46 protein-coding genes (2 of these 46 running past the window's edge) are annotated in these 57,671 nt (G+C 71.6%); 17 read left to right on the top strand and 29 right to left on the bottom strand.

Going from position 1 to position 57,671, the window contains the following annotated elements; translation table 11 throughout:
• The 3 genes from HNR30_RS29230 to ligD all read right to left on the bottom strand — a co-directional run.
• Nucleotides 1-473, bottom strand: the 5' portion of a protein-coding gene (locus tag HNR30_RS29230) for a class F sortase (RefSeq protein ID WP_181613277.1). 205 nt of this gene lie to the left of the window's left edge; the window shows 473 of its 678 coding nt (coding positions 1-473); it begins with the start codon at nt 471-473; its stop codon lies beyond the left edge, outside the window.
• Nucleotides 474-971 carry a hypothetical protein gene (locus HNR30_RS29225; RefSeq protein ID WP_181613276.1) on the bottom strand — a complete coding sequence of 166 codons (498 nt, stop codon included), beginning with the start codon at nt 969-971 and terminating at the stop codon, nt 474-476.
• Nucleotides 972-1,032: 61 nt separating this feature from the next.
• A complete protein-coding gene (gene ligD / locus HNR30_RS29220) occupies nt 1,033-2,028 on the bottom strand; it encodes a non-homologous end-joining DNA ligase (protein WP_181613275.1) in 996 nt (331 codons plus the stop codon).
• Nucleotides 2,029-2,491: 463 nt separating this feature from the next.
• Between ligD and msrB the strand changes: the two genes are divergently transcribed.
• On the top strand, nt 2,492-2,896 hold the full coding sequence (gene msrB, locus HNR30_RS29215; RefSeq protein WP_181613274.1) for a peptide-methionine (R)-S-oxide reductase MsrB: 405 nt from the start codon (nt 2,492-2,494) through the stop codon (nt 2,894-2,896).
• A 183-nt stretch (nt 2,897-3,079) separates the two neighbouring features.
• Here the strand turns inward: msrB and HNR30_RS29210 are convergent, their stop codons facing one another.
• Genes HNR30_RS29210 through HNR30_RS29200 form a run of 3 tightly spaced genes read right to left on the bottom strand, consistent with a single transcriptional unit; the run spans nt 3,080 to nt 7,736 of the window.
• A complete protein-coding gene (locus tag HNR30_RS29210) occupies nt 3,080-4,513 on the bottom strand; it encodes a DUF2254 family protein (protein ID WP_181613273.1) in 1,434 nt (477 codons plus the stop codon).
• Nucleotides 4,514-4,551: 38 nt separating this feature from the next.
• On the bottom strand, nt 4,552-6,678 hold the full coding sequence (locus tag HNR30_RS29205; protein ID WP_181613272.1) for an alpha/beta hydrolase: 2,127 nt from the start codon (nt 6,676-6,678) through the stop codon (nt 4,552-4,554).
• A 2-nt stretch (nt 6,679-6,680) separates the two neighbouring features.
• Complete coding sequence (locus HNR30_RS29200; protein WP_181613271.1) at nt 6,681-7,736, bottom strand: class I SAM-dependent methyltransferase; 1,056 nt, start codon at nt 7,734-7,736, stop codon at nt 6,681-6,683.
• Between the two features lie 98 nt (nt 7,737-7,834).
• On the opposite strand from HNR30_RS29200, the gene HNR30_RS29195 reads away from it, so the two are divergent.
• Nucleotides 7,835-10,984, top strand: a complete 3,150-nt coding sequence (locus HNR30_RS29195; RefSeq protein ID WP_181613270.1) for an ATP-binding protein — start codon at nt 7,835-7,837, stop codon at nt 10,982-10,984.
• Here HNR30_RS29195 and HNR30_RS29190 read toward each other — a convergent pair.
• The 3 genes from HNR30_RS29190 to hemG are packed head-to-tail and all read right to left on the bottom strand — an operon-like array spanning nt 10,962 to nt 13,654.
• Nucleotides 10,962-11,531: a hypothetical protein gene (locus tag HNR30_RS29190; RefSeq protein ID WP_181613269.1), complete on the bottom strand. Its 570-nt coding sequence runs from the start codon at nt 11,529-11,531 to the stop codon at nt 10,962-10,964. The two genes, HNR30_RS29195 and HNR30_RS29190, sit on opposite strands and share 23 nt — an antisense overlap.
• A 54-nt stretch (nt 11,532-11,585) precedes the next feature.
• Nucleotides 11,586-12,278 carry a hydrogen peroxide-dependent heme synthase gene (hemQ, locus tag HNR30_RS29185; RefSeq protein ID WP_181613268.1) on the bottom strand — a complete coding sequence of 231 codons (693 nt, stop codon included), beginning with the start codon at nt 12,276-12,278 and terminating at the stop codon, nt 11,586-11,588.
• A complete protein-coding gene (hemG, locus tag HNR30_RS29180; protein ID WP_312894717.1) occupies nt 12,275-13,654 on the bottom strand; it encodes a protoporphyrinogen oxidase in 1,380 nt (459 codons plus the stop codon). The genes hemQ and hemG overlap by 4 nt, the downstream gene beginning before the upstream one ends.
• Nucleotides 13,655-13,780: 126 nt before the next feature.
• On the opposite strand from hemG, the gene HNR30_RS29175 reads away from it, so the two are divergent.
• Both HNR30_RS29175 and HNR30_RS29170 read left to right on the top strand, forming a co-directional pair.
• Nucleotides 13,781-14,686 carry a DUF4349 domain-containing protein gene (locus tag HNR30_RS29175; protein WP_181613266.1) on the top strand — a complete coding sequence of 302 codons (906 nt, stop codon included), beginning with the start codon at nt 13,781-13,783 and terminating at the stop codon, nt 14,684-14,686.
• A gap of 75 nt (nt 14,687-14,761) precedes the next feature.
• The gene (locus tag HNR30_RS29170) at nt 14,762-15,532 is read left to right on the top strand and encodes a sulfite exporter TauE/SafE family protein (protein ID WP_181613265.1); all 771 of its coding nucleotides are present in this window, start codon (nt 14,762-14,764) and stop codon (nt 15,530-15,532) included.
• Here HNR30_RS29170 and hemE read toward each other — a convergent pair.
• Nucleotides 15,517-16,464 carry a uroporphyrinogen decarboxylase gene (hemE, locus tag HNR30_RS29165; RefSeq protein WP_246379677.1) on the bottom strand — a complete coding sequence of 316 codons (948 nt, stop codon included), beginning with the start codon at nt 16,462-16,464 and terminating at the stop codon, nt 15,517-15,519. The genes HNR30_RS29170 and hemE overlap by 16 nt on opposite strands.
• A 256-nt stretch (nt 16,465-16,720) precedes the next feature.
• Here hemE and HNR30_RS29160 point away from each other — a divergent pair, with 256 nt between their 5' ends.
• From HNR30_RS29160 to HNR30_RS29135, 6 genes are all read left to right on the top strand, one after another.
• Nucleotides 16,721-16,906 (top strand): hypothetical protein, encoded by a 186-nt coding sequence (locus tag HNR30_RS29160; RefSeq protein WP_220134143.1) that lies wholly within the window; start codon nt 16,721-16,723, stop codon nt 16,904-16,906.
• 60 nt (nt 16,907-16,966) lie between these two features.
• Nucleotides 16,967-17,551, top strand: coding sequence for a DUF3000 domain-containing protein (locus HNR30_RS29155; RefSeq protein WP_181613262.1), 585 nt, complete (start codon nt 16,967-16,969; stop codon nt 17,549-17,551).
• Nucleotides 17,552-17,563: 12 nt separating this feature from the next.
• Nucleotides 17,564-18,775 carry an HRDC domain-containing protein gene (locus HNR30_RS29150; RefSeq protein WP_181613261.1) on the top strand — a complete coding sequence of 404 codons (1,212 nt, stop codon included), beginning with the start codon at nt 17,564-17,566 and terminating at the stop codon, nt 18,773-18,775.
• A 90-nt stretch (nt 18,776-18,865) separates the two neighbouring features.
• Nucleotides 18,866-19,978 (top strand): Gfo/Idh/MocA family protein, encoded by a 1,113-nt coding sequence (locus HNR30_RS29145; protein ID WP_220134205.1) that lies wholly within the window; start codon nt 18,866-18,868, stop codon nt 19,976-19,978.
• Nucleotides 19,975-21,108: a dihydrodipicolinate synthase family protein gene (locus tag HNR30_RS29140; RefSeq protein ID WP_181613259.1), complete on the top strand. Its 1,134-nt coding sequence runs from the start codon at nt 19,975-19,977 to the stop codon at nt 21,106-21,108. Before HNR30_RS29145 ends, HNR30_RS29140 begins: the two co-directional genes overlap by 4 nt.
• On the top strand, nt 21,105-21,935 hold the full coding sequence (locus HNR30_RS29135) for a sugar phosphate isomerase/epimerase family protein (RefSeq protein ID WP_181613258.1): 831 nt from the start codon (nt 21,105-21,107) through the stop codon (nt 21,933-21,935). Before HNR30_RS29140 ends, HNR30_RS29135 begins: the two co-directional genes overlap by 4 nt.
• 7 nt (nt 21,936-21,942) lie before the next feature.
• Here the strand turns inward: HNR30_RS29135 and HNR30_RS29130 are convergent, their stop codons facing one another.
• From HNR30_RS29130 to HNR30_RS29110, 5 genes are all read right to left on the bottom strand, one after another.
• A complete protein-coding gene (locus HNR30_RS29130; protein ID WP_181613257.1) occupies nt 21,943-24,546 on the bottom strand; it encodes a PEP/pyruvate-binding domain-containing protein in 2,604 nt (867 codons plus the stop codon).
• A gap of 81 nt (nt 24,547-24,627) precedes the next feature.
• Nucleotides 24,628-25,575, bottom strand: coding sequence for an alkaline phosphatase family protein (locus HNR30_RS29125; RefSeq protein WP_220134142.1), 948 nt, complete (start codon nt 25,573-25,575; stop codon nt 24,628-24,630).
• Complete coding sequence (locus tag HNR30_RS29120) at nt 25,568-26,341, bottom strand: sugar phosphate isomerase/epimerase family protein (protein ID WP_181613256.1); 774 nt, start codon at nt 26,339-26,341, stop codon at nt 25,568-25,570. The genes HNR30_RS29125 and HNR30_RS29120 overlap by 8 nt, the downstream gene beginning before the upstream one ends.
• 11 nt (nt 26,342-26,352) lie before the next feature.
• Nucleotides 26,353-27,345 (bottom strand): LacI family DNA-binding transcriptional regulator, encoded by a 993-nt coding sequence (locus HNR30_RS29115; protein WP_181613255.1) that lies wholly within the window; start codon nt 27,343-27,345, stop codon nt 26,353-26,355.
• Between the two features lie 82 nt (nt 27,346-27,427).
• The gene (locus HNR30_RS29110; RefSeq protein WP_181613254.1) at nt 27,428-28,435 is read right to left on the bottom strand and encodes a hypothetical protein; all 1,008 of its coding nucleotides are present in this window, start codon (nt 28,433-28,435) and stop codon (nt 27,428-27,430) included.
• 135 nt (nt 28,436-28,570) lie between these two features.
• Between HNR30_RS29110 and HNR30_RS29105 the strand changes: the two genes are divergently transcribed.
• Entirely contained in the window at nt 28,571-31,360 is a 2,790-nt protein-coding gene (locus tag HNR30_RS29105) for a tetratricopeptide repeat protein (RefSeq protein ID WP_181613253.1), read from the top strand.
• Here the strand turns inward: HNR30_RS29105 and HNR30_RS29100 are convergent.
• Together HNR30_RS29100 and HNR30_RS29095 are read right to left on the bottom strand one after the other, a co-directional pair.
• Nucleotides 31,327-32,763: an FAD-dependent monooxygenase gene (locus HNR30_RS29100; RefSeq protein ID WP_181613252.1), complete on the bottom strand. Its 1,437-nt coding sequence runs from the start codon at nt 32,761-32,763 to the stop codon at nt 31,327-31,329. The two genes, HNR30_RS29105 and HNR30_RS29100, sit on opposite strands and share 34 nt — an antisense overlap.
• Nucleotides 32,760-34,151, bottom strand: coding sequence for an MFS transporter (locus HNR30_RS29095; RefSeq protein ID WP_181613251.1), 1,392 nt, complete (start codon nt 34,149-34,151; stop codon nt 32,760-32,762). Before HNR30_RS29095 ends, HNR30_RS29100 begins: the two co-directional genes overlap by 4 nt.
• Nucleotides 34,152-34,231: 80 nt before the next feature.
• Between HNR30_RS29095 and HNR30_RS29090 the strand changes: the two genes are divergently transcribed.
• The 4 genes from HNR30_RS29090 (at nt 34,232) to HNR30_RS29075 (ending at nt 38,325) form a co-directional block, all read left to right on the top strand.
• Nucleotides 34,232-34,528, top strand: a complete 297-nt coding sequence (locus tag HNR30_RS29090) for an ArsR/SmtB family transcription factor (RefSeq protein WP_181613250.1) — start codon at nt 34,232-34,234, stop codon at nt 34,526-34,528.
• Nucleotides 34,529-34,583: 55 nt separating this feature from the next.
• On the top strand, nt 34,584-35,771 hold the full coding sequence (locus tag HNR30_RS29085) for a thiolase family protein (RefSeq protein ID WP_181613249.1): 1,188 nt from the start codon (nt 34,584-34,586) through the stop codon (nt 35,769-35,771).
• Nucleotides 35,768-37,828 carry a 3-hydroxyacyl-CoA dehydrogenase NAD-binding domain-containing protein gene (locus HNR30_RS29080; RefSeq protein ID WP_181613248.1) on the top strand — a complete coding sequence of 687 codons (2,061 nt, stop codon included), beginning with the start codon at nt 35,768-35,770 and terminating at the stop codon, nt 37,826-37,828. Before HNR30_RS29085 ends, HNR30_RS29080 begins: the two co-directional genes overlap by 4 nt.
• A 110-nt stretch (nt 37,829-37,938) precedes the next feature.
• Complete coding sequence (locus tag HNR30_RS29075) at nt 37,939-38,325, top strand: SSI family serine proteinase inhibitor (protein ID WP_181613247.1); 387 nt, start codon at nt 37,939-37,941, stop codon at nt 38,323-38,325.
• Here HNR30_RS29075 and HNR30_RS29070 read toward each other — a convergent pair.
• The 9 genes from HNR30_RS29070 to dxs form a co-directional block, all read right to left on the bottom strand.
• Nucleotides 38,313-38,969 (bottom strand): hypothetical protein, encoded by a 657-nt coding sequence (locus HNR30_RS29070; protein ID WP_181613246.1) that lies wholly within the window; start codon nt 38,967-38,969, stop codon nt 38,313-38,315. The genes HNR30_RS29075 and HNR30_RS29070 overlap by 13 nt on opposite strands.
• Before the next feature lie 44 nt (nt 38,970-39,013).
• Entirely contained in the window at nt 39,014-40,219 is a 1,206-nt protein-coding gene (locus HNR30_RS29065; protein WP_181613245.1) for an ROK family transcriptional regulator, read from the bottom strand.
• A 34-nt stretch (nt 40,220-40,253) separates the two neighbouring features.
• A complete protein-coding gene (locus tag HNR30_RS29060; RefSeq protein WP_181613244.1) occupies nt 40,254-41,480 on the bottom strand; it encodes a sugar ABC transporter permease in 1,227 nt (408 codons plus the stop codon).
• Nucleotides 41,477-42,244, bottom strand: a complete 768-nt coding sequence (locus HNR30_RS29055; protein WP_181613243.1) for an ATP-binding cassette domain-containing protein — start codon at nt 42,242-42,244, stop codon at nt 41,477-41,479. Before HNR30_RS29055 ends, HNR30_RS29060 begins: the two co-directional genes overlap by 4 nt.
• 67 nt (nt 42,245-42,311) lie before the next feature.
• Nucleotides 42,312-43,442, bottom strand: a complete 1,131-nt coding sequence (locus HNR30_RS29050; protein ID WP_181613242.1) for a sugar ABC transporter substrate-binding protein — start codon at nt 43,440-43,442, stop codon at nt 42,312-42,314.
• Between the two features lie 107 nt (nt 43,443-43,549).
• The gene (locus HNR30_RS29045; RefSeq protein WP_181613241.1) at nt 43,550-45,001 is read right to left on the bottom strand and encodes an amino acid permease; all 1,452 of its coding nucleotides are present in this window, start codon (nt 44,999-45,001) and stop codon (nt 43,550-43,552) included.
• Between the two features lie 28 nt (nt 45,002-45,029).
• Nucleotides 45,030-46,688, bottom strand: a complete 1,659-nt coding sequence (locus HNR30_RS29040; protein ID WP_181613240.1) for an alpha/beta fold hydrolase — start codon at nt 46,686-46,688, stop codon at nt 45,030-45,032.
• Nucleotides 46,689-46,761: 73 nt separating this feature from the next.
• The gene (locus HNR30_RS29035; RefSeq protein WP_181613239.1) at nt 46,762-47,319 is read right to left on the bottom strand and encodes a TetR/AcrR family transcriptional regulator; all 558 of its coding nucleotides are present in this window, start codon (nt 47,317-47,319) and stop codon (nt 46,762-46,764) included.
• Nucleotides 47,320-47,357: 38 nt separating this feature from the next.
• A complete protein-coding gene (gene dxs, locus HNR30_RS29030; RefSeq protein WP_376771767.1) occupies nt 47,358-49,238 on the bottom strand; it encodes a 1-deoxy-D-xylulose-5-phosphate synthase in 1,881 nt (626 codons plus the stop codon).
• Nucleotides 49,239-49,416: 178 nt separating this feature from the next.
• Here dxs and HNR30_RS29025 point away from each other — a divergent pair, with 178 nt between their 5' ends.
• A complete protein-coding gene (locus tag HNR30_RS29025; protein WP_312894713.1) occupies nt 49,417-50,193 on the top strand; it encodes a neutral zinc metallopeptidase in 777 nt (258 codons plus the stop codon).
• A 41-nt stretch (nt 50,194-50,234) separates the two neighbouring features.
• Nucleotides 50,235-51,065 (top strand): neutral zinc metallopeptidase, encoded by an 831-nt coding sequence (locus tag HNR30_RS29020; RefSeq protein WP_181613237.1) that lies wholly within the window; start codon nt 50,235-50,237, stop codon nt 51,063-51,065.
• Here the strand turns inward: HNR30_RS29020 and HNR30_RS29015 are convergent.
• From HNR30_RS29015 to HNR30_RS29005, 3 genes are all read right to left on the bottom strand, one after another.
• Entirely contained in the window at nt 51,062-51,781 is a 720-nt protein-coding gene (locus HNR30_RS29015) for a sulfite exporter TauE/SafE family protein (RefSeq protein WP_312894712.1), read from the bottom strand. The two genes, HNR30_RS29020 and HNR30_RS29015, sit on opposite strands and share 4 nt — an antisense overlap.
• A gap of 163 nt (nt 51,782-51,944) precedes the next feature.
• On the bottom strand, nt 51,945-54,671 hold the full coding sequence (acnA, locus tag HNR30_RS29010; protein ID WP_181613236.1) for an aconitate hydratase AcnA: 2,727 nt from the start codon (nt 54,669-54,671) through the stop codon (nt 51,945-51,947).
• Nucleotides 54,672-54,869: 198 nt separating this feature from the next.
• Nucleotides 54,870-57,671, bottom strand: partial view of a CARDB domain-containing protein gene (locus HNR30_RS29005; protein WP_181613235.1) — the 3' portion only. Its footprint extends 810 nt past the window's final position; 2,802 of the gene's 3,612 nt are visible here — the last part of the coding sequence; its start codon lies off the right edge, out of view; its stop codon occupies nt 54,870-54,872.

Below are 57,671 nucleotides of genomic sequence, written 5' to 3'. Positions count from 1 at the left end.
TCGGCGCGCACCACCTGGACCTGGTCGCCCTTCTTGAGCTCGCGCAGCGCGGCGAAGACGGCGGGCCCGGACTTGGTGTCGAGGTGCCCGGTGATCACCGCGGCTCCGCGCTGGCCGGGCACCGGGCCGTAGCGGTACCAGCCGGCGAGGTTCGGCTCGTGCAGCGGCGGGTTCTCGATCGCGCCCGCGCGGTCCAGGCCGAGTTCCATCAGGGGAGCGGCCACGCCGATGGCCGGGATGTAGACGCCGGTGGGCCTGGCGGCCTTCATGGGCCCGGCGATCACACCCTCGGGTACGTCGAAGGTCTTGAGCGGCCGCCGCGCCGCCGGGGAGGACGGCGCGGTCGTTCGCACGCTCTCACCCTCGCCCGGGCTGAGCAGGCCGGTGACACCGAAGGCGATCAGCACCGCCCCGGCCACGGAGACGACGGCCGCGCCGGTGAGGATGAGCTTGTGGCCGGGTGGCTGAGCCACCTAGGCGTCGCCCCGGCGCCGCCGCACCGCGAATCCGGCCAGGCCCGCACCGGCCAGCAGCCCGCTCGCGCCGACCACGAACGGCCAGGTCGGGCTCTCGGGCGCCAGGCCGCCGCCGCCCGTCTGGGGCGCGCCGTCGGGCACCTTGTGCTTGCCCTCGTCGACGGGCTTCCACGGGTTCGTCGGCTCGGGATCGCCGGACGCGGTCTCGCCCGGGGCACTCGACCAGGAATCCTGCGGCGCCGGGGCGTCCGACCAGCTCTCGAACGGGTTGGGCGGGATCGACCCCGGATCCTGCGCCGGTGGCTGCCACGGGTCGTCCGGGTGCACGCCCCCGCCGGATGCGCTGTCGCACGGCAGCAGCGGGATCAGGCAGGTGGCGCTCGCCAGCGGAGCGCGTCCGGTGGTCTCGGCCGAGGCGATGCCGATGCCGAGGGCCAGGTTCAGGCCGCCGATGACGAAGGCCGTCACCGCTCCGGCGGCCGCTAATCGTCGCATGGTTGTGAGCCAAGCGACTATTGGACCGAGCGTCAAGTAATGTGACCGAAGTGAAATTCGGTCAGTCGCGCGCCTTGCTGGGCTGCACCCGCTTTGGCTCGCCCGGCATCTTCGGATAGTTGGGCGGGTAGGGCATGTCGCCCCGCTCGTCCTTGTCGTACCACTCCAGCAGCGGCTCGATCGAGAACGCCCGGTCGTCGATCGAGGCGTGCACGTCGCCCAGCTCGGCGAAACGGGCGGGCACGGTGCGGATCGTCAGGTCCTCGGGATTCACGTCGGCCAGTTCCTCCCACGTGACCGGCGTGGAAACCTGGCCGTTGGGCTTGGCACGCACCGAGTAGGCGGCGACCACCGTGCGGTCGCGGGCGTTCTGGTTGAAGTCGATGAAGACCCGGTCGCCCCGCTCCTCCTTCCACCAGGCCGTGGTGACCAGGTCGGGGGCGCGGTCGGCGATGGCCCTGGCCAGGGCGATGCCCGCGTGCCGTACCTGGATGAAGTCCCAGCGCGGCTCGATGCGGATGTTGACGTGCACGCCGCGGCTGCCCGAGGTCTTGGGATAGCCGGTGATGCCCAGCTCACCGAGTACGTCGCGGCAGAGGAACGCGGCCTCGCGCACCGTGTCGAAGCTCAGGCCCGGCTGCGGGTCGAGGTCGACGCGCAGCTCGTCGGGGTGCTCGACGTCGGCGGCGCGCACCTGCCACGGGTGGAAGTCGACGGTGCCCAGGTTGGCGCAGTAGGCGATCGCCGCCACCTCGGTGACCTTCAGCGAGTCGGCCGTGCGGCCGCTCGGGAAGCGCACGGTGACCGTCTCCAGCCAGTCGGGATGCTTGGGCGGCATGCGCTTCTGGTAGATCGCCTCGGTGTGGATGCCGTCGGGGTGGCGCTTGAGGTTGGTCGGGCGGTCCTTCATCGCGCGCAGGGCGCCCTCGCCCACGCTGACGTAGTACTCGACCAGCTCCCGCTTGGTCACCCCGATCTCCGGGAAGTACACCTTGTCGGGGTTGGTCACCTTGACGGTGCGCTGTCCGACTTCGAGCTCAATGTACGGCGAGGCCATGGCAAGAACCTACCCCCTCGGATCATCGCAGAACGGGCTTCTCACGTAGCTTGACCTTCTTGTTCACCACCGCTGCGCAGGACACGGAGGGGCGGTTGCCGCCTGTCGACACCACGGTGTTGCGCACGCGGCCGTCGCGAGGCTGCCATGGTCAGCCCTTGAGGGATCGGGGTGGTCCGCCCGGAGCCGCACAGTGGCGGGACCGGGGCTCGACGGGCGGACCCATCCGGCCACTCCGCTGTCTCGGCCGATTCCGGACGCTGGCGCGTCGCCCGGCCGGCCTCCTGATCACCCTCGGCTCCAGCACGGGCGTGGGCTGTGCCGAAGAGGTGAACCGCGGTCTGGCCGTACCCCTTTGCTGGAAGGCGATGACACCCCCCATGACGATAAAGACGCAGAATCACCCCAGAATGGATGCTTGTCCCGCGGAGATCTCTTTTTGCGGACACCGTAGGCTGGTCTTATGGACAAGGTGGTCAAGACCGACGCCGAATGGCGGGTGCAGCTGACACCCGAAGAGTTCCACGTACTGCGCGAGGCGGGCACCGAGCGGCCCTTCACCGGCGAGTACGTCGACACCAAGACCGAGGGCGTCTACTCCTGCCGCGCCTGCGGCGCGGAGCTGTTCCGCTCGGAGACCAAGTTCGACTCGCACTGCGGCTGGCCCAGCTTCTTCGAGCCGTCGAAGTCGGAGGCGGTCAGGCTCATCGAGGACCGCGGCCACGGCATGGTCCGCACCGAGGTGCGCTGCGCCAGGTGCGACTCCCACCTCGGCCACGTCTTCCACGGTGAGGGCTACTCCACGCCCACCGACGACAGGTACTGCATCAACTCGGTCTCGTTGCGTCTCGAGCCCACGGCAGAGTGATCACCTGGCGACGTCACGTAACGATCGCCAGAGGCGGGTATAACCCGCACGTGAAGGTCCTGCCGCACCTGCGCCACCGCTGGGTGACGATCGAGCAGATCGGCAAGGTCGTCGTCCAGGAGTGCGGGGTGTGCGGCAAGACCCGCGTCCGCGTGCGCTAGTCGTGCCCGGCCGAACGCATGGCTAGCGGAATCTGAACGGGCGGGGACCGGTCAGGTCGGGGTCGTCGAACTGGTCGATCAGGTCCTGCTCGTCGACCAGGCCGCCCTTGTCCACCAGCAGCGGGCCCATCGCCCGCACCTGGTCGGCCAGGTCCTCGTGGCCGACGGCGTCCAGGGCCGCCCGCAGCTTGGCCAGCGCCCGGCTGAGCTCCACGCTGGCCACGTGCGCCAGGGCCGCGGGCAGGGCGCGCACCAGGCTGCGCACCGCCACCTCCCTGTCGTGCTCCTGCAGCTGGGGCAGGATCTCCGCGAGGCTCGCGAGCGCGGTCGCGCAGGTGTGGTGCTGGCGTGAGGAGGTGCTCACGACCACGATGTCCACGAGCGTCGCCACGATCTTCCGCTGGACCGCGTCGTCGTAGACGACCGGGAGCCGCCCGCCGTACTCCTCGGCGGCGGGCAGGGTGGTGGCCGCCCAGCGGCCGGACAGGTCGCGCAGCGCGCCCACGGCGGCCTGCGCCACGTCGGGGTTCTGACGCGACGACGTCGCCGCCCAGGCGATGTTGCCGAGCTGGTCGATGGCGTAGTCGGGATCGATGCCCGCGTCGCGCGTGCGGTCGATGATCACGCAGTCGAGGACGCCCGCCGCCGCGATCCTGCGCTGCTCGGGCGAGCCGCCGCGGATGCGCACCACGCCGTCGCCGTAGGCGAGCAGGTCGCCGATGCGCACCTGGAAGGCCACCTCGACCCCGTCGCCCACCCTGGCCATCAGCGCCTCCAGCCGCGCGGCGACGATGTCGACCACGTAGCCGGACGACTCGGTCGTGACCGTCTCGGGTCTGTCGTCGCGCACCTCGGCGACCGGGCGGCACCGGGCCAGCAGCGGGTACTGCCTCTCGCGCGCCTGCCCGGCCCGGTCCTGGATGGAGCGCACGACCGTCGTGGGGCGCATCTGGTCGATCATCAGATAGGCCATGAAGATCAGCAGGACGAGCGCACCCGCGGCCAGGGCGATGGCCAGCAGCGGGCCCACCCCCGCCCACGTGGGCCGGGCGACCGCCATGACGAGGTAGGTGTAGGTCGCGCACCCGGCCACGTAGCCGAAGTAGGCCTGGTTGGCCTTGCGGCGCAGGAACTGGTCGAACACGACCGGCGCCACCGTCGTGGAGGTGTGCGAGATCGCGACCAGGAGCGCGGAGAGCGTCAGCGTGGTCACGGTCACCAGGCCGGTGGCGATCACGCCCAGCATGCGCAGGAGGTTCTCGTGCGGGAAGAGCCTGGCCAGCCAGTCGCGCACGTGCTCCGGCCAGGCCGTGGACCAGAAGTCGACGAGGGTGGCCACGGCGGCCAGGGCGACGAAGCCGAGCACCATCGCCAGAGGGGTCAGCAGGAACTCGGTGATCGGGAGCCGCCATCGTTGTTTGGGGCTCCTGATGGCCACACGGGACAGATCAGCCATCACTCCCGGCTGCCCGGTAGTAGATCGCCGAAACGGAGTCAGAGCAGGTCGGCGAGCAGGCCGGCTGCTCTCGCGGCGCCGTCGCCCGGCACCGGGCGGTAGTCCACCTCGCGCCCCAGCTCCGTGGCGACGATCTCGGCCAGCAGGTCGGGCGCGAGCTCCGCGTAGTCGAGCCGACGTCCCGCGCGGTGCCTGCGCAGCCGGTGGGCGACGTGGAACTGCTGCTCGAAGTGGTTGCGCAGCGGCACGTAGACGAAGGGGCGCGCGGACGCGGTCAGCTCCATGCAGGTCGTCAGGCCGCCCTGCACGACGGCCAGGTCGCAGGCGGCCAGGTGCAGGTGCAGGTCGGGCACGTAGGCGCGCACGTCCAGGCCGGGGCGGCGGGCGACGCGCGACGGGTCGATCCTGGGTCCTGTGACGACGACCATGCGCAGGCCGGGGACGCGGCGGGCGACCTCGGGGTAGGCCGCGGCGACCCTGGCGAGCAGGCCGGCGCCGACGCCCGAGCCGCCGACGCTGACGACGCACACGGGCTCGCCGGGCTCGTATCCGAGCCGGGCCCGCAACGCCTCGCGGTCCTCCACCTGTTCCCCGAAGCCCGTGACATACCCGGAGAACCGGAAGTGCTCGGCCGTCCACTCGCGGATCCCCGGCAGGCCAGGGCCGAACCGGGCCTCCACGACGTCCTCGGGATCGCCCACGAAGACCGCCCGGTCGCGCAGCCACGGGAACCTCTCCACCCGCCTGATCATCTCCGTGTTGTGGTCGGCCGCCACCAGCGCCTCCCGTTCTCCGCCGCCCGGCATCGGCAGCACCCCCACGAAGTCCGTCAGCCACGCGTACGCGAATCGCTTCAGCTCGGGGTTGTCGTGCAGGAAGTGGTCCACCTCCCACGCCTCGTCGGCCACCACCAGGTCGTAGGCCTCGTCGCGCACCACCTCGTCGAAGAGCATGAAGTTGGCCAGCAGGATCTCGTCCATGCTCCGCAGCGCCTCGAAGCAGTGCAGGTCGTGCTCGCCCGCCTCGCTCTCCATGTGCGCCGACTCGCCGGCCAGCCATCGGCTCGCCGGGTGCACCCGCTCCCCGGCCGCCTCCAGCGCCCGGGTGACCGGGTCCTGGGCCAGCCAGTCGATCCGCACCCCGGGGCGCAGCGCCCGCAGTTCACGGGCGATCGCCAGGTCGCGGCGGGCGTGCCCGAGCCCGATGGGCGACGACAGGTACAGCACCCGCCGCTCCCGCCGGGTCCACCGCTCCCAGCGGCGCACCCCCGCGCCCTCGCCGGACAAGCGCGCGGCGAACTCGCCGATGAGCAGGTTGACCCGCACGGGATCCCGCAGCTGCGGCAGGTGCCCGCCTCCCGCGATCGTCTCCAGCCGTCCCCCGGCCAGCTCCGCCACCAGACGGCCGTTCTCCGGCGGCACCACGTGGTCGTCGTCGCCGTGGACGACCAGCACGGGACCGGCCGCGGCCGCGCACCAGGAGCGCACCTGCTCCCCCGTGGCCCGTACGGCGCGGCTCTCGGCCGCGAGCACCGCCCCGGTCGTCTCCAGCCCCCACGCCACGCCATCCTCCACGCCCTTGGTGGAGTGCGGCTCGGAGAAGCACTGCCCCATGAAGAACCACAGGAAGTCCTCGTGCGCGGCCCTCCAGTAGTCGCGGTTGTACTTCACCCAGTGCGACGCGGGATCGGCCACGAGCTCGCGCACGGACGAGGGCCCCACCTCCGGAGCGGGCCCGTCGAGGGCGGGCCGCCCGAGCTTGGCCAGGGGTACGGCAGGCGCGATGAGCACCGTGCCGAGCACCCGGTCAGGGTGCTCGGCGGCCAGTTCGAGCGCCCAGTTCGCCCCGCGCGACAGGGCCACGAGCACGGCCCGGTCCAGGCCGGTCGCGTCCATGACCGCCAGGGCGTAGCAGACCTGCGCCGCCTGGTCGTAGGCGGAGGGCGCGAGAGGCCGGTCGGAGCCGCCGTTACCCGGCCCGTCGTAGACGACGACCCGGTGACGCCGGGAGAGGAAGGCCACCTGCATCTTCCAGATCCGCTTGTGGACCACCGTCCAGGCGGGCAGCAGCAGGATGGCCGGGCCGCCGCTGCCGTACACCTCGTAGTGGATCTTGACTCCGCCGCGCTCGACGAAGCCCTCCGCGTCCGCCTCTCGCGCCCGCATGATCAGGGCCTGGCCTCGTACACCATGTTGAACGGGTTCTCGGCGACCTTGCGGAAGCGCGTGAACCCGGCGTCCGACGCGATGCGCCGGATGGCCGCCTCTCCCGCCTGCGCGCCGAGGGCGTAGCCGCCGGCCTGCGAGAGCGCGTTCGGCACGCACAGGAACGTCGAGAACGAGTAGTAGACCCGCCCGATCGGGTTGAGGTTGGCGGCCGCGTCGTCGGCGGCGGCGGGCTCGACGATCATCCAGGTGCCGTCGGGGGCCAGCTGCTCGCGGATGTGCCGGGCGGCGCCAAGCGGGTCGCCCATGTCGTGCACGCAGTCGAAGGTCGTGACCAGGTCGTACGGCCCGCCGTCGAAGGTCTGCGCGGACGCCTGGCCAAAACGCACCCGGTCGCCGACGCCCGCGTCGGCGGCACGCCCGGTCGCCTCCTCGATGGAGGGCCCGTGGTAGTCGGAGCCGGCGAAGGTCGAGTTGGGGTAGGCCCGCGCCATCAGCACGGTTGAGGCACCGTGACCGCAGCCGACGTCGGCGACGCGCGCGCCCGCCTGGAGCTTGCCCACGACGCCGTCGAGCGAGGGCAGCCACGCGTCGACGAGGTTGGCGGCGTAGCCGGGGCGGAAGAAGCGCTCGCAGCCGGTGAACACCTCGGGGTCGTGCTCGTGCCAGCCGACGCCCGCCCCCGACGTGAACGCCTCGGCGATGCGCCGCTCGTTGCGCAGCGCCCCCACCGCCAGCTGGAAGGCCCCGGGCAGGAAGACGGCGCCGTCGGGGTCGGTGAGCGCGAAGGCCTGCTCGTCGTTGAGCCAGTAGGTGCCCTCGGCGGGGTCGTGCTCGACGTAGCCGCCCGCGGCCTGGCCGCGCAGCCACTCCTCGACGTAGCGCGGGTGGGTGCCGGTGTGCTCCGCCAGGGTCTCCGGCCGCATCGGCTTGCCCGCCAGCGCGCGGTAGAGACCCAGCCGGTCGCCCACGAGGACGTTGCCCGCCGCCATCGTCGCCCCCAGGTCGCCGACGAACCTGCCGAGGAATTCCATGAGCCTGTCCTGATCGATCGCCATGATCGCCCCTCCGTTTGATGTGGATGCGCCCACCTTCCTCCGGGTTGTTGCAAGAACGTTGCAGTCGAGCGGCAACTGGGCGGATGACACTGGTGCCCATGGACGACCGGATCGAGGTTCGCCTGGTGGGCCCGCTGGCCGTACGCCGTGGCGACCGGATCCTGCCGGCGGGAGCCGTGGGCAGCCGGCAGGCTCGCACGCTGCTGGCCCTGCTCGCCGTACGGCACGGCCAGGTGGTGCCCGCCGACACGCTGGCCGACGCCGTGTGGGGCGGCGCGCAACCGCCTCGGCCGGCCCGCAACCTGGCGACGCTGGTCAGCCGGTTGCGCACGGCCCTGGGCGCGGCCGTCATCGAGGGCGGCAGCGGCGGCTACCGGCTCGGCGCCTCGGTCGAGGTCGACCTGACCGTGGCCGCCGGGAGGATCGCCGAGGCGGAGGAGCGGCTCACCGGGCGCGAGCTGGCCCTGGCGCTGGCCGCGGCACGCGCCGCCTCCGGGCTGCTCGACGGGCCCGGCGTGCTGGCGGACCGGCCCGACGTGTGGTGGGCGGAGCCCGCGCGGGCGGCGCACGAGGCGCTGCTGCGGCGGGCCCGTCACCTCGCGGCCGAGGCGGCGCTGCGCGCGGGCAACTCGGCGGCCGCGGTGTCGGCAGCGGGTGAGGCGATGCGCGCCGACCCGCTGGACGAGAGCGCGTGCCGCCTGCTGATGCGCGCCCACGACGGCGCCGGGGAGGCAGGGCGGGCGCTGGCGGTCTACGAGCGTCTGCGCTCGACGCTGGCGCAGGAGCTGGGCGCCGACCCGTCGCCCGCCACCCGCGACCTGCACGCGGCCATCCTCGCCGAACGTTCCCCCTCGGCGCACGACACCCGGCGAGCGCACGAGGCCGAGTTCGTCGGCAGGGAGGCCGAGCTGGAGAGGCTGGCCGGGGCCTGGCAGCAGGCCATGCGCGGCGAGGCCCGCCTGGTCCTGCTCACCGGCGAGGCGGGCATCGGCAAGACCAGCCTGGCGCTGCGCTTCGCCAGGACCGTCGCCGCCTCCGGCGCCCACTGCGTCTCAGCCCGCTGCTTCGAGGCGGAACGGTCCCTGTTCCTGCAGCCCTTCGCCGAACTGCTCACCCAGCTCGCGGCCGGACTGTCGCCCGCCGAACTGCGCGAGGCGGCCTCAGGCAGGGCCGCCCCGCTGGCACTGCTCGTCCCCGACCTGGCCGCCGTCCTCGACGCCGGGGACGGCGAGCGCGGCAGCGCCGAGATCGAGCGCCGCCGCGCCTACGAGGCGATCACGCTGTTCCTCCGCCGCCTGTGCGCCCGCCAGCCGCTGCTGCTCGTCATCGACGACCTGCAGCACGCCAGCAGGGCCACCGTCGAGCTGCTGCACTACCTGGCCGCCCATTTCGGCTCCGGCAGGCTGCTGGCCCTGGCCACGGCGCGCGCGGAGGAGGGGCAGGCCGTACGCGACCTGCTGGGCGAGGCGGCCGAGCCGATCGAGGTCGGCCCGCTGGACGCCGGCAGCGTCGAGCGGCTGGCCACGGCGGCGGGCCACGCGGGGCTGGCCGGCCAGATCGGCGAGCGCACACGCGGGCACACGCTGTTCGTCGTGGAGAGCCTCAGGGCCCTGGCCGCGGGCGAGTCGGGCGTGCCGGAGTCGCTGCGCACGAGCGTGCTGGCCCGGGTCAGGAGGGCGGGCGCCCCGGCCGAGGAACTGCTGCGCGCCGCGTCGGTGCTGGGCCCGTCGTTCGCTCCGGCGACGGTCGCGGGCCTGCTGGACATCGGGGTGCAGGAGGCGGCCCGCCGGTGCGAGCGCGCCCTGGAAGCCAGGCTGAGCGTGATCACGGGCAGGGAGTACGAGTTCGCCAACGATCTCATCCAGGAGATCCTCTACAGCAGCATCCCGGTGCCCACCAGGACCGCCTACCACCGGGCCGCGGCCGACCTGCTGGCCGGCAACCCCGAGGCGGTGGCGCGCCACAGCGCCGCCGCCGGCGACTGGCAACGCGCCGCGTCCGGCTGGCTGGCGGCCGGGCAGCGCGCCATCGCCAGGTACGCGGTCGACGACGCGCACTCGCTGCTCGACCTGGCGCTGGGCGCCGCCACGCGCGCGGCCGACCCGGAGCTGCGCGGCCAGGCGCACCTGCACAGAGGCAGGGCCAACGAGATGGCCTTCCGCTTCGAGGCCGCCCTGGCCGACCACGAGGCGGCCGTCGAGCTGGGGCGCGCGACCGGCGACCGGCGGCTGGAGATGAGCGCCCTGCGCCAGCTCGGCGGCGCGGCCTGGGCCGGGTGCGGCCGCCCTGTCGCGGAGGGACTGGAGCACGTACGCGACGGGCTGCGGCAGGCGACGCTCCTGGGCGACCGCGGCGCGGAGGCGCACCTGCTCGGCTGGCTGGCCGTGGTCAGCAGCAACCAGCTGCGGCTCGGCGACGCCCTCGGCCACGGCCACCGGGCCCTGGCCGCCGCCCGCCAGGCCCACGACGACCACGCCCTGGCCGCCGCCCTCGACGGCCTGAAGACCGCCCACGCCCACCTGGGCAGGATGCCCGAGCTCTCACGCCTGATCGGCGAGCTGGAACCGCTGCTGCGCGAGCTCGGCGACCTGTGGCTGCTGCAGTGGTGCGTCTTCGAGTCGGCGCTGCCGATGGTGGCCGTCGGCGCGTGGGACGACGCCGCCGCCCGGATCCACGACGCCCTGGCCGTCAACCGGCGCAGCGGCTACACCGGCTACGACCGCTGGTACCTGGCGCACCTCGGCTGGATCGCCCGGCTGCGCGGCGACTACGACGAGGCCGTGAGGTACGGCAGGCAGTCGCTCGACGGCGACTCGCACGCCTGGTGGACGGCGGCGACCCCGGCGATGCACGCCACCACCCTCATCGAGCTGGGTCACGACGCCGAGGCGACCGCCCTGCTGGAGCGCGCCATGGAGGCCTGTTCGGCCCACGGCACCCTCGCCTACACGCTGCGCTGCCTGGCCCCGCTGGCCGAGGTGACCGGCTCGGCCACCCTGCTGAAGGAGGCCGACACGCTGGTGAGTGGCATCGAGACCCCGCCGGGCGCAGCGTGGTTGCAGGGCACCGACGCCTACGTCTCGGTGGCGCGCGCCCACCTGGCCAGGGGCGATGCCCGCGGCGCCCTGAGGGTGCTGGAGCCGGTGCTCACCGCCGCCCCCGGGGCGGGCTGGACGGCGCCCGTCGCGGCGGCGCGTGAGCTGGCCGGCCGGTGCCGGGCCGCGCTCAGCCCGGCTCGGGGTGGGTGACCCGGCAGTTGTCGTCGCCGGGACCGAGGATGTTGGCCAGCACCGGATTGCCGTTCTCGCCGAACTCCGCCTGCACGAACACCACGGGGTCGGCCACGCCCTGGTCGCGGAGGTACTCCAGGCCGCGCTCGCACAGCGTCAGCGCCGAGTCGGAGTTGTCGGCCGACTCCGGCAGGTCGGTGTAGATGCGCAGGTAGCCGCCGACGGTGCGCACGTCCTTGATGCGCTTGACCGGCTTGTCGTCCCAGCGGCGCTTGAAGTAGTCGGCGGCGCGGCGGTCGGTGTGCTTGGAGGGACCGTCGGCCTTCTCCTCGGAGGAGGCCTTCGGCTTTCTGGCCTTGGTGGGCTTGGCCGAGGGGGAGGGATGCGCGGCGGCCTGGGGCCCTTCGACGGCCGCCCGGCTGGGAACCGTGACGGCGACCACCGGCCGCTGCGGCCCCTCGTCGTGCGTCACCAGATAGCCGATTCCCGCTAAAACCGCCCCTGCCGTGGGAACGGCGACCCACAGCCCCCGCGCCGTCCGGCGGCGCCGCCTGGAACGTGACACGCCCCGATTGTGACAAGGCGCGGCACGTTCCGCCCGCGATACACCGAAACGGTCTTACGGCAGGCCGGCGAGGAGTTCCTGCACGGGCTTGCGCACGCCGGTGTAGAAGGGGATCTCGATGCGGGTGTGCTTGCGCGCCTCGGCCCCGCGCAGGTGGCGCATCAGGTCGACGATGCGGTGCAGCTCGTCGGCCTCGAAGGCGAGCATCCACTCGAAGTCGTTGAGCGCGAAGCAGGCGACGGTGTTGGCGCGCACGTCGGGGTAGTCGCGGGCCATCTGGCCGTGCTCGGCGAGCATCTTGCGGCGCTCGGCGTCGTCGAGGAGGTACCACTCCAGGGAGCGCACGAACGGGTAGACGCACACGTAGCCGCGCGGCTCCTCCTCGGCCAGGAAGGCCGGGATGTGCGACTTGTTGAACTCGGCGGGACGGTGCAGCGCCATGGCCGACCAGACGGGCTCGCTGTGACGGCCCAGGCTGGTACGGCGGAAGCGGGAGTAGACGTCCTGCAGGTCCTCGGGGGTGGAGGCGTGCCACCAGAACATGTAGTCGGCGTCGGCGCGGAAGCCCGCCACGTCGTAGACGCCACGGGTCACGACGTCCTTGCGCGACGCCTGCTCCAGCAGCTGCTCGACCTCGTCGGCCATGCCCTCGCGGTTGCCGGGGCAGGGCTCGGTGGTGCGGAAGACCGACCACATCGTGTAGCGGATCACCTGGTTGAGGTCGCGCGCCTTGAGCCGTTCAGTCATGCCTCAACCCTACTGAGCACGCGTGCCGCTGCCGTACGCGCGGTGGCGATGCAGGCGGGCACGCCGAGCCCGTCGTAGGCGGCCCCGCAGACCTCCAGTCCCGGCTGGACGGCCACGGCGGCGCGGATCCTGGCCACCCGGTCGAGGTGGCCGACGTTGTACTGCGGCAGCGCCCCGCCCCACCGGGTGACGCGCGTGTCGACCGGCAGCCCGCGCACCCCGCTGACCTCGGCCAGCTCCGCCATGGCCAGGGAGACCAGCTCGCCGTCGTCGCGCTGGAGCAGGTGCTCCTCGCCCAGCCGTCCGATCGAGCACCGGACCAGCACCAGGTCCTGCGACAGGTGCGGCCACTTGATGGAGCTGAAGGTGACCGCCTTGATGGGCCGTCCCTCGATCGAGGGCACCAGGTAGCCGCTGCCCTCGGGCAGGGAGGGGAAGGCGGAGGCGGGGTAGGCGAGCGTGACGATGGCCATGCTGGCGTACTCGATGCGGCCAAGCTCCGCGGCGGCCTTGGGCACCTCGCGCCTGAGCAGCCTGGCGGCGGGCGCGGCGGGCACGGCGAGGATGACGGCGTCGGCCTCGATCGTCTCGGGCGCCGGAACCGGCCCTGTCACCAGCCTCCAGCCGTGTTCGAGGCGGTGCAGCTCCCGCACGGTGACGCCGGTCCTGATCTCCGCCCCCGAGGCCTTGGCGACCGCCTCGGGCAGGCTGCCCAGCCCGCCGCGCAGCGTCGTGAAGACGGGCCCGGCGTCCTTGGGCGCCTCGCCCGCGATCTGCCGGGCGGCGCTGAGCAGGGAGCGCTCGGAACGCGCCAGGGTGGCGACGCGCGGCATGGTCGCGTCGAGCGACAGCATGTCGGCCCGGCCCGCGTAGACGCCTCCGAGCAACGGCTCCACCATGCGCTCCAGCACCTCGTCGCCCATGCGGGCGCGGATGTAGGCGGCCACGGACACGTCGGTGCGCACCAGGGTGGCGGGCAGGATCTGGTCCATCGGCACGCGCAGCAGCCCGCCGGGCGAGACGATGCCGGAGCGCGCCAGCTCGGTCAGGTCGGACGGCACGCCCATGACCTGTCCCTTGGGCAGCGGGCGCAGCTCGCCGCGGCTGTAGACCGCGGCCCTGGTGGTGCCGGGCGAGACCAGCTCGTCGCCGAGTCCCACCAGCTTGGCCAGCTCCTTGCCCTCGGGGCGGCGGGCCAGCATCGCCTCGGCGCCGGCGTCGAGGCGCACCCCGGCCACCTCGCTCGCCCACAACTTGCCGCCGATGCGCGGCGAGCCCTCCAGCACGGTGACTCTCACCTGCCCGCTCTGGCGCAGATACCAGGCTGCCGCCAGACCCGAGATGCCTCCACCCACGATCACCACATTCGCGTCCACAACATCCGACGCTACCGCCTGCGGGGTGCGGTCCTTCAGCGTGATCCGGTGGTGCGCGTACCGTGACGTCCCCGTGACGACTCGCGAGCGCGACATTCCGTCTGTAAAGGCATGAGGAGATTACGAGTGAGCGTGGCGCTGACAGGGGCGTGCCTCGCACTGCTGACCGCCTGCGGAGGCGGCATGGGGACGTCCGCGGGCGGCCGCGCGGAATCCGCCGCCGGGGCTCCCGTCGCCCCCACGATGGCCGCGCCGCAGAAGGACGGCGAGGGCGGCCAGAAGGCGCCCGCCGAGCAGGTCAAGGTGACCCAGGAGCAGCGCCAGATCATCTACGTCGCCCGCGTCACCGTGCGGGCCAAGGACGTCTTCGAGGCCGGCGCCAAGGCCAAGCAGATCGTCACCGCCGCCGGCGGCTACGTCTCCAAGGAGGACTCCAGCTCCGCGGAGCAGTCGGAGGGGCGCTCCACCCTGGAGTTCAAGGTGCCGCCCGCCGCCTACCCCGGCGTGCTGGCCGCGCTCGGCAAGGACCTGGGCAAGCAGCTGTCGTCGACGCAGACCGCCGAGGACGTCACGCAGCAGGTGGCCGACATCAACAGCCGGGTCTCCTCGGCCGAGGAGTCGCTGGCCTCGCTGCGCGCCCTGCTCAAGCAGGCCACGACCGTCGGCCAGGTCATGGAGGTCGAGCAGCAGATCTACAGCCGCACCGCGGAGCTGGAGTCGCTGCAGGCCCAGCAGAAGGAGCTGGCCCGCCAGACCGCCCACGCCACCATCACGCTCGATCTGATCGGCCCGGTCTCGCCCGAGCCGCTTCCCGAGGAGGAGAAGCCGCCGGGCTTCCTCGACGGGCTCAAGGGCGGCTGGGACGCGCTGGTGTCCTTCGTCCGCGTGGCGCTGATGGTCCTGGGCGCGCTGCTGCCCTGGATGCTCGTCATCGTGCCGGTCCTGCTGGTCACCACGTGGGCGCTGCGCCGCCGCTCCACTCCTCCCCCGCCGCCGGTCGCCGAGCCGGAGCGCGAGAAGGAACCCGTCTAAAGCACGGAAAAAGCGAAAAGATAGCGACACACGATACTTCGTTGGCCGAGTTATTCGGGGATCTCGGGGGATCGTGTGCAGCCAGAGCTCGTGCTGTTGTTGCTTGCCGTCGCGCTGGCGGCGGGCTGGGTGGACGCCGTCGTGGGCGGCGGGGGCCTGGTCCAGCTGCCGGCGCTGTTGCTGGCCTTCCCCGTCGCGCCGCCCGCGACCCTCCTGGCCACCGACAAACTCTCGTCGATCTCCGGCACCACGGCCTCGGCCATCGGATTCGCCCGCGGCGCCAGGATCGACCTGCGCCTGGCCGTGCCCGCGGCGGTGTGCGCGATGGCGTTGTCAGGTCTGGGGGCGGCCACGGCGGGACTGATCCCGGCGCAGGTCTTCCGCCCCTTCGTGCTCGGCGCGCTCGTCGTGGTGGCGGCCGTCGTGGTGCTGCGGCCCCGCCTGGGCACCGGCACGCCCGAGCGGCGTCCCGCCCGCGGGCGCAGCGTCGCCGCGCTCACCGTCGCGGGAGTGGTGCTGCCCTTCTACAACGGCCTGGTCGGGCCGGGCACCGGGGCGATGATCCTGCTGGCCCTGACCGGCCTGCTGGGGCTGGACTTCATCGACGGCTCCGCCACCGCCAAGGTCGTCAACCTGGGCGCCAACCTGGGGGCGCTGCTGGTGTTCGCCCTGCACGGCCAGGCGATGTGGATGCTGGGCCTGTGCATGGCGGCCTGCAACGTGATGGGCGCGCGGCTGGGCACTCGTACGGCCCTGCGCAAGGGCGCAGGCTTCATCAGGGCGACCCTGCTGTGCGTGGTGGCCGCCCTGATCGTCAAGCTCGGCCTCGACTACCTGAACGCGTGAACCAGCTCGGTCAGCCGCTTGAGCTGGTCGGGGTCGGTGCTGGGCAGCACGCCGTGGCCGAGGTTGAACACGTGGCCCTCGGCCTGGCCGCCGCGCCGCAGGATGTCGGTGGCCTTGCGCTCGACCGCCTCCCAGGGCGCCAGCAGGATGGCGGGGTCGAGGTTGCCCTGCAGCGCCTTGCCGGGGCCGACCCGCCGGGCGGCCTCGTCGAGCGGCACGCGCCAGTCGACGCCCACCACGTCGGCCCCGACCTCGCCGAGCAGGGCGAGCAGCTCGCCGGTGCCCACGCCGAAGTGGATGCGCGGCACGTCGGTCACCGCCTCGAAGATCCGCCTGGTGTACGGCATGACGAACTCGCGGTAGTCGTCGGGCGCCACCGCGCCCACCCAGGAGTCGAACAGCTGGATGGCCTCGGCGCCCGCGTCGATCTGGATGCGCAGGTGGCGGGCGACGATCGAGGTGAGGCGGTCCATGAGCGCGTGCCACAGGCGCGGCTCGCCGTACATCATGGCCTTGGTGTGGTCGTGGTTCTTCGACGGCCCGCCCTCGATCAGGTAGGAGGCCAGCGTGAACGGCGCTCCGGCGAAGCCGATCAGCGGCGTGCCGCCGAGCTCGCCGACCAGCGCCCTGATCGACTCGGTGACGTAGCCGACGTCGTCGGGCTCCAGGTCGCGCAGGACCTCCAGGCCCCTGGCGTCACGGATCGGGTCGGCGACGACCGGGCCGACGCCCGGCTTGATGTCGAGGTCGACGCCGATGGCCTTGAGCGGCACCACGATGTCGCTGAAGAAGATGGCCGCGTCGACGCCGTAGCGGCGCACCGGCTGCATCGTGATCTCCACGACCAGCTCGGGCGTGGCGCAGGCCTGCAGCATGGGCACGCCCTCGCGCACCTTGAGGTACTCGGGCAGCGAACGGCCCGCCTGGCGCATGAACCACACCGGGGTGTGGTCGACGGGCTGGCGGCGGCAGGCGGCGAGGAAGGCTGAACTCACCCGTCAAGGGTCCCATGCGGGTTCAGCGGTCGCCCCACCGGTCGGTCAACCTCAATTCTTGTCCAAAACTGCTTAAACCCGCCGCGCGGCGTCGATTCAGGACCACTTTCGGGACACGCCGAGCACGATGCGGGGAATTGTCGTTGAGCCGTGCCAACGTCGGTGCTCTACCCGACGAAAGGCCATGCGAGCGATGAACAGGTTCTGTGCCACCTGTGCCGGGGAGCGGCTGTTCGAGCAGCCGCCCTGCCTCGACGGACACGAGCCGGACACGTGCCCCGAGTGGTCGTGCGTCGACTGCGGCCACGCCGTGCTCCTGGGCCTGCCCGTGCTCCACACCGGGCCCCAGCTCGCCCTGCTCGTGCGGACAGCGGCTTGACGTCACGTGACGACTACCCCCGTGGTCCCCTTCCGGCCCGCCGCGACCTACGCTTCCCCCATGACCCTCGGTGAGCGTCCGCCGGCCCCGCCGGAGTTCGCGCGCGCGGTCGAGACGCTGCGGGCGGCGGAGGTCAGGCCGGAGATCGAGCTGGAGGACCTGCCGGCGCCGCAGCGGCTGGCGCCGTTCTCCGCCGCCATCGGCGCGTCGGTCTACCGCGACGACGACGAGCTGGCGGTGGGCCGGCTGATCCTGCTGTTCGACCCCGACGGCCAGCGCGGCTGGGAGGGGCCGTTCCGGCTGGTGGCCTACGTGCGGGCCGACATGGAGCCGGAGATCACCTCCGATCCGCTGCTGGGGCCGGTGGCGTGGAGCTGGCTGACCGAGGCGCTCGACACCCGGCTGGCCGCCTACAGCGCGGCCGGTGGCACGGTGACCAGGGCGGTCTCCGAGGGTTTCGGCAACAAGGCCGAGGATCCGGTGACGACCGAGCTGGAACTGCGGGCCTCGTGGTCTCCGCTGGAGGAGGACATGTCCGCCCATGTCGCGGCCTGGTGCGACCTGATGTGCCTGGCGGCGGGCATCCCCCCGTTGCCTCCCGACGTGGCGGCCCTGCCTCGTCGACGCGAGGATGATCGTCGTTAGTAAGATTAAGTGATGAACGACGTCGTCCCGCTGCTCGAACCCCGCGAGGGCATCCCTCCGGTGATCGCCGACGCCCGCGCGCTGGCCGACGTCGTCGCGGCCTTCGCGGGCGGCAGCGGGCCGGTCGCCGTCGACGCCGAGCGCGCCTCCGGCTACCGCTACGGCGGGCGCGCCTACCTGGTGCAGCTGCGCAGGGCCGGGGCGGGCACCGCCCTGATCGATCCGATCGCCTGCCCCGATCTGTCGGAGCTCGACGCGGCGGTGGGCCCGGCCGAGGTCGTGCTGCACGCCGCGTCACAGGATCTGCCGTGCCTGGCCGAGGTGGGGTTCAGGCCGCGCCACATGTTCGACACCGAACTGGCCGGGCGCCTGCTCGGCTACGAGCGGGTCGGCCTGGGCACGATGGTCGAGACCGTGCTGGGGCTGCGGCTGGAGAAGGGCCACTCGGCCGCCGACTGGTCGACCAGGCCGCTGCCGGAAGACTGGCTGCGCTACGCGGCGCTCGACGTCGAGGTGCTGGTGGAGCTGCGCGACGTGCTCCACGCCGAGCTCTCCGAGAGCGGCAAGCTCGGCTGGGCGATCCAGGAGTTCGAGTCGGTGCTCCACGCCCCGGCCCCGGAGCCGCGCAACGACCCCTGGCGGCGCACCTCCGGCATCCACAAGGTGCGCAACGCGCGGGCGCTGGCGGTGGTGCGCGAGTTGTGGACCATGCGCGACCAGATCGCCAGAGACGGCGACATCGCGCCGGGCCGGGTGCTGCCCGACGGCGCCATCGTCGCCGCCGCGCTGGAGGCGCCGCGCACCCGCAAGGCGCTGACCGAGATCACGGCGTTCACGGCCCGCTCGGCCCGTCGCCACATCAACGACTGGCTGGCGGCCATCGGCCGGGCGCGCTCACTGCCCGACTCCGAGCTGCCCGTGCCCAGCGCGCCCGGCGACGGGCCGCCGCCCGCCAACCGGTGGGCCGACCGCGACCCGGTGGCGGCCAAACGCCTGGCCGCCGCGCGTGCCGTGGTGGCCGCACTGGCCGACGAGCACCGCATGCCGACGGAGAACCTCCTGCAGCCCGACGCCGTGCGCCGCCTCACCTGGCAGCCGCCCTCCGAGATCGACGACCTGACCGTGGCCGACCGCCTGCGCTCGCTGGGCGCGCGCGAGTGGCAGGTCGAGCTGACCGCCCATCCGATAGCCAAGGCGCTGGTGCGTCTGGAGACCAAGGGCTGACCTCGTCTTGACGACCGCACCCGCCTCGCCGTACCGTCTGGGAAAGCGCTTTCCCCACCCCCTTGCTGAGGAGTCGTTGTGATCATTGCCATGAACGGTGTCACCGGGCGCATGGGCTACCGGCAACACCTGCTCCGGTCCGTCCTGGCCATCAACGAGCAGGGTGGCCTGACCCTTGCCGACGGCTCCCGCGTGAAGCTGCGGCCCATCCTGGTCGGGCGCAGCGAGGCCAAGCTCGCCGATCTGGCCGCCAAGCACGACATTCCCGACTACACCACCGACCTGGACGCCGCCATCGCCGAGGCCGACGTCTACTTCGACGCCCAGGTCACCCAGGCCCGGGTCAAGGCCGTGCTCAAGGCGATCGAGGCGGGCAAGCACGTCTACGCCGAGAAGCCGACCGCCGAGACCGTCGAGGAGGCGGTCACGCTGGCCAACGCCGCCACCGCCGCGGGCGTCAAGAACGGCGTCGTGCAGGACAAGCTCTTCCTGCCGGGCCTGCTCAAGCTCAAGCGCCTCATCGACGGCGGCTTCTTCGGGCGGATCCTGTCGGTGCGCGGGGAGTTCGGCTACTGGGTCTTCGAGGGCGACTGGCAGGAAGCGCAGCGGCCGTCATGGAACTACCGCAGCCAGGACGGCGGCGGCATCATCCTCGACATGTTCCCGCACTGGCACTACGTGCTGGAGAACCTGTTCGGCTCGGTCCAGTCGGTCTACGCCAAGGCCGTCACGCACATCCCCACCCGCGTCGACGAGCAGGGCAACTCCTACGAGGCCACCGCCGACGACGCCGCCTACGGCATCTTCGAGCTGTCCGGCGGGATCGTCGCCCAGATCAACTCCTCCTGGGCCGTGCGCGTGAACCGTGAGGAGCTGGTGGAGTTCCAGGTCGACGGCACCCACGGCAGCGCCGTCGCCGGGCTGCGCAACTGCCGCTTCCAGTCGCGCGCGGGCACGCCCAAGCCGGTCTGGAACCCCGACCTGCCCGTCACCCACCGCTTCGTCGACGACTGGCAGTACGTGCCGGACAACGGCGAGTTCGACAACGGCTTCAAGATCCAGTGGGAGATGTTCCTGCGCCACGTCCTGGAGGACGCGCCGTTCCCCTACGACTTCGCCGCGGGCGCGCGTGGCGTCCAGCTGGCCCAGCTCGGCCTGCAGTCGTCCGCCGAGGGCCGCAGGGTCGAGGTGACCTCGCTGTGACCTCGATCGACCTGCCTGGAGGGACCTACACCCTGCGCGAGCCCGTCTCCTGGGGCAAGCCCGCCGGGCCCGCCCGCAGCCGCGTCGTCTACGCCGCCGCCCACGTGGTGGCCGACCCGCTCGGCGACAACACCCCCGGCTCCCCCGCCGTCGTCGACTGGGACGCCACGCTGCGCTTCCGCCGCCACCTGTGGTCGTACGGCCTGCGCATCGCCGACGCCATGGACACCGCCCAGCGCAACATGGGCCTGGACTGGGCCGCGTGCAAGCAGCTCATCCGGCGCAGCGCCGACGAGGCCCGCGCCTTCGGCGACCCGGTCGAGCTGGTCTCCTTCGGCGCCGGCACCGACCACCGCCCCGACGCGGCCTCACTCGACGAGGTCGCCGCCGCCTACGGCGAGCAGATCGAGACCGTCCAGGCGTCGGGCGCGGGTGTCATCGTCATGGCCTCCCGCCAGCTCGCGCGCCTGGCCTCCGGCCCGTCCGACTACCACGCGGTGTACGGCAAGCTGTTCTCCGTCGCCGACCGCCCGGTGATCCTGCACTGGCTGGGCGAGATGTTCGACCCCAACCTGGCCGGATACTGGGGCTCACGCGACGTCGAGACGGCCACGCGGTCGTTCCTGGAGCTCGTCCACGCCCACGCCGGCATGGTCGACGGCGTCAAGGTCTCGCTCCTGGACGAGCAGCACGAGGTACGGCTGCGCGCCGCGCTGCCGGAGGGCGTCAAGCTCTACACCGGCGACGACTTCAACTACCCGTCGCTGATCAAGTCGGGCTCGCACGCCCTGCTGGGCATCTTCGACGCCATCGCCCCGGCCGCCGCGGCGGCGCTGCGCGCGCTGGACACCGGTGACCTGGCGCGCTACGACGAGATCTTCGAGCCAACCGTGGCGTTGTCGCGCAAGATCTTCGAGGCGCCGACGTACAACTACAAGACCGGCATCGTCTTCCTGGCCTGGCTCAACGGCCACCAGGACGCCTTCGCCATGGTCAACGGCGCCCAGTCGGCCCGCTCGCTGACCCACCTGTCGGAGGTCTTCCGCCTGGCCGACCAGGCAGGCCTGCTCGCCGACCCCGACCTGGCCGTCAGCCGCATGACCTCCTTGCTGGCGGTGCACGGCCGATGAGCCTGTCTCTCAACCAGTGGACCACCAGGCGGTGGAGCGTCGCCGAGGCCGTCGACGGGTGTGTACGGCACGGCCTGCAGGCCGTGGGCCTGTGGCGCCAGAACGTCGCCGAGCAGGGCCTGGCCGAGTCGGTCAAGCTCGTGCGCGAGGCGGGGCTTCGCGTCTCCTCGTTGTGCCGCGGCGGCTTCCTGACCACCGGCTCGGCCGAGTCGCTCGACGACAACCGCCGGGCCGTCGACGAGGCGGCCGAACTGGAGGCCGCCTGCCTGGTACTGGTCGTCGGCGGCCTTCCTGGGGTCACTCCCGGCGAGCCGCTCGGGTCGTTCTCGCGTGACCTGGGCGGCGCCCGCGAGCGGGTGGCCGAGTCCCTCGCGGTGCTCGCGCCCTACGCGGGCGAGCGCGGCGTGAAGCTGGCCATCGAGCCGCTGCACCCCATGTACTGCGCGGACCGCGCGGTCGTCTCCACGCTCGGGCAGGCGCTCGACATCGCCGAGCGGCTGCCCGCCGAGCAGGTGGGCGTGGTGGTCGACACCTTCCACGTGTGGTGGGACCCACAGGTGTTCGAGCAGATCGCCCGAGCGGGCGAGCGTGTCTTCTCCTACCAGGTCTGCGACTACCTGCACCCGCTCCCGGCCGACGTGCTGCTGGGGCGCGGCATGATGGGCGACGGCGTGATCGACTTCGCGCCGATCACGCGTGCCGTCCTGGCGGCGGGCTACGCCGGCGACGTCGAGGTGGAGATCTTCAACGCCGACGTGTGGGCCGCCGACCCCGACGAGGTGGTGGCCACCATGAAGGAGCGCTACGCGAGCGTGTGCGGCTTCTGACCACCGCTCACGGCAGGGCGACGGTGCCCGCGGCGGCCCTGTCGTCCGCCCCTCGCGGCAGGGTGACGGTGCCCGTGGCCCCGTCCACCGTGATCACCTCACCGGTGGCGATGCGGTGGGTGGCGTCGGGCACGCCCACCACCGCCGGGATGCCGTACTCCCTGGCCACCACGGCCCCGTGCGACATCGCGCCGCCCATCTCCATGACGAGCCCGCCGGCCGTGAGGAACAGGGGCGTCCAGCCGGGGTCGGTGGAGGGGCAGACGAGGATCTCGCCGGGTTCGAGGTGGGCGCCGAGCGGGTCGAGCACCACCCTGGCCGGGCCGGTGACAGTGCCCGCGGAGGCGGGCGTGCCCACCAGGTCACCCTCGGCGGCCGCCACGGCCAGGGCCTCCGGCTCGGTGCCGTCGGACAGCAGCATGCGGGGCACGTGCCTGCGGCGCCGCTCCTGGGCGTAGGAGGCCCGGCGCTCGGCGACCAGGGCGCGCCACAGGTCGGGTTCCGCGCCGTTCACGGCCGAGCGGATCTCGGGCAGGGTGAGGAAGTAGACGTCGTCGGCCGTCTCCAGCAGGCCGAGCGAGGCCAGGTGCTCGCCGACGACGGCCATGCTGCGCCGTACGGCCGTCAGGGTGACGACGATGTAGTACTTGGGCACCTCGCGCAGCCCGACGAGCGTGCGTGCCCGGCCCAGCGCGAAGCGCACCACCCGGCCCTTCACCCGGCCCGCCCGGGCGGCGGCGCGGTCGATGAGCGCCTGCGCCTCGGCGGCGCCCCTGGCGAACAGCACGTCGGGGGTGGGCCCTGTGGTGTCCATGCGCAGGTAGTTGGCCAGCACGCCGATGATGTGGGTGGGGTCGTCGGACCAGCGGGGCACGCCGAGGTCGATCTCGGCGACCCCGCGGTGGCCGTAGGTGTCGAGGAAGGCGGCGATCTGCTCGCGCTGCGGCAGCGTGCCCGCGTGGTAGGCGGCGACCAGCTCCGCCACCGGCACGTCGGGGAAGGGCTCGATGCGGGTGGCCAGGTGCCACAACTCCAGGTCCATCTCGGTGGTGGGGTTGTTGGGCACGCTGCGCAGCACGTCCTGCAGCTGCGACAACGTCATCCCCGACAACCGGGAGGCCAGGCCGAGCATGCCGTAGCCGGTCAGGGCCATGGGCATGATCGAGGCGATGACGGGCGGGATGGCGTGCAGGACCCGCTCGGCGTGGTCCAGGCGCTCCAGCGGGGTGGCGGTGGCGGCGATGCCCAGCCTGGCGTCGAGTTCGGCGCCGATCCGCTTCGACAGGGCGATCGCCCGCTCCGGATTCGTGAGCGCGAGCCGTACGCGCGACGGCACGTGCATGCGGCGGGCGAAGCGGCCGATGCGGCGCAGGAACGGGCGGCGCGAGTGCTGGGTGACCGAGAACTCCGGTCTCTCGGTCAGCCGCTCGAAGATCACGCCGGCGCGGGCCTCGCCGACCGACAACATGCGCGGCAGGACGGCACGGCCGACCCGGCTGCGCAGCGCCGGGGTGATGTCGATCCACAGGCGCCCGCCGGAGTCGGTGATGGGTGAGGCTCCCGCGAAACGGTCGGCGACCCGGAAGCCGAACATCGCCGACATGCCCGAGCTGACCAGCTTCAGGCCCGACAGTCCCAGCGGGGTGAGCGGCCCGAAGACGCCCTGGGCGACGTTGAAGGAGAAGTAGGCGCGCAGTCCCTCGGCCCTGTGCGCCGGGAGCGGGTAGAGCGTGGTGATGGGGCGCGCCTGGGTGAGCCAGAGCGTGCCGCCGTCGTCAATCGCCCACTCGGTGTCCTGCGGGGCGCCGTAGTGGTCCTCGACGCGGCGGCCCAGCGCGGCCAGCTCCAGGACCTGCGCGTCGGTGAGGCAGAACCCGTCGTGGTCGAGCTCCTCGCGCTCGGTGCCGCCGCCGGGCAGCGAGCGGATGGCCATGCGCTTGTCGCCGGCGTGCCGCTCGAGGATCTCGCCCTCGTGGACGACGAACCTGTCGGGGTTGACGGCTCCTGACACCACCGCCTCGCCCAGGCCGGGGCTCGCGTCGATGACGGCCTCGTGACGACGGCCGGTGACCGGGTTGGCGGTGAACATCACGCCCGCGACGGCGGAGTCGACCATCCGCTGGATGACCACGGCCAGCCGCACCGCCCCGTGATCGATGCCGTTGGCCTCGCGGTAGGCCACCGCCCTGTCGGTCCACAGCGAGGCCCAGCAGCGCCTGACCGCCTCCACGACGGCGTCCTCGCCGACGACGTTGAGGTAGGTGTCCTGCTGACCGGCGAAGCTGGCGTGCGGCAGGTCCTCGGCGGTGGCGGAGGAGCGCACCGCCACCGCACCGCCCGGGTAGATGCCCGCGACGGCCTTGCGCACGCTCTCCGGCACCGGGGCGGCCAGCAGCAGCTCGCGGGCGCGGGCGGCCAGCTCGCCGGCGGGCGCCCGCGCGATGAGCTCGTCGAGGCCGGCGGCCACCAGCCCGTAGGCCTCGGTCGACAGGCAGCCTCCCGGCGGCACCGGCAGCCCCGCTCTGGTCAGCTGGCCCAGATTGGCGGCCTTGCCACCGACCTCGGCCAGCATCGATGCGTCGATCTCGTGGAAGCTGTAAGCGAGCGTCATGGCGCTGTTTCCCTCCGGGATGCCTGCTGTTCACCAGTGTGCACCCGGAAGGACCGATTAATTCATCAGGTGATGAAAAAGTTACCCCAAGGGTCGCCCGTCCAGCCCCCACGAAGGATCGATCGTGACGCCCAGACGCTGCAGCACCGTCGGCGCGACGTCGACCAGGCGGGGCTCCTCCAGAGCGGCGGGACGGTCACGGTCGAGCTCGGCGACGATCACGAAGACCGTGCGCTCCTCGTCGGAGGTGCCGCCGTGCCCGCCCGCGTCGACATGACCGTGGTCGGTGGTGACCACGACCGTCCACCGCTCCTCGGCGTACGACGGGCGGCCGCGGACCGAGGTGAGCAGGCGGCCAAGGACCTCGTCCTGCAGCAGCAGGGCCGCGGTGTACTCCTCGCACAGCGGGCCCAGGTCGTGGGCGATCTCGTCGGTGTCGCCGAAGTAGACGAAGCTCGCGTCCGGGTTCTCGTGCAGGAGGTGACGCTCGGCCGCGTCGGCGATCTTCTTGTCGCAGGCGCCGAAACCGTCGGCGTAGCCGTCGTAGACCACCCGCTCGTCGATCTCGGTGCCGAACGCGCCGTGCTCGGCCAGGGCCGCCCACGAGAAGATCGCGTAGGTGGTGAGGGAGGGGTCGGCGCGCTTGGCCCTCGTCAGGAAGTCGGGATAGGTCGCGTAGTCGGCTCCCGCGAAGCCGTTGTCGGCCACGCCGTGCTTGTCGGGCCAGACGCCGGTGGCGATGGAGGACCAGCCGGGTCCCGAGTCGGTGCGCGCCGTGATGCGCCGACCGCCCGTCCCGGCGACCGGGCCGCCCTCGGCCTCGGGGCCGCCGGTGTCACGACCGTCGCCCTCGGCTGATTCCACGATCTCGCCGGGCGACTCCGTCTTCGGCGCCGCCGTCTCGCCGTACGGCAGCCTGCTGGTGCCGTACACCCCGGAGGACATCAGCCCGATCAGGACGGGCGGGCGTACGGCGTGCACGCGGTCGACGCGCAGCCCGTCCATGCCGACGACCAGGACCTTATTCACCGAACTTCTCCACCCATGCCAGCGCCCCGGGCAGGATCTCCTCCACCGGGGCGACGTGCGGATACCAGGTTCGCTCCCACTCCAGCGACACCCAGCCGGAGAACCCGGCGGCGCGCAGCAGCTCACCGCACTCCTCCAGCGGCACCGAGCCCGACCCCATCGGCACCGGCGTGGTGTCGGTGGCCGAGACGGAGTCCTTCACCTGGACCACGGCCAGGTGCGGAGCCAGGTGACGGAAGGTCTCCGCCGGAGGTTCGCCGTGACGCCACGGGTGCAGCAGATCCCAGATCGCCCCCGTGGTCCCGGGCGTGCCCGCCGCGTCGAGCAGCTCGGCCACCGCCGCGCCGAGCGCCATGTGGTCGTGCGTCTCGACGAACACCTTCACGCCCAGGTCCGCGGCCTCGTCCGCCACCGCCCTCAGCCGCCGCGCCCCCACCTCGGGGTCGGCGCCGCCGGGGAAGACGCGGACGCCGGGCGCTCCCAGGTCGCGGGCGAGGCGCAGGTCGCGCAGCAGCCCTTCGACGACCTCGTCGTCGGGGGCCGGGCCGCAGATCCTGGTATATCCGGCCAAGGCCGCGACCTCCAGGCCCGCCGCCTCGATCCTCGACCGCACCCCGGCCCGCTCGCCCTCGGCGAGCCCGGCATGCACCCCCGTGTCAGGATGCAGGCGCAGCTCCAGCCCCCGGCACCGATGGGCGACGGCCACCGCCACGGCGTCGTCCAGCCCCTGTCCCGGCATGCCGAGGGTACTCATCGCCAGTTTCACGCAACGTCCCTTCAGACGAGTGATCGCACGCTCTCGCGCAACACGACCTGTCCCGCCACCGACTCCACGCGGGTGTCGCCCTCGTCGCCGAGAGCCAGCTCGAACGCCCGCGAACCCATGTCGGCCAGCGGCAGCCGTACCGTCGTCAGGGCGGGAACGTGGTCGCGCAGCGTCGAGATGTCGTCGAACCCGGCCACCGACACCTGGCCCGGCACCCGGATGCCGCGCTCGCGGTAGGAGGCCAGCGCTCCCACGGCCATCACGTCGTTGACGGCGAACACGCAGGTCGCCTCGCCCGTCTCGCGGGCCGCCGCGTGGCCGCCGTCGCGGTCGAACGGCCCGTGGACCACCTTCGGCGCGGGCAGGCCCAGCTCGGCCAGGGCGTCGGCGAAGCCCTCGGCGCGGTCCCTGGCCGTCACCAGGTGCTCGGGACCCGCCAGGACGGCGAAGCGGGTGTGGCCCAGCCCGGCCAGCGATCGGGCCAGCGCCGCGGCGCCCTCGCGGTTGGCCGGGGCCACGGTGTCGACGCCGAGCAGGTCCTGGCCGACGCACGCCACCCGGCCACCGGTGTCGAGGTACCGCTTGAGCTCGTCGCGCAGCCGCTTGGTGACGGCCGCGTCGCTGACCCGCGATCCGGCCAGCAGCACCGCACGCACCCGCTGGGCGTGCAGGGTCGCGACGTAGGCGATCTCCTGCTCGGGATCGCGGTGGGTGGTGCCGACCATGACCAGCAGGCCCTGCCCCGCCGCCGCCCGCATGACGCCGTCGGCGAGCGCGGCGAAGTAGGGGTCGGTCAGGTCGTGCACCACCAGGCCGATGACGTTGCTGGCGCCCTTGGCGAGGGTCTGGGCGGCGAAGTTCGTACGGTAGCCGAGCTGGTCGGCGGCCTGTTCGACGCGGCTGCGCAGGCCCGCGCCGACCTGGCGGGTGCTGCCGTTCAGCACGCGCGAGGCGGTCGCGAGCGAGACGCCGGCGAGCTTGGCGACATCCTCCAGCGTGACCACGAGACCTCCCGGAAAGCGATTTCCCAGTCTGCCAGAACCTGGTGGCCCCGCGCATCCTCCGGCTACGCCCCCAGCGGCCGCCTCACGGGCAGCCGAAGAGCGCCTCGAGCAGGTTACAGTCCTTCTTGTCCGGCTGCTTCTGCTCTTCCGGCGTCGGCGGGCTCGCCTCGGGGGTCGTGCTCTGCTCCGGCTCCTGCTGCGCCGCCGGCTCCGGGGTCGACTCGACCTTGTCGTAGGTGCTGACCTGCTCCTTCGCCCCGTCGCCGGTCTCGTCCGCCTCGGGCTGGGTGTCGCTCGCCTGCGGCTCGCGCGTCGGCCGCACCGTCTGCGGCCGCGTGGTGCGCGGGGCCGAGGCCGCCTCCGTGGGCTTCGTACGGCTCGGCGCCTGGCTCGGCACGGCCGCGGGACTCGTACGGCCGGCGGGGATCTCCACCGTCGCCGACGGCGGGCCGTCGAGCCGCTCCACGGTGACACACCTGCCGCCCGCGCAGCTCTCCTCGGGGCCCGCGGAGCTCAGCAACCAGCCCGCACTGCCGCCCACCAGGACCACGGCCACCGCCGCGGCGACGAGGATGCGGGTACGGCGGCGCACCTCCTGCTCGGGGTCGGGAGGCGGCGGCACCAGGACGGGCTCGACGGGCTCGGTGAGGTCGTAGCCCTGCTCCAGGGGGAGGTGGCGCGGGGAGATGTCGGACGACCAGAAGGCCACGTCGCTCTCCTCGGCGGTGGGCGGCCGGTCCTGCCCTCCCGGCGCAACGGGCACCTCGCCGCCCTCGGGAAGGTGATACGCCCCTGTCGACACCGCACCCAGACCTGCGGGAGGCACGTCACGCGGGCCCGCCGCCGGCGCGGCGCGAGGGCCCTCCGAGGGTGCGGCGCCCAGGCCTGTGGGCTGGCCGCCGGGCAGCGCGGAGACGCCGGGGCCCGAGGGGTGCACGGCCGCCGGACCCGGATCGGTCAGGTGGCCGCCGGGCGGGTCGTCCAGGGTGGCCGCCTCCTGATCGGCGGTGTCCGCGCCCTCGGCCCCGCGACGCGGCGACAACACGTCGCCCGTCGTCGCCGGGTCCAGCGTCCGGTCGTCGCGCTCCACGGTGAACCTTTCCGCAGCGGATGGTGGATCGCGATCTTTCCTAACAGAGTCCGACCCACCCTGTCAGGAAATTTCACACAAAGTTGGGGCCAGACACGTCCGGCAGGGCTCGCCGGAATCGTGTTGTGTAGCCCCATGGGCCCTGACGAGCACTACGACGTCTTCCTCAGTTACGCCGTCGACGACCGGTCCGAGGTCCAGGCGCTCGAGAAGGCCCTGCTCAGGACGAAGGCCAACGGCAGGCGGCTGCGCGTGTTCCGCGACGAGCGCTCCATCGGCTACCACGAGAGCATCACCGGCACCATCACCGAGGCGCTTCTCAAGTCCACGGTCCTGCTCGCCTACTACTCGCGCGCCTACCCGCGGCGGCCCGCCTGCCGGCTGGAGCTGACCTTCGCGTTCCTGCTCGCCCAGCGGGCCGGGTCCGTGGAGGAGCGTGTCCTCGTCGTCAATCCCGAGGACGGCGGTGACCACATCGAGCCCGTGGAGCTGCGTGACCTCAAGTACCGACGCCCGCCCGCGACCCCCGACGGGAGGCGGGAGCTGGCCGAGGCGGTCGCGCGGCGGGTGGCGGCGCTGGCGGGGCCGCTGGGGGCCGCGCACGTAGGTTCGGCGGGGCGCTGGTGGCCGGCGGATCCGTTGCTCGATCGCAAGGCGGTGCATCGCTATCGGGAGTTGTGGTCGCTGCACTCCGCCCTGCACGCGGGTGAGTTCCGGCTCGTGGAGCAGGCGCCCCCTGTCGGGGTGGCCGTGGTCTCCGGGCTGCCGGGGGCGGGCAAGACGAGCCTGGTCACGCAGTACGCCTGGGAGTTCTCCGCCGCCTTCCCCGGCGGCGTGCACCGCTTCACCCTCTCCGACCGGGACGGCGAGGACGAGTACCTGCGCCAGCTGCGCCTGCTGGGTGCGGAGCGCGGCGTCCCCCTGGACGGGGTGGACGACGAGCGGCTGCTCCACCACCTGACACGCCGGATCGGCGAGCCGGCGTTGTGGATCGTCGACCACGTTCCCGAGTCGTGGCCCGATGACGCCGTGCGTCGGCTGGTCGTGCCCTTCCGTCACGTGCGCACGATCCTGGTCAGCCGCGAGAGGCGTCTCGACGACCTCGGGGGCCGCGTCCACCTGACCGGGCTCGCCGCGGACGAGGCGCTGGCGCTGCTCGACGGAGCCTACGAGCCCCGGCACCGGGAGGAGGCCGAGGAGCTCGTGCGGGAGCTGGGCGGGCATCCGCAGGATCTGCGGGTGGCCGACTCCCAGCTGCGGGCGTCACTGGGGGTGCTGTCGCCGATGGCGTATCTGCGGAGGGCCGAGGGCGACGTCCTGCACGACACGCTGAGCGGACTCGACGAGACGGCCATGGATGTCCTGGGGCTGGCGTGCGAGCTGGCGCAGCAGACGCCGATCCCGCGCGCCGTCCTGCTGCTGGGCGTCGCGTCGCTGCGTGGCCGGAGCGAGGACGAGGCCCGGGAGCTGCTGCTTCCCGCGCTCGGGGTGCTCGCTCGCCTGTCGCTGGTGGTCGGGGAGGGTGACGCGGTCGCCGTGCATCCGAGGGTGGCGCGGTCGGTGCCGGAGCGGGCCCGTCGTGGTTGCCTGGACGCGGCGGGACACGCGGTGGCCGCGCTGCTCACGGAGCTGACCGGGCCGACCGATCCGCTGGTGGCGCATGCGCGGCGGCTGGCCGAGCGCGACGAGCTGGCGCACGAGGCCGCGGTCACGCTGCTGCGGGCGCTGATCGGCGTCGACGAGAGGTCGGCCGAGCATCTGACGGCGGCCCGGCTGGAGCGGCGCCTGGTGGAGCGGCTGCGGCGGGCGGGCGAGGCCGAGCCGAGCATGGTCGTGGGCGCGGCGAGGCGGCTGCTGACGGTCGGCGACTACGAGAGCGCGGCCGACCTGGCCGGCTCCACGCTCGCCGAGCACGCCGGGCTCTCCGGGCCTGAGGTTCGGCTCGGGGCGCTGCACGTGGTGGCCATGGCGCTCGACGGCCAGGCGCGCTTCCACGACGCCGAACGGTGCTGGACGGAGCTGATGGCCCTGGACCCCGGCGACGCCGTGCGGGTCGACCGGGCCCGTGCGCTGCGCCTGCGCGGCCTGCCGAAGGAGGCAGGGCAGCTCCTGGCGGACATGGACCCCACCGGGCTCCCCGAGTTCCACCTGGAGCACGCCCACCTCCAGTTGCTCCTGGGCCGGCCCAGGAGGTCGGCCGCCGCGGCCCGCCGCGCGCTGGAGGAGTTCGAGCGCACCGGTTCCGCCGGCCATCCGCGGGCGCTGGAGGCGGCGATCCTGCTGGCGGGCGCGGAGCTCGCGGCCTACGCGCGGCGGCCCTATCCCTTAGGCGGCGCCACGGACAAGGAGCAGCTGGCCGAGCTGGCCCGTCTACGCGACACCTACGAGCGCACCCTGGGCGCCACCAACCCCCTCACCCTGGTGATCAGGGCGGGCTACGGCGTGCAGCTGGCCGGATGGCACGACCCGGAGGCGGGCCGCGCGATCCTGGTGGCCGCGGCCGAGGACGCGCGCTCGGCCTACGCCGACGACCATCCGATCCATCTGCGCATCAGTTACTGCCTGAGCGGCGTGGCGATGCTGCTGGAGGATTTCGGCCAGGCCGAGGAGCTGGCCGGGCAGGCCTACGAGGGCCTGCGGACCGCGCTCGGCGACCGGCATCCCGACACGCTTCTCGCGCTCCTGCAGTACGGCATAGCGGGCGCCTGCCGTCATGGCGGGCCCGAGCCGCGTGAGCGCATAGCCCGGGCCCAGCAGGGGCTGCGGCAGCACTTCGGCCCGCTGCACGACGACATGGTGCGCAGCTACATCGCCCGGGTGTTCACCGCGCTGCCGCAACCCCTGCTCCAGGGCCTCATCAAGGTCACCAACACGGCCACGAGGCTGCCCGGCTACCTCAGGAGGCTGCTCGGCCGCGAGGACTGAGGCGCCACGAACCACCGGTCGATCGCCGCGTCCAGTTCCCGCGCCGTCGAGGGAGCCGCCCACGCGACGTACCCGTCCGGCCGGACGAGCAGCGCCTCGTGCTCACTCTCGGCGACCCCGCGCACGACGGGCACCCGCTCCCCCACGACCTCGACCAGGTCGTCGCGCCCGGCGAGGTCCACGAAGCACGCCCGGCCCTGCCGCAGCAGCCCGGCCAGCCCCACCTCGCCGTCGCCGGTCTTGATCCGCAGGTCGGGCGCCAGCCATCCGGCGCCGTCGACGCCGACGTCGTAGCGGATGTCCTGGCCGCTGATCATCCCGGTCAGGTAATCGTTGACCGGTTCCAGCTCCATCAGCTCGGCGAACAGCTCGCGCAGCGGGTCGAGGGCGGGGTCCGGGTGGGCCAGGGCGTTCTGGGCGCGCACGTTCCACAACACCCGCGCGGCGACGGGGTGGCGTTCGGCGTGGTAGCTGTCGAGCGTGTGCTCGGGTGCGTGTCCGTGCACCACGGCGGCGAGTTTCCATCCCAGGTTCATCGCGTCCTCGAGGCTGGTGTTGAGCCCTTGGCCGCCCCAGGGGAAGTGCACGTGCGCGGCGTCCCCGGCGAGCAGGACCCGCCGGTCGCGGTAGGAGGCGGCCTGCAGCGCGGCGTCGCCGTACCTGGACAGGGAGCGGGCGTCGCTCATCTCGATGGGCCGTCCGGCGATGCGGGAGGCGGCCTGGCGCAGTTCGTCCAGCGTGACCGGCGCCTCGCGGTCGGGGTGCGGGCCGCGGAAGTCGTAGGTGGTGACGCGGGAGTGGCCGTGGGGGTCGGGCCAGATCATGAGCCAGCCGCGCGGGGTGCGGTGCCAGCCTCCTGGCACGCCGGGGCCGAGCCGTACCTCTCCCATGAGGGCGGCCACGCGCGCGCCCGTGCCTTGGAAGTCGATGCCGGCGGCCCGCCGTACGGCGCTGCGGGCGCCGTCGGCGCCGACCACGTACCTGGCGTCCACCTGGTGGCCGCCCGCGGTGAGGGTGACGTGGCCGGCGTGCTGGACCAGGCCGGTGATCTCGTGGCCGCGCCGGATCCGCGCCCCGAGCGAGACGGCCCGCTCGGCGAAGACGCGCTCGGCCCACGCCTGGGGGCTGCCCACGATCGCCGGGCCGTCGGCGGCCGACAGGCGCAGGCCGAACATGCCGGAGAAGTGGAAGCCGACGGTGCCGTAGGTGGCGCGGCCGGCCTGGTCGAGCAGGCCGCGCCGGTCGAGCAGCTGGCCGACGCGGGTGTGGAGGGTGCCCGCCTTCGACTCCCCGGTGGGTGCGGCCAGCTTCTCGAAGACCACCGGCCGCACCCCCTGGAGGGCGAGTTCGGCCGCCAGGAGCATGCCCACGGGCCCGCCCCCGGCGATCGCGACGTCGATCATGCCGCCACCAGCACGGGCTCTTCCGCCTGGGTGGTGGCGCTCTTGCGGGCGAAGGTCAGCGAGACGAGGCTGCCGAGCAGGATGCCGCCGGCGGTGATGAACAGGGCGGTGCGCACGCCTCCGGCCAGCTGCGCGCCGGTGGCGGAGCCGAGGCCCGCCGCCGCGACGAGGATGGCCAGGCCGATGGCGGAGCCGACCTGGAGCGCGGTGGAGGCCATGCCGGAGGCGACGCCCTGCTCGCCCGCGGCGACGCCGGTGGCGGAGGCGATCCACATGCCGTTCCAGGTGAAGCCCTGGCTGATGCCCATGACGACGATGCCGGGCAGGATGGCCCAGTAGCTGCCGCCGGCGCTCACCCCGAGCGCGAGCGCGGCGGTGCCGAGGGCGCCGCCGAGGGTGCCGGCCAGCAGCAGGGTGCGGGAGCCGAGGCGGGCGGCCAGGCGGCCGGAGAGCTGGGTGCCGATGGTGATCATCAGGGAGGGCACGACGAAGGCGAGGCCGGTGGCGACGGCGCCGTAGCCGAGGGCCTGGCCGAAGTAGACGGTCAGGAAGTACGGCTGGGCCATGAAGGTCGCGCCGAAGATCAGGATGATGAGGATGGCCGAGGTGAGGCTGCGGTTGCGGAACAGGCGCAGCGGCATGAGCGGGTCGCGGCTGTGGCGCTCGACCGTGACGAAGGCGCCCAGCAGGATCGCGGCCACGATGAACGACCACACGATGAGCGGCGAGCCCCAACCGGATTCCGGTCCCTGGATGAGGGCGAAGGCGAGCAGGGTGACGCCGGCGGTGACGAGGACGGCGCCGGTCAGGTCGAAGCGGCGGCCGTGCTCGCGGGGACCGTCGGCGGGGATCACGCGGAAGGCGGCGATCATGCCGATCGCCGCGAGCGGCACGTTGACGTAGAAGACGGCCTCCCAGCCGATCCAGCCGGTCAGCAGGCCCCCGGCCAGGGAGCCGATGGCCAGGCCCGAGGCTCCGACGCCGCTCCACACCGACAGGGCCCTGTTCCTGGCGGGCCCCTCCTCGAACAGGGTGTTCACCAGGGAGAGCGTGGCGGGGAAGAGCAGCGCGCCGCCGACGCCCTGCACCGCGCGGGCGGCGATGAGCAGCCCTTGCGAGGTGGCCAGGCCTCCGGCGAGCGAGCTCAGGGCGAACAACGCCATCGCGGCCACGAAGACCCTGCGGCGGCCGAGCAGGTCGGCGGCGCGCCCGCCGAGCATCAGGAAGCCTCCGTAGATCACCGCGTAGGCACTGGCCACCCATTGCAGGTTCTGGGGGGTGAAACCGAGGTCGGCCGCGATGTCGGGCAGGGCGACGATCACGATGTAGAAGTCCAAGGCGGTGATGAGCTGCGACAACGCCAGCAGGGCGAGGGCCCAGTTACGCATGACAACAATCCTTCGATAGTTCGGGAAGGACGAACAGTACGAGATACTCGTACAATCGAACTGTTTTGTAAAGTGGGGACATGACAGCGCTCCACCCCACTCGCGAGCAGATCCGCCTGGTCGATGTGCTCGCCGCGCTGGGCCACCCGATCCGCCTGCAGATGGTGCGCAATCTCGCCTCGGGAGAGGAGATGGTGTGCGGCGAGGTCCTGCCTGCCGTACCCAAGTCCACTCAGACCGGACACTGGCGCGTCCTGCGCGAGAGCGGCCTGGTGCGCGAGCGCCAGGCCGGGCGCAACAGCTTCAAGACGCTGCGCCGCGACGACGTCGACGCCCGCTTCCCCGGGCTGCTGGACCTGGTGTTCAAGGAGGACTAGTTACTGGCGAGTAATATGGAGGGGCAAGCTTCCACCCTCAGCGAGGAGCGTAAGAGTGCCTTCCTCCCGTGACGTCGTCTTCGTCGACGGCGTACGCACGCCTTTCGGCAGGTCGGGCCCCAAGGGGCTGTACGCGGAGACCCGCGCGGACGACCTGGTCGTCCGCGTCATCCGCGAACTGATCCGGCGCAATCCCAGCCTGCCTCCTGAGCGGGTGGACGAGGTCGCCGTCGCGGCCACCACGCAGATCGGCGACCAGGGCCTGACCATCGGCCGCAGCGCCGCCATCCTGGCTGGCCTGCCCAAGACCGTGCCCGGCTACGCCATCGACCGCATGTGCGCGGGCGCGATGACCGCCGTCACCAGCGTCGCCGGCGGCATCGCCTTCGGCGCCTACGACGTGGCCATCGCGGGCGGCGTGGAGCACATGGGCCGCCACCCCATGGGCGAGGGCGTCGACCCGAACCCGCGCTTCCTGGCCGACAAGCTGGTCGACGCGAGCGCGCTGTCCATGGGCATGACCGCGGAGAACCTGCACGACCGCTACCCGGCCATCTCCAAGCAGCGTGCCGACGCCTACGCCGTCATGAGCCAGGAGAAGGTCGCCAAGGCCTACGCCGACGGCAAGATCCAGCCCGACCTCGTCGAGATGGGCATCAGGACCGCCGAGAAGGGCTGGGGCCTGGCCACCGCCGACGAGGCGCCGCGTCCCGGCACCACCCTGGAGGGGCTGGCCTCGCTGAAGACCCCCTTCCGCCCGCACGGCAACGTCACCGCGGGCAACTCCTCCGGCATCAACGACGGCGCCACCGGCTGCATCGTCGCCGCCCGCGACGTCGCCGGCGAGCTGGGCCTGCGGCCCAAGATGCGCCTGGTCTCCTACGCCTTCGCCGGCGTCGACCCCGAGGTCATGGGCGTCGGCCCCATCCCGTCGACCGAGCGGGCCCTGCGCCTGGCCGGGCTCTCGATCGACGACATCGGCCTGTTCGAGATCAACGAGGCCTTCGCCGTCCAGGTCCTGGCCTTCCTCGACCACTTCGGCATCCCCGAGGACTCCGACAAGGTCAACCCGTACGGCGGGGCCATCGCCTTCGGTCACCCGCTCGCCTCCTCGGGCGTGCGCCTGATGACCCAGCTGGCGCGCCAGTTCGCCGAGCGCCCCGACGTGCGCTACGGCATCACCACCATGTGTGTCGGCATGGGCATGGGCGGAACTGTGATCTGGGAGAACCTGGCAGCATGAGCGAAGTAGTCACCGAAGTCGTCACCAAGGCGATCGTGCGCGACGTCGAGCTTCCGTACGGCGCGGGCACGATGGCCCTGATCACCCTCGACAACGGCTTCGACCACACCAAGCCGAACACCTTCGGCCCCCTCGGCCTGGCCTCCCTGGACGAGGCGCTCGACGCCATCGCCGCGCGCTCCGACCTGGCGGCCGTCGGCGTCATCGGCAAGCCGTTCATCTTCGCCGTCGGCGCCGACCTGAAGGGCGCGGCCACCGTGGCCTCGCGCGAGGAGGCCCTGGAGATCGGGCGGCTCGGCCACCGCGTCTTCCGCCGGCTCGGCGAGCTCGGCGTGCCCACCTTCGCCTTCGTCAACGGCGCGGCCATGGGCGGCGGCCTGGAGATCGCGCTGCACTGCACCTACCGCACGATCGCCGCGAACGTGCCCGCCGTGTCGCTGCCCGAGTGTTTCCTCGGCCTGGTCCCCGGCTGGGGCGGCACCCAGCTGCTGCCCCGCCTGATCGGCCCGGCCAAGGCGATCAAGTTGATCATCGAGAACCCGCTCGCGCAGAACCGCATGCTCAAGGGCGCCGACGCGTTCTCGCTCGGGGTCGCGGACGCCATGTTCGACTCGGCCGACTTCCTGGAGGAGTCGCTGCGCTGGGCCTCGCGCGTGCTGTCCGGCGCCGTCTCCGTGGAGCGTCCGTCCTTCGCCGGCGACGACTGGGACAAGATCGTCGGCGACGCCCGCTTCCTCGTCGACATGAAGCTGCACGGCGCCGCCCCCGCCCCCTACCGGGCGCTCGACCTGATCCTGGCCAGCCGTACGGCCTCCGCCGACGAGGGATTCGCCGCCGAGGACGAGGCCCTGGCCGACCTCCTCATGGGCGACGAGCTGCGGGCCGGGCTGTACGCCTTCGACCTGGTGCAGCGCAGGGCCAAGAAGCCCGCGGGAGCACCCGACAAGGCGCTGGCCCGCAAGGTCACCAAGGTCGGCGTCGTCGGCGCGGGCCTCATGGCCTCCCAGATGGCGCTGCTGTTCGCCCGCCGCCTCCAGGTGCCGGTCGTCCTGACCGACCTCGACCAGGCCCGGCTCGACAAGGGCGTCGGCTACGTGCACACCGAGGTCGACAAGCTCGCCGCCAAGGGCCGCGTCTCGGCCGACGAGGCCAACCGCCTCAAGGCGCTGGTCACCGGCTCCCTCACCAAGGACGCCTTCGCCGACGCCGACTTCGTCATCGAGGCCGTCTTCGAGGACATGGCGGTCAAGAAGAAGGTCTTCGCCGAGGTCGAGGAGCACGTCAGCGCCGAGTGCGTGCTGGCGACCAATACCTCCTCGCTGTCGGTCAGCGAGATGGGCTCCGGCCTGAAGCATCCCGGGCGTCTGGTCGGCTTCCACTTCTTCAACCCCGTCGCCGTCATGCCGCTGCTGGAGATCGTGCGCGGCGCGGCCACCTCCGACGAGACCCTGGCCACCGCCTTCGCCGTCGGCAAATCGCTGCGCAAGTCCTCGGTCCTGGTCAAGGACGCGCCCGCGTTCGTCGTCAACCGGCTGCTGACCCGCTTCATGGGCGAGGTCTTCGCCGCCGTCGACGAGGGTACCCCCTTCCAGGTCGCCGAGCACGCGCTCGACTCCATGGGGCTGCCCATGACGCCCTTCGCGCTGCTGCAGCTCGTCGGGCCGGCCGTCGGCCACCACGTCTCGGAGACGCTGCACGCCGCCTTCCCCGGCCGCTTCGGCGTCTCGGAGAACATGGCCAAGCTCGTCGCCTCCGGCAAGCCCGGCGTCTACAAGCCCGACTTCTCGCTCGACGAGGAGGCCGTCGCCGTCTTCTCCGGCGGGAGCGACCCGTCGACCGCCGAGCAGGTGCGCGAGCGTGTGCTCGCGGCGCTGGCGGAGGAGATCCGGATCATGCTCGACGAGGGCGTGGTCGCCGCCGCGCAGGACATCGACCTGTGCATGATCCTCGGCGCGGGCTGGCCGTTCCACCTCGGCGGCATCACGCCCTACCTGGACCGGCTGGGCGTCTCCTCGCCCCGCTTCCTGCCGGCCGGCGTGGCCTCCGTCCCCGCCTGACCGCCAGAGCCGATCGGCACACCAGGCCCGCCGGAGTGAACCTCCGGCGGGCCTGTGCCGTCCTCTGAGGAAAGGACACTCATCCAACCGAGTACGGGGGCACCATCCCAATGAAAGCGCTCAAGATCCTCCTCACCGCCGGCCTCCTCCTGACGGCGGCGGCGACCCCGGCGATGGCGGCCGAGGGGCAGCATCGCCCGCGGGCCTCCCTCAAGATCACGATCGCCGCCGAGGGCGCCGCGGCCACGTCCGTCCGGCTGACGTGCGGATGGCCGGGTGGCAGCCACCCGACCCCGCGCGCCGCCTGCCGCGTCCTGAACAAGGTCAAGGGCAAGCCCGCCAAGCTCTCCAACCCCGACGCGATCTGCACCAAGGAGTTCAGGCCGCACACGGTCACGGTGAAGGGCCGCTGGTACGGCAAGCGGGTCGACTTCACCAGGACCTTCGGCAACAACTGCCTGATGGTCTCCGAGGGCGGCGCGCTCTACAGGTTCTGACGCCTGCTCCGCCGTACCGCCAGCAGCCCGAGCGTGGCGCAGGCCAGCACGACGGCGAGCGCGGTGTACGGCGAGCGCCACCACGGGGACGCATCCGTGGCGACGGACGCCGCGGCGGGAGTGATGGGCAGGGCGGCGGCTGCCACGGGGGCGGTCGCCGTCTTGCCGATTCCCGGCGGCCTGATCTCGCCCCAGGGGTCCTTGCCGCCGTTGCCGGCGAGCCAGTCGGCGGCCGACGCCTTGGCCTCGGCCGTCTGCGGCAGAGCGGTGAAGGCGCCGGGAACCTTGAGGGTGCCGAGTTCGTAGGGGGAGAACCACTCCTGGATCGCCGTGACCCGCCAGTTCCCGGCCGGCAGGGCGACGGCGGTGGCGTAGTGGGCGGGCTCGCGCAGCCGTACCGCGTCGAAGGCCAGGGTGCGCTTGCCGTCGGAGAAGCTCAGCCCGACCTTCAGCTCCTTCTCGTTGCCGTGGTAGGGGTGGTTGCCGTGCTGCAGCAGCCAGGAGCCGATGGTGTAGGAGGTGCCCGGCTGGAAGGCGGCGGGCACCGGGTCGAGGTAGGTCACCGCCCAGCCCCCTGCCCTGGCGGGCGTGGCCACCACCAAAGCGGGGAGCAGCAGGCCGAGGATGAGCAGAATTCGTTTCATGCCTCGGATACACCGCCCGGTGCGGGAGGGTTCCGCGCCGGCGGTCAGGGACTCACCCGGGCGAGCATCTCCAGCGGGTCGGCCAGCATCTGGGTGAAGGCCAGCTCGGCGGCGCCGACGAGGGTGACGTCGTCGCCGAGCGCGGTGGTGCGCAGCCGCAGGTTGGCGCGGGCGGCCGGGAGGCTGCTGGTGTTGATCTGGGTGCGCACCTGGGCCGCCGAGCCCAGGTAGAGCTCGCGCAGGGTGCCGCCGAAGACGACGACCTCGGGGTTGAAGATGTTGACGAGGTTGGCCACGCCGATGCCCAGCCAGTCGCCGGCGCGGTGCACCGAGTCGCGGGCGGCGATGTCGCCTCGGTCGGCCGCCTCGACCAGGGTGCGCACGGCCTCGCGCCCGACCCTGCCGTACATGCCGGCGTGGTCGATGAGCGCCCGCTCCCCCACCTCGGCCTCCAGGCAGCCGCGTGAGCCGCAGCCGCACGGACGGCCGCCCGGGTTGACGATCATGTGGCCGACCTCGCCGAAGTAGCCCTCGTGGCCGCCGAGCAGGTGGCCTCCCGCGATGATGCCGCCGCCGATGCCGACGTCGGCGTGCAGGTAGATGAGGTTGCGGCAGCCCGGCGCCACGCCCCTGGTGTGCTCGGCCAGCGCGCCCAGGTTGGCGTCGTTGCCGACCGCCACCGGCAGGCCCATGGCGAGCTTGCGGCTCAGCTCCTCGCCGAAGGGCAGCTCGGCGATCGGGCCGACCAGGTTGGGGCTGAAGTGCACGGTGCCGTCGCTCTCGCGCACGGCGCCGCAGAAGGCCGCGGCCGCGCCCACGCAGACCGTGTCGGGGCGGGTCTTGCGCACCATCTGGCGGGCGAACCCGGCCAGCGTGGAGATCACCTCGGCCAGGTCGAAGGTGCCGCGTTGCCGGACGGACTCGCGGCGGTCGAGGATGACCCCGCCCAGCCCGACGCGGGCGGCGACCAGCCGGTCGACGCCCACGTCGAACGCGAGCACGTAGATGCGGGCCGATTCCGGCCGCACGACGAGCGAAGGACGGCCGGCGCGCCCGGTCTCCCTGGGCAGTTCCTCGCGTACCAGCCCGGCGGCGGCCAGGTCGGCGGTGAGCGCCATGATCGTGCTCCGGTTGAGTCCCATCCGGCTGGTGAGCTCGGCTCGTGAGGTGGGACCGCCGAGATGCACGTGGCGAAGCAGGGTGCCCAGGTTGTACCTGCGGATCTCCTCCTGAGAGGGACCAGCACGCATCGTCGTTCCATCCTTCGGGTGGGAGAGATCCACCCTATCGGTGGCCCGTGGCCGCGGCCCGCTTGCGCGAAAGGGCGTCCACGCTGGCCGCGAGCAGCAGCACCGAACCGGTCACGACGAACTTCTGGCCGGATCCGTAGCCCATGAGACCCATGCCGTTCTCGACGACGGCCACGACCGCGCCGCCCAGGATCGCGTCCAGCGCCCGCCCCTTGCCGCCGAAGAGGCTCGTACCGCCGATGACGGCGGCACCGACGGAGAAGAGCAGGACGTTGCTGCCTCCGGTGTTCGGGTCGACCGACGCGGCGCGCGAGACGGCGAGCACGCCGCCGACCGACGCCATGAAGGAGCAGATCACGAAGCAGGCGATCTTGATCCGGTCGACGGGGATGCCCGCCCGCCGGGCGGCCTCGGCGTTGCCGCCGACCGCGTAGATGTGCCGCCCGAAGGCGGTACGGCGCAGCACGAACGTCCACAGCAGCAGGAAGAACAGGATGACCGGCACCACGATCGGCACGCCCATGAGCGGGATGGCGCGGCCGCGGTCGAGGTTGAGCACGTAGACGGCCAGGCCGATGACGAGCGCCACGGCCGCGACGCGACCGCCGATGACCAGCGGGGGCGCGATGGCCAGCCCGCGCTTGCTGCGGTTGCGCGCCTGTACGAGCTGCACGGCGGCGTAGCCCGCCACGGCGGCGGCGGCCAGTCCCCAGCCCAGCCACGGCGGCAGGTTCTTGTTGGAGATGGCGAAGATGGTCTGGTCGCGCACCGAGATGATGTTGCCCTGGCCCAGGATCAGCAGGACGACACCCTGGAAGGCGATGAAGGCGGCCAGCGTCACGACGAACGACGGGATGCCGAGTTTGGCGACGAGCGAGCCCAGGATCAGGCCGATCACGACGCCCGTGGCCATGGCCGCGAGGATCGCGACGTACCAGGGCACGCCCACGTTCACCAGCGTGACCGACATGACGACCGCGCAGACGCCGCTGGCGAAGCCGGCCGACAGGTCGATCTCGCCGAGCAGCAGGACGAAGATCAGGCCCATCGCGATGACGACGTAGACCGCGCCCTGCGTGAGAAGGTTGGCGAAGTTGCCGGGCGAGAAGAAGATCGGCCGCAGCACCGAGAAGACGCCGACGAGCACGACCAGCCCGAAGATGGCCGGGAGGGCGCCCAGGTCGCCGCCGCGCACCCGCTGGACGTACTCCTTGACGATGGCCTGCGACTCGACTTTCTGGGGCAGGGTGTCGACGCTCATGAGCCACTGCCGTTCGTCAGGCCGAGCGTGCCGCTGCGGCCGGAGGTGATCAGTTCGACGACCTGCGAGTGAGTGACCTCGGAGGCCTTGACCTGGGCCGCCATGCGGCCGAGGTAGAGCGCCGCGATCCGGTCGGAGACGGCGAAGACGTCGTTGAGGTTGTGCGAGATGAGCACGACGGCCAGGCCCTTGTCGGCCAGCTGACGCACCAGTTCCAGCACCTGCGCGGTCTGGGCGACGCCGAGCGCGGCGGTCGGCTCGTCGAGGATGACGACCTTGCTGTTCCAGAGCACCGCCTTGGCGATCGCCACGGTCTGGCGCTGACCGCCCGACAGGCTGGAGACGTGCTGGCGCAGCGACTTGACCGTGCGCACCGACAGGCCCGCCAGGGTCTTGGCGGCCATCTCCTCCATCGTGGCCTCGTCGAGGACCAGGCCGCTCTTACGCTCCCGGCCCAGGAACATGTTCTGCACGATGTCCAGGTTGTCGCAGAGCGCCAGGTCCTGGTAGACGATCTCCACGCCGAGCGCGGCGGCCTCGCGCGGGCTGCTCACCGTGACGGAGTTGCCCTCGAAGTAGTACTCGCCAGAATCGATCGAATAGATGCCGCCGATGCACTTGACCAGCGTGGACTTGCCCGCGCCGTTGTCGCCGACGAGTGCGGTCACCTCACCGGGATAGGCCGAGAAGGCGACGTCGTGAAGGACCTGGACGGGACCGAAGCTCTTGTCGATCCCGCGCAGCTCCAGGACCGGGGTGGTCACTGTGGGTGCTCCTTGGAAGAGGGGTACGGCTACCGCCCTCGGCGGGCGGTAGCCGTACGCGGGGGAACTAGCTGATTCCTGCCTCGGCGCACTTGGCGGCGAACTCGCCGGCGCACAGCTCTTCCTTGGTCACGAAGTTGTCGGCGACGACGTCCTTCACGTTGTCCTTGAAGATGGCGACGGGGGTCAGCAGCACGGCGGGGACGTCCGCGTTGGTCTCGGTGTCCTTGACGGTGCCGGTCGCGGCCGGCTTCTCGCCGTTGGCGAGCGCGATCGCGAGCTTGGCGGTCGCGTCGGCCTCCTGCTTGACGGCCTTGTAGACGGTCATGCACTGGTCGCCGTTGAGGATGTTCTGCAGGCCCTGAACGGTGGCGTCCTGGCCGGTGACCGGGACCTTGCCGTTGAGGTTGTTCTTCTTCAGCACGGTGATGGCGGCGTTGCCGAGGCCGTCGTTGGCGGCGAGCACGCCGGCGATCTTCGGCTCCTTGGTGAGCTGCTGCTCGAAGATGGTGCCGGCCTGGGCGTTGTCCCAGTCGGGCACGGAGTCGTCCGGTCCGGCGACGTACTCACCGGCGTCGAACTTGGGCTGCAGCACGCCGTCGTAGCCCTGCTTGAAGAGGGTGGCGTTGTTGTCGGTGGGCGAGCCGTTCAGGCGCGCGATCACCGGCTTCTCGGCCTTCTGGTCGGTCAGGCACTTGACCAGGCCCTCGCCCTGCAGCTTGCCGACGGCGGTGTTGTCGAAGCTGACGTAGTAGTCGGCGTTGCCGCCGAGGGTGAGGCGGTCGTAGTCGATCGTGGCGATGCCCTGGGCCTTGGCCTTGTCGAGGACGGCCTTGCCGGTGCCGCTGTCGAGGTTGACGATGGCGAGCACGGTGACGCCACTGGTGATCATCTGGTCGGCGATCGTCTGGAAGGCGGCCTTGTCGCCCTGGGCGTTCTGGATGTCGTACTCGACGCCCGCGGCCTTGAAGGCCTCTTCCAGGTACTTGCGGTCGGCCGTCTCCCAGCGGACCGAGGACTTGCTGTCGGGCAGGATCACGCCGACCTTGCCCTTGGCGGCCGGGGCCGCCGACGAAGCACCGGGCGAGGCGGAGGCGCCGGTCCCGGCGGAGGTGTCACCGCTTTCGCCCCCGCAGGCGGTGAGACCGAGGGAGAGCGCCACCATGGCGGCGCCGATCGTGAAAATCCCCTTGCGCATGCGCGTGGGCCTTTCTCATGGGGGGGTGAATGTTGTTTGGCACAACGTAATCCCCACCCATGAGAGGCGCCAGACACAGGACGGTAACATTTGTTGTCCGCGAGAACTTACCTACGAGCGGCCCTGCTGTGCCAGTACCCATAGGCGAAGTACACGATGAGACCGATCACCATCCAGACGACGAAGCGCAGCCACGTCTCCACAGGCAGGTTGAGCATCAGGTAGACGCACGACAGCACCGCCAGGATCGGGACCAGCGGGACCAGCGGGGTGCGGAAGGCCCGGGGCAGGTCGGGCCGCGTACGGCGGAGCACCACGACGCCGATCGAGACCACCACGAACGCGAAGAGCGTGCCGATGTTGACCAGTTCGGCCAGCGCGCTGAGCGGGATGAACGAGGCCAGGATCAGCGAGACCACTCCCACGAGCAGCGTCACCCTGGCCGGCGTGCCGTACTTGGGATGCACCTTGGCCAGCCCCCTGGGCAGCAGCCCGTCGCGGCACATGGCGAACAACACCCGGGTCTGGCCGAGCAGCAGGATCATCACCACCGCCAGCAGGCCGATGATCGCGCCGATGCTGATCAGCGAGGCGATCCACGGCTGGTTCACCGCCCGGAAGGCCTCGGCCAAGGGAGCGTCCTCGTTGAGTTCGCTGTAGGGCTGCATGCCCACCACGACCAGCGAGACGGCCACGTAGAGGATGGTGCAGATGGCCAGCGAGCCGAGGATGCCACGCGGCAGGTTGCGCTGCGGGTTGACGGTCTCCTCCGCGGCGGTGGCCACGATGTCGAAGCCGATGTAGGCGAAGAAGACGAGAGCGGCGGCGGAGAAGATGCCGATCACGCCGAACGCCACCGGGGTGATGCCGAACAGCACCTGGATCAGCGGCGCCTTGAGCCCCTCGACACCCGGCGTGGACTCCGCGGGCGGGATGAAGGGGGTGTAGTTGTCGCCGTTGACGTAGAAGAGCCCGGCGACGATCACCAGGAGCACGACGCTGACCTTGATGATGACGATCACCAGGTTGAGCCGCGAGGAGAGCTTGATGCCCGCGATCAGCACCGCGGTGAGGATCGCGATGATGATCATCGCGGGGACGTTGAGATCCTTGCCGAACAGGACGAGCGACGGGATCTCTATCCCGATACTGCTCATCAGCGACACGAAGTACTGCGACCAGCCGACCGCCACCACCGCCGCCGCCAGGGCCAGCTCCAGCATCAGGTCCCAGCCGATGATCCACGCGGGGAACTCCCCCAGCGTGGCGAAGGCGAAGGTGTAGGCGCTGCCCGCCACCGGCACCGTCGAGGCGAACTCCGCGTAACACAGGGCGGCCAGACCGCACACGATGCCCGCCACGACGAAGGAGAGGGCCACCGCGGGCCCGGCGGTGTTCTTGGCCACCTGGCCGGTCAGCACGAAGATGCCGGTACCGATGATCACGCCGATGCCGAAAACCGTGAGGTCGACGGCGTTCAGGCGCTTCCTGAGCTGATGCTCGGGTGCCTCGGTGTCCTGGATGGACTGCTCAACGCTCTTGGTGCGAAAGATCTCCACACTGTGATGTTGCCCACACAATAGGTGGTCACACGCCTCCTGCGGGGAGTAGACGACCGGCGACCGCCGCCGGGTGGGTGAGCTGGGGGTAGTGCCCGGTGCCCGCCACCTCCGTCACAAGATGGCCGAGCTCCCCGACCAGTGGATCGGCGGAGCCCACGATGATCTCGACGGGTACCCGCACCCGCTCCAGGAGGGCCCGCGCGACCGGCCGTCCGGCGTGAGCCGTGCGCGCCGCCGCGGCCACGCGCCGTGCTACCCCGGGGCGGCGCAGGTCGGCCGCCGCACTGCCCACTTCCGGCCCGTCCGGCAGGCCGAGGGCGCCGGCCAGGCGCGCGGCGGTCATCCGCCTCATCAAGGGGGCTGCCAGGAACGATCGGTGCAGCCGAGGGCCGGGCGCCTGAAGGAAGGGCGGGGCGATGAGCACGAGTCTGTCGATGCGATCGGGGTGCTCGATCGCGAACCGCAGGGCGGGAAGGCAGGCCACGGAGTGGGCCACCATCACCGGCCGGGTCCGCACCGGCTCCATCAGCCGGGCCAGCCACTCGTGCGTGGGCCGCTCGCCTGGCGCGGAACGGCCCAGTCCTGGCAGGTCGGGAGCGAGCAGGGGGGCGCGCAGGTGCCCGGCGAGCGGCGCCCAGACGTCGGCGTTCATCGGCAGTCCGTGCAGCAGCACATAGGCGGGCCGGTACGGCTCGCCGGCGACCCACGTACGTTCGCGGAAGCCGTACGGTGTGATCCGGGGCGTGTCCCGGCCGAAGCGGGAGGCCACGAGATCATCGGCCCACGTGCGCAGCGCGTCGGTGACGGGCGGCCATCGCAGGCCCACCCGGTCGGCCAGGGCGCGGGCCGAGGCCGTCGGATACCTGTCGGACGACAGGAACGACAGCGTCTCGGGATCGGCCCCGGTGAGCCGTCGCGGCAGCCGGCGTAGCAGGCCGGCCGGGATGTGCCGGCGAGGGGCGCCCATCCCCAGGTGACCGGCGACCGCGGCGATCAGGCCGGGCAGGTTCGGGGTGCTGTCGTCCAGCACCCAGTAGGCCTCGCCCTCGGGCTCGGCGGGGATCTCGGCCAGGAAGGCGGCGAAGAAGTCACTCGTGACGACCGGCAGGAAGGTGTCGGCCCCGCCGGGGAGGGCGGTCAGCCGCCCGTTCCACAGGTTCTCGACGAGCGATGCCAGGCCGAGGTACTGGCCGGGCCCGATCACCGTGCTGGGGTTGGCGATCGACAGCGGGACCTTCAGCTCCGCCGCCCTCGCGCGGACCGCGTGATCGGCCTCGACCTTGGAGGCCTCATAGGCGCCCAGTCTCGCGTAGTCGGCCTGGGCCCCGCTGACCCGGTAACCGCTGACGTGCACGAGTCGCCGCAGCTCCGGTAGCGTCGCCGCCCAGTCGACAACGCTGAGCGCGCCCTGCACGTTGACGGCCCGCGCTTCCTGCACGCCGAGCCCGAAGGCGAACCGGGCGGCGGTGTTGTAGACGTCGCGCGCCGCCGGCACGTGATCGAGTGGCCGGGTGACGTCGGCCTGGACCAGCGTCAAGCCGCTGGTGTCGACGCCGCGTCCCTCCAGCCACGGTGTGAGGGTGTCCTTGCGGACGGCCGCCCCCACCTTCTGGCCTCTGCCGAGCAGTTCCGCGACGAGCGATCGGCCGATGAAGCCGGCCGCGCCGAAGACGATCGCGTCCATGACGAGCTCCCTATAGACTGGTCTACATATTTCATGCCCCAAAAAAGAGCCCGTCGAGAGGACGGGCTCCTTGTCAGGGCAGCAGCGTGGCGACCTGGCGACCCACACGCTCCAGCGGCTCCCTGCTTCGATGCGCCTTGGCGAGCACCAGCCCACCCTCTATCAGCGCGAGCAGGGTGACCGCGAGGTCGTCGGCATCGAGGCGCCCGTCGAGACGGGACGCCAGTGCGGCCGTCCACGCCGTGTACACATCCGAGCAGGCTTGCTGCAAGTCGTCGTTGACGGCCGCCATCTCCAGCGCGACGGTGGCCACCGGACACCCTCTGGCCCAGCCGGACTCCTCGAGCCGATCGCCCAGGTGGGCGATGACCGCCTCGACGAACTCCGCGGCGGAGCCACCGGAGTCGGCCAGCCCTTCCAGGACGCCGCCGATCGTGGCACCCGCCCGCCGCAGGGATTCGCCGACGATCTGGTCCTTCCCTTCCGGAAAATGGAAGTAGAGCGAGCCGCGGGGTGCGCCGCTGACCGCGATCACCTGATTGAGCCCGGCGTTGAAGTATCCGCCCGACTCGATCAGCTTCTCCGACGCGTCGAGGATCCGCTCGCGCGTTTCCGTCCCCTTGTGGCCCACAAGGGGATAATAGACCGATCTATATATTTCTGGAAGGCCTAGTGCGGCGCGTCGATGGGAGTGCTGCGCTTGGCGACGGCCTCGGTGATCTCGCGGGCCAGGTCCTGCCCCGTGAGGCCGATCTGCCCGAGGATCGCCGCCCGCTTGGCGTGGTCGAGGAAACGCTGCGGGATGCCGAAGGTGCGCACGGGCACGTCGACGTCGTTGTCGCGCAGCAGGCGCGACACGGCGTCGCCGACGCCGCCGACGCGGCCGTTGTCCTCGACCACGGCGACGAGCTTGTGCGCTCCCGCCGCCAGCACCAGCGCCTCGTCGAGCGGCTTGACCCAGCGCGGGTCGACGACCGTGGCGGAGATGCCCTGGGCGTCGAGCAGCACGGCGGCGTCGAGGGCGGCCTGGGCCATCGGCCCGACCGCCACGAGCAGCACGTCGGGGTCGCCCGCGCGCAGCACGTCCATCTCGCCGAGCTTGCCGACGGCCTCGATCGAGGCGGCGACCGGGCCCTTCGGGAAACGCAGGACGGTGGGAGCGTCGGAGACCTCCACCGCCTCGCGCAGGAGCTCCTCCAGGCGCTCGCCGTCGCGGGGCACGGCGATGCGCAGGCCTGGGACGACCTGCAGGATCGACAGGTCCCACATGCCGTTGTGGGAGGCGCCGTCGTCGCCGGTGACGCCGGCGCGGTCGAGCACGACGGTGACCGGCAGCTTGTGCAGCGCCACGTCCATCAGCAGCTGGTCGAAGGCGCGGTTGAGGAAGGTGGCGTAGACGGCCACCACCGGGTGCAGGCCGCCGAGCGCCAGCCCGGCGGCGCTGGTGAGGGCGTGCTGCTCGGCGATGCCGACGTCGAACGTGCGCGTCGGGAAGGCCTCGGCGAACTCGTTGAGCCCGGTCGGGTGAAGCATGGCGGCGGTGATGGCGACCAGGTCGTCGCGCTCGCCGCCCAGGCGGACGAGCTCCTCGGCGAAGACGTTGGTCCAGATGCGGCCCTTGGGCTTCTCGAGACCGGTCGCGCGGTCGAAGGCGCCGGGCGAGTGGAACTGGTCCTCTTCGTGGTTCTCGGCCGGGGCGTAGCCGCGGCCCTTCTGGGTCACGCAGTGGACGATGACCGGCCCGCCGAAGTCGCGCGCCGTGCGCAGCGCCGCCTCCATGGCCTGCTCGTCGTGGCCGTCGATGGGCCCGACGTACTTCAGGCCCAGGTCCTCGAACATGACCTGGGGGGCGACGATGTCCTTGACGCCCTTCTTGAAGCCGTGGAGCGCGTCGTAGACGAGCGGGACGTTCTCGAGCTTGCCCTTGAAGAAGTCGAGCATCTCCTCGTAGCGCCGGGTGACCCGCAGCGAGGCGAGGTGGCGGCCCAGGCCGCCGATGGTCGGGCTGTAGGAACGGCCGTTGTCGTTGACGACGATGACCAGGCGCAGGTCGTCGTGCTCGGCGACGTTGTTGAGCGCCTCCCAGGCCATGCCGCCGGTCAGCGCGCCGTCGCCGATGACCGAGACCACGGTGCGGTCGCGCTCGCCGCGCAGCTTGAAGGCCTTGGCCATGCCCTCGCCGTACGACAGCGCGGTCGAGGCGTGGGAGTTCTCCACGAAGTCGTGGCCGGACTCGCCCTGGGAGGGGTAGCCGGACAGGCCGCCCTCCTGCTTGAGCGCCTTGAAGCCCTCGGCGCGCCCGGTGAGCATCTTGTGGACGTACGACTGGTGGCCGGTGTCCCAGATGATCGGGTCGTCGGGCGAGTCGAAGACCCGGTGGAGCGCGATCGTCAGCTCCACCACGCCCAGGTTCGGCCCCAGGTGGCCGCCCGTCTTGGCGCAGGAGTCGACCAGCAGGTCACGGATCTCCCCCGCCAGCCCTGGCAGCTCTCCGACGTCGAGCCTCTTCAGATCTTCCGGCCCCCTGATCGAAGCAAGCAGCTTGCCCACGAAGTCAGTCCCCTCTGCTAGCCGTTCGACCCCGAGTCTAGTTCGTGAGGGCGGTGCCGCCTCACTTGCCTGGACAATCCCGGCCTATGCCCGATCTTGACCTAGTCTTTCCCTCAAGATGAACACTCGCCCCTTCAGTCGAGCTTCGTCACTGGTTGCCCTCCTGGTGGTGTTTTCCGTGGCCGGTGCGGGAACCGCGCACGCTCCGGCCAGCTTCGCCGATCGTGTGGCGGTGCCCCAGAAGAAGCAGTCGGCGGAGAGCAAGGTGGCGACCGACAGCGCGCTCTACCGCACGGGGAAACTGGCGGGCACCAACTGCAGCCCCGGCACGCTGGCCAAGAACGACCAGCCCGGCTACGCGCGCTTCCTGCGGCACCTCAAAGCCTGCCTCGACATCGCCTGGGCGGCGGAGTTCCGCCAGGCGGGCCTGGGCTTCGCCCCGCCCGGGCTGACGTTCGTCGCCGGGCAGGCCACCACGCCGTGCGGCGCGTGGACACCCGGGGCCGACGGCGTCTACTGCTCCAAGGACCGCAGCATCTACATGGTGGTCAACGCCGCCGCCGTGCGCCGTCCGTTCGGGCTCGGCATCGCCCGCCTGCTGGCCCATGAGTACGGTCACCACGTGCAGGAGATGGCCGGGATCTGGCGTTTCTACTGGAGCACCCGCGCCGCCGCCCGCACCAAGGCCAGGAAGCTCGAACTCACGCGCCGCTCGGAATTGCAGGCCGAATGCCTGTCGGCGGTCTTCATGTCCACCATCAAGCGCAGTTTCCCGGTGGACGAGGCCGAATGGAACTACGCGGTCAACTGGTTCCAGCGCAACGGCGACAAGGGCTGGGCCGAGAACGACCACGGCCGGGGCAGGACCCAGGCGACCTGGATGAAGCGCGGATTCGCCGAGGCGGCGCCGTGGGCGTGCAACACCTGGTCGGTGAAATCCGGAGCGGTGCAATAGTTTCTTTGCCTGCGCATTACCTTGCTATAAGGTCACCTGCCATGCGTATCACCCTGAAGGCGCTGGTTTGCAGCGCGGCTCTCGCGCTCACCGCCGGTCTCTTGCCCGGTACGGCTCAGGCCGCAGTCTCCGCCGCACCCCCCAAGACCCTGGCGAACAACGCCCTCTACAAGAGCGGCAAGATGCCCGCCAAGAAGTGCACCGAGACCCACTGGGAGCGAGGTGACATGGCGGCCGCGCGTGAATACCTGGAAGTCGTCATGGGATGCCTCAACACCTCGTGGAAGGCCCACTTCAAGAAGGCCGGGATGAGATTCCGCGCGCCCGACTTCGAGGTGGTCAACAACATCGGCGACCCGATCGGCGCCTGCGGCAGGTTCCCCGGTCCTGGCGTGCTGGCCCTCTACTGCCCGGACAACGAGAACTTCTACATGCTCGTCGACGGCGACGCGCTCGACGACCCGACCAGCATGATCCACATCGGCGTGATGGCCCACGAGTACGGTCACCACATCCAGCAGATCACCGGCATCATCCCGGTCTACGACAAGATGAAGTTCAAGAGCGACGACGCGCACTACGCGATGCACCGCCGGATCGAGCTGCAGGCCGACTGCCTGGCCGGGGCGTTCATCGGCAGCGTGTGGTCCACGCTCGGCCGGACCAAGGCGGAGTTCAAGGACCTGACCGAGCACGAGCTCGGCGGCACCACCGACGGCATCAAGGGCGGCGGCGACTCGCCCGACCTGGAGATCACCTCCCCCACCCACGGCAAGCCCACCAACCAGCGCTACTGGCTGACGCGCGGCTTCAGCGGCAAGGGGCCGCAGGTGTGCAACACCTTCACCGCCTCGGCCAAGCGCACCGCCTAGCCGTACAGGCTCTGCCCGATGAGGGTGGCCGCCGACACGGCGGCCACCAGCAGGATCGCGGCCCGCACGCGCCCTCCGTCGAGGTAGCGGCGCAGCGGGCCCGACAGCAGGAAGCCGGCGACCAGGAACGGGATCAGCGCCAGGCCCGACGTCACGGCCCTGGCGGGCAGCCGGTCGACCGCCCACAGGATGCCCAGCGACTGAGCGGCGCTGAGGAAGAAGAAGCCCGCCAGCGTGGCCCGGATCTGGGGGCCCTTGGCGCTCTGGTAGACCAGCGCGATGGGCGGGCCGCCGATGCCGGTCGCGGTGCCGGTGATGCCCGAGACGAATCCGGCGCCGGTGAGCGTGAGGCCGTTGCGCGGCACCGACAGCGCCCTGGCGGTCAGCGTGACCGCGATCAGCACCATGACGCCCACCATCACGCCGAGCGTGCTCGCCGAGACGTGGACGACGATCAGTGCGCCCAGCGCGCTGCCCGGCAGGCGGCCCAGCAGGGCCCAGCCCAGGCCGCGCCAGTCGATGCGCCGCCACTCGGCGGCCAGGGTGAACAGCGGCAGCGTGACGTTGACGACCTGGATCGCTCCAGGCATCAGGCCGGGGTCGAGCATCGTCACCACGGGGGCCGCCACCAGGCCCAGCCCGAAGCCGACAGCGCCCTGGACGATCGCCCCCACGAGCACCGCCGTACCTGCCACGAGCAGGACCATCCACTCCATGGGCGGGAACCCTAGAACACCACTTTTCCCATGGGTCCAAGGGGAAAGCCGCGGGCCGGACCGCCGCCCGCGGTCCTCGCCGGGCACCGCCGCGTGGGCGGCCGGTCCGGTGCTCGGCGAAGGCCGCCTCCATGGGTCTGGAGACGGCCTTCGCCTGCGGAGATTACTTGGCCAGCAGCGAGCGCAGGACGTACTGCATGATGCCGCCGTGCCGGTAGTAGTCGGCCTCACCCGGGGTGTCGATGCGCACGACCGCGTCGAACTCCACGCCGCCCGCCCTGACCTTGACGGTCTGCGGGATGGAGCCCGAGTTGAGCTCCTCGACGCCGGTGATGTCGAAGACCTCCTCGCCGGTCAGACCCAGCGACTCGGCCGTCTGGCCCTCGGGGAACTGCAGCGGGAGCACGCCCATGCCGATGAGGTTGGAGCGGTGGATGCGCTCGTAGCTCTCGGCGATGACGGCGCGCACGCCGAGCAGCGCGGTGCCCTTGGCCGCCCAGTCGCGCGAGGAGCCGGAGCCGTACTCCTTGCCCGCCAGGACCACGAGCGGGGTGCCCTGGGCCTGGTAGTTGACGCTGGCGTCGTAGATGAACGACACCGGGCCCTCGGCCTGGGTGAAGTCGCGCGTGTAGCCGCCCTCGGTGCCCGGCGCGATCTGGTTGCGCAGGCGGATGTTGGCGAACGTGCCGCGGATCATGACCTCGTGGTTGCCGCGGCGCGAGCCGTAGGAGTTGAAGTCCTTCACCTCGACGCCGTTGGCCTTGAGGTAGTCGGCGGCAGGGGTGCCGACCTTGATCGAGCCCGCGGGCGAGATGTGGTCGGTGGTGACCGAGTCGCCCACCTTGACCAGCACGCGCGCGCCGGGGATGTCGGTGACGGGCTCCGGCTTCTCGGGCATGCCCTCGAAGTACGGGGGCTTGCGGACGTAGGTGGAGGCCGCGTCCCATTCGAAGGTGTCGCCGGTCGGGATGGGCAGCGAGCGCCAGGTCTCGTCGCCCTTGAAGACGTCGGCGTAGTCACGCGCGAACATCTCGCGGTCGATGGAGTTGCCGACGACCTCGGCGACCTCCTGCGGGGAGGGCCAGATGTCCTTGAGGAAGACCGGCTCGCCGTCGGCGCCGACGCCCAGGGGCTCGGTGTCGAGGTCGATGTCCATCGTGCCCGCGAGCGCGTAGGCGACCACCAGCGGCGGCGAGGCCAGGTAGTTCATCTTCACGTCGGGGTTGATGCGGCCCTCGAAGTTGCGGTTGCCCGACAGCACCGCGGTGACCGCGAGGTCGTGCTGCTGGATCGCGGCCGAGATCTCCTCGGGCAGCGGGCCCGAGTTACCGATGCAGGTGGTGCAGCCGTAGCCGACCAGGTTGAAGCCGATCTTGTCGAGGTAGGGCTGCAGGCCGCTGCGCTCGAAGTAGCCGGTGACGACCTGGGAGCCGGGGGCGAGGGAGGTCTTGACCCACGGCTTGCGGGTCAGGCCCTTCTCGACCGCGTTGCGTGCCAGGAGCGCGGCGCCCAGCATCACGTACGGGTTGGAGGTGTTCGTGCACGAGGTGATGGCCGCGATCGACACGATGCCGTGGTCGATCTCGAACGAGCTGCCGTCGGCCATGGTGACCTCGACCGGCTTGTGCGGCCGGAAGCCGTTGGCCGTGGCGTTGGACGCGGGGGCGTCGGAGGCCGGGAAGGACTCCTCACCCTCCTCGTCGAGCGCGTCGGGCACGAAGACCTGCACGTCGCGGCGCCAGGCCTCCTTGGCGTCGGTCAGCGCGATGCGGTCCTGCGGGCGCTTGGGGCCGGCGATCGACGGCACGACGGTGCCGAGGTCGAGCTCCAGGTATTCGGAGAAGACGGGCTCGTTGTCGCTGTCGAGCCACATGCCCTGGGCCTTGGCGTAGGCCTCGACGAGGGCGATCTGCTCCTCGCTGCGGCCGGTCAGGCGCAGGTAGTCGGTGGTCTGCGAGTCGATCGGGAAGATCGCGCAGGTGGAGCCGAACTCGGGGCTCATGTTGCCGATCGTGGCGCGGTTGGCCAGCGGCACGGAGGCGACGCCCTCGCCGTAGAACTCGACGAACTTGCCGACGACGCCGTGCTTGCGCAGCATCTCGGTGACGGTGAGCACCAGGTCGGTCGCGGTGGCGCCGGCCGGGAGCTGGCCGGTCAGCTTGAAGCCGACGACGCGCGGGATGAGCATGGAGATCGGCTGGCCGAGCATCGCGGCCTCGGCCTCGATGCCGCCGACGCCCCAGCCGAGAACGCCGATGCCGTTCTCCATCGTGGTGTGGGAGTCGGTGCCGACGCAGGTGTCGGGGTAGGCCTTGCCGTCGCGGACCATGACGACGCGGGCCAGGTGCTCGATGTTGACCTGGTGCACGATGCCGGTGCCGGGCGGGACGACCTTGAACTCGTCGAAGGCGGTCTGGCCCCAGCGCAGGAACTGGTAGCGCTCGCGGTTGCGCTCGTATTCGCGCTCGACGTTGCGCTGGAAGGAGTCGGGGTGGCCGAAGTAGTCGACGATGACCGAGTGGTCGATGACCAGCTCGGCGGGTGCCAGCGGGTTGACCTTGGCCGGGTCGCCGCCCAGGTCGCGCACGGCCTCGCGCATGGTGGCCAGGTCGACCACGCAGGGCACGCCGGTGAAGTCCTGCATGATCACGCGCGCGGGCGTGAACTGGATCTCCACGCTCGGCGTCGCCTTGGGGTCCCACTGGCCGAGCGCGTTGATGTGGTCGGCGGTGATGTTCGCGCCGTCCTCGGTGCGCAGGAGGTTCTCCAGCAGGATTTTCAGGCTGTACGGCAGGCGCTGGCTGCCCTCGACGGCGTCGAGCCGGAAAATCTCATATGACGCGTCGCCAACGCGCAGCGTGTCACGGCTGCCGAAGCTGTTCGCGGACACGGTGAATCGCCTCCTCGGTGGACCATTGCTCAGTCAAATCCTGCCGCACCTCGGGAGGCGATACGACGTTAGGTAACCCTAACCCACAGGTTGCAGCGGATGTCTCGACGTCAAGATATCTACAATATATCTCGACATCAAGCTAAATGCCGAATGGCCGGCCGCGGCAGGACGCGACCGGCCATCCGTGTCAGGGAATCAGTTGATGGTGAACTGCGTTCCCGGCTGGCGCACGATGTCGCCGTCGGCCGAGTTGGTGATCGTGACGTTCGTCAGCGTCGCACTGCCCCTGGCCCCGCTCATGGCCAGGATCCCCGCGCCGTTGTTCGACTTGTCGATGCGGACGTTGGTGATCTGGACGTTGGGCACGTTGCCCCCGCCCGTCTTGAACTGGATCCCGTCGTAGGTCGAGTCGTGGATCTCGGTGTCGCGGATGACGACGCCCGGGATGTCCCGTCCCTGCGCGAAGATCGTGATGGCGCCGAACTCCTGGTCCTCGTTCCAGAACGCGCCACCGGTGCGGTGGAGCGCGTTGTTGGCGATGAGGGTCTGACCCGAGAAGGGCAGCGGGTCGTGGTCGGTCGCCAGCATGATGCCGGGGTAGTTCATCGTGTCGTAGACGAGGTTGTTCTCGATCTTGTTGCCGTAGCCGCCGTAGATCGCGATGCCGTTGGCCCGCCAGGGCAGCTGGATGGTGTTGTTCACGAACTGGTTGCTGTGGCCGATGTCGACCGAGGTGTCCTTGACGTACTGGCTGGCCCAGACCGCCAGGGCGTCGTCTCCCGTGTTGCGGAAGGAGGAGTTGAACACCTTGGAGTTGCGCGTGCCGTTGGCGAAGTTGACGCCGTCGGCGTAGGTGTTGCGGATGCGCACCCCGCTGAACTCCAGGCCGTCGCCGGGGTTCCACAGCTCGGGGATGTTGCTGTAGTCGCGGCCCACCCAGGCTCCGACGTTGGCGTGCTCGATCCAGACGTTGGTGATCTTGGTGTTCTTGCCGAAGCGCCCGTTGAGCCCCACGCCGCCCTCGGCGCCTCCGGGCCCGCCGCGGATCCGGCCGGAACCGAAGATCGCGATGTCGGAGATCTGCGTGTTGTCGTCGATGTCGAAGCCGAAGTTGCCCTCGTGCGGATGGTTGATGCCGCCCTGGACCAGGTGCGGCTCGGTCAGCGTGTAGAGCTGGGAGTGCCACATGCCCGCGCCGCGGATGGTGACGTTGCGGATGCCCACCTGGTTGTGCGTGCCCCGGTTGAGCGGGTCGTCGGTGAGGATCTTCTGCTCCTGGCGCCACTGGCCCGGCGGGATCCAGACGCAGCCGATCACGCCGTTCTGGTCGTCGGTGACCGCGCGCTGGATGGCGGAGGTGTCGTCGATGCCGTCGTTGGGCACGGCGCCGTACTGCGTGATCGACACGCAGCCCGCGGGCTGCGAGGCGGCCGGGGCCACCTGCTCCAGGTCGATCATGTCGATGATGTAGAACGAGGCGGTGTCACCCGCGTCGCGCTGCAGCTTGAACTTCGTGCCAGGCGGGTAGCTCTGCGCCAGCAGGGCGTGCGACTCGTCGAAGAGCCTGCGCGCGTCGGCCTGCGGCGTCTGCGTCAGCCCCTCGGGATCGTCCGTCGTGCCGTACAGCCAGCTGTACTTACTGGTCAGGTTGAGCTTCTGGGCGAAGGTGCCGTTGACGTAGAGGCTGAGGGTGGCGTCGATGCCGCCTCCGCCCGCGGCGTCGGGGATCGAGTTGCGCACCACGATCGAGTTGGCCTGGTTGACCGAGGTGAACTCGACGTACTGGCCGGTGCTGTTGAGCCTGACCGACTTGCGGCCCGACGACTCGGTGGCGAAGTTGGTGTGCCCGAAGGTGCGCAGCGCGTCGGTCTCCAGCAGCGTGCCGTTGTGGCCTGCCGCCTCCGCCTCGTAGGAGGTGTACGGCACCGCGGCGCCGCGCCCGACGACGATCGACTGGGTGCGGGTGTTGTTGGTCTCGTTGGTCTCCTCGACCACGTTCGTGGCGTCGGCGGCGGCCAGGATGGTCGCGCCTCCGCTGGTGGCGGTCCAGGTGCCGCTGATGGCGACGTTGGCGGTGGCGCCCGCGGCGATCGCGGGGGCGTTGCCGTTCAGCGTGGCGGAGCCGACGGTCACCCGGGTCACCGACGCGGGCGCCGGGCTGATGCCGCGGTTGTTGACCGCGACGGTGAAGCTGACCGGCGCGCCGACCGCCGGGTTCGGCGGGGTGGTGGTGATGCCGGTGACCTGCAGGTCGGGTCCGGGCGCCTGGCTGACGGTCAGGCTGCCGCTCGCGGCGTTGTTGGTCTCGCTCTGCTCGACCAGCGTGTTGTCGGGGTCGGCGGTCGCGGTCACCTGGTGGGTGCCCTGGCCGCGGGTGCCGATGTTCTGCGTCACCGTGGTGCTGGCGCCCGCGGCCAGCGCGGGGACGGCGACCGTCCCGGCGGGCGTGCCGCCGACGGTGAAGGTGAGGTTGTCGGCCGGGGAGGCGGCGGTGCCGGCGTTCCTGACCGTGGCCGACAGGGTGACGGCCTGCGTCTCACTGGGCGTGGCGGGGGTCCACGACAGGTCGGTGACCGTCAGGTCGGGGTTGGGCGCCGGGGTGCCGAACACCTGGAACTCCGCCACCTGGCCGCCGGGCGCGCCGGTGTTGGAGGTGAACCTCAGCTGCACGTCGGCGACGGTGCCCGAGACCGGGATGGTCACCGAGTTGCCGCTGCTGGGGTGGAAGTCGTAGTTCGCGGCCGCCTTGAGGCTCGTGTAGCCGCTCGCGCTCTGCTCGCGGCCCAGGACCTGGATGTTCTGGGTACGGGGACCCCAGATCGGGTCGGGGTTGAGCTTGACCACCACCGAGGTCACGCCGGCGTTGGCGCCGAGCTTGACGGTCAGGGTGCCGGGGAAGCCGTTGCTCTCCCAGTAGGTGCCGGCGTTGTTGTCGTTGGCGTTGGCCGCGACGAAGGTGTGCACGTGGCCCGATTCGGCCATCTCCTTGCCGATGGC

The sequence above is a fragment of the Nonomuraea soli genome, from assembly GCF_013761175.1.
GTDB classification, from domain to species: domain Bacteria; phylum Actinomycetota; class Actinomycetes; order Streptosporangiales; family Streptosporangiaceae; genus Nonomuraea; species Nonomuraea soli.
Note: the sequence above shows the minus strand (reverse complement) of the source record. Positions and strands in the feature narration are given on the sequence as shown.

What these genes read in the sequence shown, in the direction of transcription:
- ligD (WP_181613275.1), bottom strand. Translation starts at nt 2,028, where the DNA reads ATGGCCTCGCCGTACATTGAGCTCGAAGTCGGACAGCGCACCGTCAAG.
- HNR30_RS29160 (WP_220134143.1), top strand. Translation starts at nt 16,721, where the DNA reads ATGAACAGGTTCTGTGCCACCTGTGCCGGGGAGCGGCTGTTCGAGCAG.
- HNR30_RS29135 (WP_181613258.1), top strand. Translation starts at nt 21,105, where the DNA reads ATGAGCCTGTCTCTCAACCAGTGGACCACCAGGCGGTGGAGCGTCGCC.
- HNR30_RS29205 (WP_181613272.1), bottom strand. Translation starts at nt 6,678, where the DNA reads ATGCGGGCGCGAGAGGCGGACGCGGAGGGCTTCGTCGAGCGCGGCGGA.
- HNR30_RS29225 (WP_181613276.1), bottom strand. Translation starts at nt 971, where the DNA reads ATGCGACGATTAGCGGCCGCCGGAGCGGTGACGGCCTTCGTCATCGGC.
- msrB (WP_181613274.1), top strand. Translation starts at nt 2,492, where the DNA reads ATGGACAAGGTGGTCAAGACCGACGCCGAATGGCGGGTGCAGCTGACA.
- HNR30_RS29065 (WP_181613245.1), bottom strand. Translation starts at nt 40,219, where the DNA reads ATGCGTGCTGGTCCCTCTCAGGAGGAGATCCGCAGGTACAACCTGGGC.
- HNR30_RS29100 (WP_181613252.1), bottom strand. Translation starts at nt 32,763, where the DNA reads ATGATCGACGTCGCGATCGCCGGGGGCGGGCCCGTGGGCATGCTCCTG.
- HNR30_RS29105 (WP_181613253.1), top strand. Translation starts at nt 28,571, where the DNA reads ATGGGCCCTGACGAGCACTACGACGTCTTCCTCAGTTACGCCGTCGAC.
- HNR30_RS29150 (WP_181613261.1), top strand. Translation starts at nt 17,564, where the DNA reads ATGAACGACGTCGTCCCGCTGCTCGAACCCCGCGAGGGCATCCCTCCG.
- HNR30_RS29090 (WP_181613250.1), top strand. Translation starts at nt 34,232, where the DNA reads ATGACAGCGCTCCACCCCACTCGCGAGCAGATCCGCCTGGTCGATGTG.
- HNR30_RS29145 (WP_220134205.1), top strand. Translation starts at nt 18,866, where the DNA reads ATGAACGGTGTCACCGGGCGCATGGGCTACCGGCAACACCTGCTCCGG.
- HNR30_RS29020 (WP_181613237.1), top strand. Translation starts at nt 50,235, where the DNA reads ATGCGTATCACCCTGAAGGCGCTGGTTTGCAGCGCGGCTCTCGCGCTC.
- HNR30_RS29060 (WP_181613244.1), bottom strand. Translation starts at nt 41,480, where the DNA reads ATGAGCGTCGACACCCTGCCCCAGAAAGTCGAGTCGCAGGCCATCGTC.
- hemE (WP_246379677.1), bottom strand. Translation starts at nt 16,464, where the DNA reads ATGCGCCAGGCGGGCCGTTCGCTGCCCGAGTACCTCAAGGTGCGCGAG.
- HNR30_RS29155 (WP_181613262.1), top strand. Translation starts at nt 16,967, where the DNA reads ATGACCCTCGGTGAGCGTCCGCCGGCCCCGCCGGAGTTCGCGCGCGCG.
- HNR30_RS29095 (WP_181613251.1), bottom strand. Translation starts at nt 34,151, where the DNA reads ATGCGTAACTGGGCCCTCGCCCTGCTGGCGTTGTCGCAGCTCATCACC.
- HNR30_RS29210 (WP_181613273.1), bottom strand. Translation starts at nt 4,513, where the DNA reads ATGGCTGATCTGTCCCGTGTGGCCATCAGGAGCCCCAAACAACGATGG.
- HNR30_RS29015 (WP_312894712.1), bottom strand. Translation starts at nt 51,781, where the DNA reads ATGGAGTGGATGGTCCTGCTCGTGGCAGGTACGGCGGTGCTCGTGGGG.
- HNR30_RS29195 (WP_181613270.1), top strand. Translation starts at nt 7,835, where the DNA reads ATGGACGACCGGATCGAGGTTCGCCTGGTGGGCCCGCTGGCCGTACGC.
- HNR30_RS29040 (WP_181613240.1), bottom strand. Translation starts at nt 46,688, where the DNA reads ATGGACGCGATCGTCTTCGGCGCGGCCGGCTTCATCGGCCGATCGCTC.
- HNR30_RS29075 (WP_181613247.1), top strand. Translation starts at nt 37,939, where the DNA reads ATGAAAGCGCTCAAGATCCTCCTCACCGCCGGCCTCCTCCTGACGGCG.
- HNR30_RS29200 (WP_181613271.1), bottom strand. Translation starts at nt 7,736, where the DNA reads ATGGCGATCGATCAGGACAGGCTCATGGAATTCCTCGGCAGGTTCGTC.
- HNR30_RS29050 (WP_181613242.1), bottom strand. Translation starts at nt 43,442, where the DNA reads ATGCGCAAGGGGATTTTCACGATCGGCGCCGCCATGGTGGCGCTCTCC.
- HNR30_RS29130 (WP_181613257.1), bottom strand. Translation starts at nt 24,546, where the DNA reads ATGACGCTCGCTTACAGCTTCCACGAGATCGACGCATCGATGCTGGCC.
- HNR30_RS29070 (WP_181613246.1), bottom strand. Translation starts at nt 38,969, where the DNA reads ATGAAACGAATTCTGCTCATCCTCGGCCTGCTGCTCCCCGCTTTGGTG.
- hemQ (WP_181613268.1), bottom strand. Translation starts at nt 12,278, where the DNA reads ATGACTGAACGGCTCAAGGCGCGCGACCTCAACCAGGTGATCCGCTAC.
- HNR30_RS29080 (WP_181613248.1), top strand. Translation starts at nt 35,768, where the DNA reads ATGAGCGAAGTAGTCACCGAAGTCGTCACCAAGGCGATCGTGCGCGAC.